Source organism: Haemophilus aegyptius, assembly GCF_900475885.1.
GTDB classification, from domain to species: Bacteria; Pseudomonadota; Gammaproteobacteria; order Enterobacterales; family Pasteurellaceae; genus Haemophilus; species Haemophilus influenzae.
Genome location: NZ_LS483429.1, coordinates 343686 through 400108, shown reverse-complemented (window position 1 = coordinate 400108; position 56423 = coordinate 343686). Strand labels below are relative to the sequence as shown.

62 protein-coding genes, 4 tRNA genes, 4 rRNA genes and 2 pseudogenes (2 of these 72 cut by a window edge) are annotated in these 56423 nt (G+C 40.0%); 19 read left to right on the top strand and 53 right to left on the bottom strand.

Annotated features, from left to right (window positions below; translation table 11 throughout):
• The 5 genes from DQN49_RS02145 to DQN49_RS02125 all read right to left on the bottom strand — a co-directional run.
• Positions 1-2066, bottom strand: the 5' portion of a protein-coding gene (locus DQN49_RS02145) for a TonB-dependent hemoglobin/transferrin/lactoferrin family receptor (RefSeq protein WP_408609792.1). It extends 676 nt beyond the left edge of the window; the window shows 2066 of its 2742 coding nt (coding positions 1-2066); its start codon is at positions 2064-2066; its stop codon lies off the left edge, out of view.
• A gap of 119 nt (positions 2067-2185) precedes the next feature.
• Positions 2186-2413, bottom strand: a complete 228-nt coding sequence (locus tag DQN49_RS10630; protein WP_192876922.1) for a PT domain-containing protein — start codon at positions 2411-2413, stop codon at positions 2186-2188.
• Between the two features lie 410 nt (positions 2414-2823).
• The gene (locus DQN49_RS02135; RefSeq protein WP_013527361.1) at positions 2824-4353 is read right to left on the bottom strand and encodes a YfcC family protein; all 1530 of its coding nucleotides are present in this window, start codon (positions 4351-4353) and stop codon (positions 2824-2826) included.
• 104 nt (positions 4354-4457) lie between these two features.
• A complete protein-coding gene (gene arcC, locus DQN49_RS02130; protein WP_006995320.1) occupies positions 4458-5390 on the bottom strand; it encodes a carbamate kinase in 933 nt (310 codons plus the stop codon).
• 9 nt (positions 5391-5399) lie between these two features.
• On the bottom strand, positions 5400-6404 hold the full coding sequence (locus DQN49_RS02125) for an ornithine carbamoyltransferase (RefSeq protein WP_006995321.1): 1005 nt from the start codon (positions 6402-6404) through the stop codon (positions 5400-5402).
• 402 nt (positions 6405-6806) lie between these two features.
• Between DQN49_RS02125 and DQN49_RS02120 the strand changes: the two genes are divergently transcribed.
• Both DQN49_RS02120 and crcB read left to right on the top strand, forming a co-directional pair.
• Positions 6807-7625 carry a Cof-type HAD-IIB family hydrolase gene (locus DQN49_RS02120; RefSeq protein ID WP_006995322.1) on the top strand — a complete coding sequence of 273 codons (819 nt, stop codon included), beginning with the start codon at positions 6807-6809 and terminating at the stop codon, positions 7623-7625.
• Positions 7625-8011: a fluoride efflux transporter CrcB gene (gene crcB / locus DQN49_RS02115; protein WP_005692779.1), complete on the top strand. Its 387-nt coding sequence runs from the start codon at positions 7625-7627 to the stop codon at positions 8009-8011. Before DQN49_RS02120 ends, crcB begins: the two co-directional genes overlap by 1 nt.
• Here the strand turns inward: crcB and recX are convergent.
• Together recX and recA are read right to left on the bottom strand one after the other, a co-directional pair.
• The gene (gene recX, locus DQN49_RS02110) at positions 8008-8466 is read right to left on the bottom strand and encodes a recombination regulator RecX (protein WP_006995323.1); all 459 of its coding nucleotides are present in this window, start codon (positions 8464-8466) and stop codon (positions 8008-8010) included. The genes crcB and recX overlap by 4 nt on opposite strands.
• Before the next feature lie 79 nt (positions 8467-8545).
• A complete protein-coding gene (gene recA / locus DQN49_RS02105) occupies positions 8546-9610 on the bottom strand; it encodes a recombinase RecA (RefSeq protein WP_005654959.1) in 1065 nt (354 codons plus the stop codon).
• A 372-nt stretch (positions 9611-9982) separates the two neighbouring features.
• Here recA and tfoX point away from each other — a divergent pair, with 372 nt between their 5' ends.
• From tfoX to DQN49_RS02060, 9 genes are all read left to right on the top strand, one after another.
• Positions 9983-10636 (top strand): DNA transformation protein TfoX, encoded by a 654-nt coding sequence (tfoX, locus tag DQN49_RS02100; protein WP_006995324.1) that lies wholly within the window; start codon positions 9983-9985, stop codon positions 10634-10636.
• Positions 10637-10931: 295 nt separating this feature from the next.
• Positions 10932-12471: ribosomal RNA gene (locus DQN49_RS02095) — 16S ribosomal RNA — on the top strand.
• A gap of 79 nt (positions 12472-12550) precedes the next feature.
• A tRNA-Ile gene (locus DQN49_RS02090) sits at positions 12551-12627 on the top strand.
• An 85-nt stretch (positions 12628-12712) separates the two neighbouring features.
• Positions 12713-12788: transfer RNA gene (locus tag DQN49_RS02085), tRNA-Ala, on the top strand.
• Positions 12789-13193: 405 nt separating this feature from the next.
• A 23S ribosomal RNA gene (locus DQN49_RS02080) occupies positions 13194-16203 on the top strand.
• Positions 16204-16445: 242 nt separating this feature from the next.
• Positions 16446-16561 (top strand): 5S ribosomal RNA (gene rrf / locus DQN49_RS02075).
• A gap of 48 nt (positions 16562-16609) precedes the next feature.
• Positions 16610-16725 (top strand): 5S ribosomal RNA (gene rrf / locus DQN49_RS02070).
• Together the 16S, 23S and 5S rRNA genes with 4 tRNA genes alongside form the textbook arrangement of a ribosomal RNA operon.
• 12 nt (positions 16726-16737) lie before the next feature.
• Positions 16738-16814: transfer RNA gene (locus DQN49_RS02065), tRNA-Asp, on the top strand.
• Positions 16815-16842: 28 nt separating this feature from the next.
• Positions 16843-16918, top strand: a tRNA-Trp gene (locus tag DQN49_RS02060).
• A gap of 17 nt (positions 16919-16935) precedes the next feature.
• Here the strand turns inward: DQN49_RS02060 and DQN49_RS02055 are convergent.
• From DQN49_RS02055 to DQN49_RS01995, 12 genes are all read right to left on the bottom strand, one after another.
• Positions 16936-17991, bottom strand: a complete 1056-nt coding sequence (locus tag DQN49_RS02055; RefSeq protein WP_032826250.1) for a tyrosine-type recombinase/integrase — start codon at positions 17989-17991, stop codon at positions 16936-16938.
• A 238-nt stretch (positions 17992-18229) separates the two neighbouring features.
• A complete protein-coding gene (locus DQN49_RS02045; RefSeq protein ID WP_005668393.1) occupies positions 18230-18751 on the bottom strand; it encodes a MazG-like family protein in 522 nt (173 codons plus the stop codon).
• Positions 18752-18764: 13 nt separating this feature from the next.
• Entirely contained in the window at positions 18765-18974 is a 210-nt protein-coding gene (locus DQN49_RS02040; protein WP_005668395.1) for a hypothetical protein, read from the bottom strand.
• Positions 18975-18984: 10 nt separating this feature from the next.
• On the bottom strand, positions 18985-19176 hold the full coding sequence (locus DQN49_RS02035) for a hypothetical protein (protein WP_005668397.1): 192 nt from the start codon (positions 19174-19176) through the stop codon (positions 18985-18987).
• 18 nt (positions 19177-19194) lie between these two features.
• Complete coding sequence (locus DQN49_RS02030; RefSeq protein ID WP_006995326.1) at positions 19195-21381, bottom strand: replication endonuclease; 2187 nt, start codon at positions 21379-21381, stop codon at positions 19195-19197.
• Positions 21382-21390: 9 nt separating this feature from the next.
• Positions 21391-21699 (bottom strand): hypothetical protein, encoded by a 309-nt coding sequence (locus DQN49_RS02025; RefSeq protein ID WP_005655052.1) that lies wholly within the window; start codon positions 21697-21699, stop codon positions 21391-21393.
• A 125-nt stretch (positions 21700-21824) separates the two neighbouring features.
• On the bottom strand, positions 21825-22067 hold the full coding sequence (locus DQN49_RS02020; RefSeq protein WP_005668404.1) for a hypothetical protein: 243 nt from the start codon (positions 22065-22067) through the stop codon (positions 21825-21827).
• A 3-nt stretch (positions 22068-22070) separates the two neighbouring features.
• Positions 22071-22451 carry a hypothetical protein gene (locus DQN49_RS02015; RefSeq protein WP_006995328.1) on the bottom strand — a complete coding sequence of 127 codons (381 nt, stop codon included), beginning with the start codon at positions 22449-22451 and terminating at the stop codon, positions 22071-22073.
• Positions 22452-22468: 17 nt separating this feature from the next.
• Positions 22469-22729 (bottom strand): hypothetical protein, encoded by a 261-nt coding sequence (locus DQN49_RS02010; RefSeq protein WP_006995329.1) that lies wholly within the window; start codon positions 22727-22729, stop codon positions 22469-22471.
• Positions 22730-22819: 90 nt separating this feature from the next.
• The gene (locus tag DQN49_RS02005; protein ID WP_005655063.1) at positions 22820-23062 is read right to left on the bottom strand and encodes a hypothetical protein; all 243 of its coding nucleotides are present in this window, start codon (positions 23060-23062) and stop codon (positions 22820-22822) included.
• A 62-nt stretch (positions 23063-23124) separates the two neighbouring features.
• Positions 23125-23466, bottom strand: a complete 342-nt coding sequence (locus DQN49_RS02000) for a hypothetical protein (protein WP_032826251.1) — start codon at positions 23464-23466, stop codon at positions 23125-23127.
• Between the two features lie 364 nt (positions 23467-23830).
• Positions 23831-24079, bottom strand: a complete 249-nt coding sequence (locus DQN49_RS01995; RefSeq protein WP_013527354.1) for a helix-turn-helix domain-containing protein — start codon at positions 24077-24079, stop codon at positions 23831-23833.
• A gap of 118 nt (positions 24080-24197) precedes the next feature.
• On the opposite strand from DQN49_RS01995, the gene DQN49_RS01990 reads away from it, so the two are divergent.
• From DQN49_RS01990 to DQN49_RS01980, 3 genes are read left to right on the top strand one after another with little or no spacing between them, the layout of a single operon-like run.
• Positions 24198-24887 (top strand): LexA family transcriptional regulator, encoded by a 690-nt coding sequence (locus tag DQN49_RS01990; RefSeq protein WP_006995332.1) that lies wholly within the window; start codon positions 24198-24200, stop codon positions 24885-24887.
• A 9-nt stretch (positions 24888-24896) separates the two neighbouring features.
• Complete coding sequence (locus DQN49_RS01985; protein ID WP_006995333.1) at positions 24897-26066, top strand: hypothetical protein; 1170 nt, start codon at positions 24897-24899, stop codon at positions 26064-26066.
• Between the two features lie 10 nt (positions 26067-26076).
• A complete protein-coding gene (locus tag DQN49_RS01980) occupies positions 26077-26316 on the top strand; it encodes an excalibur calcium-binding domain-containing protein (RefSeq protein WP_032826252.1) in 240 nt (79 codons plus the stop codon).
• A gap of 25 nt (positions 26317-26341) precedes the next feature.
• On the opposite strand, the gene DQN49_RS01975 is transcribed toward DQN49_RS01980, so the two are convergent.
• The 19 genes from DQN49_RS01975 to DQN49_RS01890 all read right to left on the bottom strand — a co-directional run bounded on the left by DQN49_RS01975 (position 26342) and on the right by DQN49_RS01890 (position 41409).
• Positions 26342-27541 carry a phage late control D family protein gene (locus tag DQN49_RS01975; RefSeq protein ID WP_006995335.1) on the bottom strand — a complete coding sequence of 400 codons (1200 nt, stop codon included), beginning with the start codon at positions 27539-27541 and terminating at the stop codon, positions 26342-26344.
• Positions 27541-27978 carry a phage tail protein gene (locus DQN49_RS01970; RefSeq protein ID WP_006995336.1) on the bottom strand — a complete coding sequence of 146 codons (438 nt, stop codon included), beginning with the start codon at positions 27976-27978 and terminating at the stop codon, positions 27541-27543. Before DQN49_RS01970 ends, DQN49_RS01975 begins: the two co-directional genes overlap by 1 nt.
• Positions 27978-28139: a hypothetical protein gene (locus DQN49_RS10175; protein ID WP_006995337.1), complete on the bottom strand. Its 162-nt coding sequence runs from the start codon at positions 28137-28139 to the stop codon at positions 27978-27980. The genes DQN49_RS01970 and DQN49_RS10175 overlap by 1 nt, the downstream gene beginning before the upstream one ends.
• 167 nt (positions 28140-28306) lie before the next feature.
• The gene (locus DQN49_RS01965) at positions 28307-28453 is read right to left on the bottom strand and encodes a GpE family phage tail protein (protein ID WP_006995339.1); all 147 of its coding nucleotides are present in this window, start codon (positions 28451-28453) and stop codon (positions 28307-28309) included.
• Positions 28453-28752: a phage tail assembly protein gene (locus DQN49_RS01960; RefSeq protein ID WP_005655095.1), complete on the bottom strand. Its 300-nt coding sequence runs from the start codon at positions 28750-28752 to the stop codon at positions 28453-28455. Before DQN49_RS01960 ends, DQN49_RS01965 begins: the two co-directional genes overlap by 1 nt.
• Before the next feature lie 68 nt (positions 28753-28820).
• Positions 28821-29327 (bottom strand): phage major tail tube protein, encoded by a 507-nt coding sequence (locus tag DQN49_RS01955; protein ID WP_006995340.1) that lies wholly within the window; start codon positions 29325-29327, stop codon positions 28821-28823.
• Between the two features lie 3 nt (positions 29328-29330).
• On the bottom strand, positions 29331-30515 hold the full coding sequence (locus DQN49_RS01950; RefSeq protein ID WP_006995341.1) for a phage tail sheath subtilisin-like domain-containing protein: 1185 nt from the start codon (positions 30513-30515) through the stop codon (positions 29331-29333).
• A 444-nt stretch (positions 30516-30959) separates the two neighbouring features.
• Positions 30960-31805, bottom strand: a complete 846-nt coding sequence (locus DQN49_RS01940) for a hypothetical protein (protein ID WP_006995342.1) — start codon at positions 31803-31805, stop codon at positions 30960-30962.
• A gap of 56 nt (positions 31806-31861) precedes the next feature.
• Positions 31862-31981: a Com family DNA-binding transcriptional regulator gene (locus DQN49_RS01935; RefSeq protein WP_005641687.1), complete on the bottom strand. Its 120-nt coding sequence runs from the start codon at positions 31979-31981 to the stop codon at positions 31862-31864.
• Positions 31982-32156: 175 nt separating this feature from the next.
• A complete protein-coding gene (locus tag DQN49_RS01930) occupies positions 32157-32657 on the bottom strand; it encodes an enoyl-CoA hydratase (protein ID WP_065246943.1) in 501 nt (166 codons plus the stop codon).
• On the bottom strand, positions 32654-33256 hold the full coding sequence (locus DQN49_RS01925; protein ID WP_005661624.1) for a hypothetical protein: 603 nt from the start codon (positions 33254-33256) through the stop codon (positions 32654-32656). Before DQN49_RS01925 ends, DQN49_RS01930 begins: the two co-directional genes overlap by 4 nt.
• Positions 33257-33267: 11 nt before the next feature.
• Positions 33268-35514, bottom strand: a complete 2247-nt coding sequence (locus DQN49_RS01920; RefSeq protein WP_006995345.1) for a phage tail-collar fiber domain-containing protein — start codon at positions 35512-35514, stop codon at positions 33268-33270.
• An 8-nt stretch (positions 35515-35522) separates the two neighbouring features.
• Positions 35523-36059, bottom strand: a complete 537-nt coding sequence (locus DQN49_RS01915; protein ID WP_006995346.1) for a phage tail protein I — start codon at positions 36057-36059, stop codon at positions 35523-35525.
• Positions 36049-36963 carry a baseplate assembly protein gene (locus tag DQN49_RS01910; protein WP_006995347.1) on the bottom strand — a complete coding sequence of 305 codons (915 nt, stop codon included), beginning with the start codon at positions 36961-36963 and terminating at the stop codon, positions 36049-36051. Before DQN49_RS01910 ends, DQN49_RS01915 begins: the two co-directional genes overlap by 11 nt.
• Complete coding sequence (locus DQN49_RS01905; RefSeq protein ID WP_005633786.1) at positions 36960-37298, bottom strand: GPW/gp25 family protein; 339 nt, start codon at positions 37296-37298, stop codon at positions 36960-36962. The genes DQN49_RS01910 and DQN49_RS01905 overlap by 4 nt, the downstream gene beginning before the upstream one ends.
• 1 nt (position 37299) lies before the next feature.
• A complete protein-coding gene (locus DQN49_RS01900) occupies positions 37300-37899 on the bottom strand; it encodes a phage baseplate assembly protein V (RefSeq protein WP_005668437.1) in 600 nt (199 codons plus the stop codon).
• Between the two features lie 100 nt (positions 37900-37999).
• Positions 38000-38452, bottom strand: coding sequence for a hypothetical protein (locus DQN49_RS01895; RefSeq protein ID WP_006995348.1), 453 nt, complete (start codon positions 38450-38452; stop codon positions 38000-38002).
• Positions 38430-38597 carry a hypothetical protein gene (locus DQN49_RS10170; RefSeq protein ID WP_006995349.1) on the bottom strand — a complete coding sequence of 56 codons (168 nt, stop codon included), beginning with the start codon at positions 38595-38597 and terminating at the stop codon, positions 38430-38432. The genes DQN49_RS01895 and DQN49_RS10170 overlap by 23 nt, the downstream gene beginning before the upstream one ends.
• A 76-nt stretch (positions 38598-38673) precedes the next feature.
• Entirely contained in the window at positions 38674-41409 is a 2736-nt protein-coding gene (locus tag DQN49_RS01890) for a phage tail tape measure protein (protein ID WP_006995350.1), read from the bottom strand.
• Between the two features lie 69 nt (positions 41410-41478).
• On the opposite strand from DQN49_RS01890, the gene DQN49_RS01885 reads away from it, so the two are divergent.
• Positions 41479-41751 (top strand): hypothetical protein, encoded by a 273-nt coding sequence (locus DQN49_RS01885; RefSeq protein WP_006995351.1) that lies wholly within the window; start codon positions 41479-41481, stop codon positions 41749-41751.
• Here the strand turns inward: DQN49_RS01885 and DQN49_RS01880 are convergent.
• The 13 genes from DQN49_RS01880 to DQN49_RS01820 form a co-directional block, all read right to left on the bottom strand.
• Positions 41729-42187 carry a phage virion morphogenesis protein gene (locus DQN49_RS01880; protein ID WP_006995352.1) on the bottom strand — a complete coding sequence of 153 codons (459 nt, stop codon included), beginning with the start codon at positions 42185-42187 and terminating at the stop codon, positions 41729-41731. The two genes, DQN49_RS01885 and DQN49_RS01880, sit on opposite strands and share 23 nt — an antisense overlap.
• Positions 42187-42657, bottom strand: a complete 471-nt coding sequence (locus tag DQN49_RS01875; RefSeq protein WP_006995353.1) for a phage tail protein — start codon at positions 42655-42657, stop codon at positions 42187-42189. Before DQN49_RS01875 ends, DQN49_RS01880 begins: the two co-directional genes overlap by 1 nt.
• On the bottom strand, positions 42654-42869 hold the full coding sequence (locus tag DQN49_RS01870; RefSeq protein WP_006995354.1) for a TraR/DksA family transcriptional regulator: 216 nt from the start codon (positions 42867-42869) through the stop codon (positions 42654-42656). The genes DQN49_RS01875 and DQN49_RS01870 overlap by 4 nt, the downstream gene beginning before the upstream one ends.
• The gene (lysC, locus tag DQN49_RS10345; protein WP_005672206.1) at positions 42866-43129 is read right to left on the bottom strand and encodes an Rz1-like lysis system protein LysC; all 264 of its coding nucleotides are present in this window, start codon (positions 43127-43129) and stop codon (positions 42866-42868) included. Before lysC ends, DQN49_RS01870 begins: the two co-directional genes overlap by 4 nt.
• On the bottom strand, positions 43044-43394 hold the full coding sequence (locus tag DQN49_RS01860) for a hypothetical protein (protein ID WP_006995356.1): 351 nt from the start codon (positions 43392-43394) through the stop codon (positions 43044-43046). The genes lysC and DQN49_RS01860 overlap by 86 nt, the downstream gene beginning before the upstream one ends.
• Positions 43379-43897, bottom strand: coding sequence for a lysozyme (locus DQN49_RS01855; protein ID WP_005653059.1), 519 nt, complete (start codon positions 43895-43897; stop codon positions 43379-43381). The genes DQN49_RS01860 and DQN49_RS01855 overlap by 16 nt, the downstream gene beginning before the upstream one ends.
• On the bottom strand, positions 43890-44111 hold the full coding sequence (locus tag DQN49_RS01850; protein ID WP_006995357.1) for a phage holin: 222 nt from the start codon (positions 44109-44111) through the stop codon (positions 43890-43892). Before DQN49_RS01850 ends, DQN49_RS01855 begins: the two co-directional genes overlap by 8 nt.
• A gap of 1 nt (position 44112) precedes the next feature.
• On the bottom strand, positions 44113-44322 hold the full coding sequence (locus DQN49_RS01845; protein ID WP_005668467.1) for a tail protein X: 210 nt from the start codon (positions 44320-44322) through the stop codon (positions 44113-44115).
• Complete coding sequence (locus DQN49_RS01840) at positions 44322-44828, bottom strand: head completion/stabilization protein (protein ID WP_006995358.1); 507 nt, start codon at positions 44826-44828, stop codon at positions 44322-44324. Before DQN49_RS01840 ends, DQN49_RS01845 begins: the two co-directional genes overlap by 1 nt.
• Before the next feature lie 292 nt (positions 44829-45120).
• The gene (locus DQN49_RS01835; protein WP_006995360.1) at positions 45121-45771 is read right to left on the bottom strand and encodes a phage terminase small subunit; all 651 of its coding nucleotides are present in this window, start codon (positions 45769-45771) and stop codon (positions 45121-45123) included.
• A gap of 11 nt (positions 45772-45782) precedes the next feature.
• The gene (locus tag DQN49_RS01830) at positions 45783-46832 is read right to left on the bottom strand and encodes a phage major capsid protein, P2 family (protein ID WP_006995361.1); all 1050 of its coding nucleotides are present in this window, start codon (positions 46830-46832) and stop codon (positions 45783-45785) included.
• Positions 46833-46853: 21 nt separating this feature from the next.
• A complete protein-coding gene (locus DQN49_RS01825) occupies positions 46854-47669 on the bottom strand; it encodes a GPO family capsid scaffolding protein (RefSeq protein ID WP_006995362.1) in 816 nt (271 codons plus the stop codon).
• A 177-nt stretch (positions 47670-47846) separates the two neighbouring features.
• Entirely contained in the window at positions 47847-48491 is a 645-nt protein-coding gene (locus DQN49_RS01820) for a phage repressor protein (RefSeq protein ID WP_006995363.1), read from the bottom strand.
• A 424-nt stretch (positions 48492-48915) separates the two neighbouring features.
• Here DQN49_RS01820 and DQN49_RS01810 point away from each other — a divergent pair.
• The 3 genes and pseudogenes from DQN49_RS01810 (at position 48916) to psiE (ending at position 52932) form a co-directional block, all read left to right on the top strand.
• Positions 48916-50694 (top strand): annotated as a pseudogene (locus DQN49_RS01810) (terminase large subunit domain-containing protein).
• Between the two features lie 9 nt (positions 50695-50703).
• A complete protein-coding gene (locus tag DQN49_RS01805; RefSeq protein ID WP_006995367.1) occupies positions 50704-51714 on the top strand; it encodes a phage portal protein in 1011 nt (336 codons plus the stop codon).
• Between the two features lie 838 nt (positions 51715-52552).
• Positions 52553-52932, top strand: a pseudogene (gene psiE, locus DQN49_RS01800) (phosphate-starvation-inducible protein PsiE).
• A 56-nt stretch (positions 52933-52988) separates the two neighbouring features.
• Here psiE and DQN49_RS01795 read toward each other — a convergent pair.
• Together DQN49_RS01795 and DQN49_RS01790 are read right to left on the bottom strand one after the other, a co-directional pair.
• Positions 52989-54275 (bottom strand): heme biosynthesis protein HemY, encoded by a 1287-nt coding sequence (locus DQN49_RS01795; RefSeq protein WP_006995369.1) that lies wholly within the window; start codon positions 54273-54275, stop codon positions 52989-52991.
• 10 nt (positions 54276-54285) lie between these two features.
• A complete protein-coding gene (locus tag DQN49_RS01790; RefSeq protein WP_006995370.1) occupies positions 54286-55497 on the bottom strand; it encodes a uroporphyrinogen-III C-methyltransferase in 1212 nt (403 codons plus the stop codon).
• Positions 55498-55801: 304 nt separating this feature from the next.
• On the opposite strand from DQN49_RS01790, the gene DQN49_RS01785 reads away from it, so the two are divergent.
• A protein-coding gene (locus tag DQN49_RS01785; protein WP_006995371.1) for a class I adenylate cyclase crosses the window boundary here: on the top strand, positions 55802-56423 show its beginning. 1910 nt of this gene lie beyond the right edge of the window; the window shows 622 of its 2532 coding nt (coding positions 1-622); it begins with the start codon at positions 55802-55804; the stop codon falls past the right edge of the window.

The following is a 56423-nucleotide window of genomic DNA, read 5'->3' as shown; positions in this document are numbered from 1 at the left end:
TGTAATGTGAAAGCAATTTCTTTGGTTTTTGCTATTTCTGGTTTTAGATCAGTATTTGGCAAAATAGTGAAATCAGGGTGTTTAAAGGTGGAATACATTTCATCTGAAGTTGGTGTTCTAAAACCTTTAGAATATTTTAGTTGTAAACGAAGAAAACTCGTTGGATCAATCGTTGAAACAAAACTATAAGAATGCGCTTTATATTTTTTCTTTTGGCTTACAATATAATTTATGTTATCTATAACATTTTGTTTTACCTGATCGTCATTATACGAATAATATCCATCCACACACATGCTACATTGATGATATTTAGGCAATGGAATAAATAATCCTGTCACAATACTATTGTTATAGGATAATTCGGGTGTGATACCGTGTTTATATTTTGGTTGATAATGGATATTGTCATAACGATAACCCAAATCAAAAGATAAATAATCAGTTATAACAAAATTATCAAAGAGATAGACTGATTTTCCTGTTGTTTTAATGGGTAATAAGTCATAATGTTTAGGCCCTACATGAGGGCAAAGGTTAGTCATAAACGGAAAATGAGCATCTCCACAAGTTGCAGGTACCTCCATTTCTTCTGGATGATATATTTTTTTAGTGCCTAAAGTACGTCGTGCCCACCATTGCACATCTGAAGCATAGACGCTAATACGATCAACCATGCGCTTCATCGCGGTATTATATGATCCACCATATTGTAGATTATGTTCAATATGCCAAGTTTTGAAGTCTTTGGTTAAATCTAAATTTAATTGTTGGGTGTTGGTGTCTAAACCTTTCTCTTGCCAGTGGTGTTCTAAATAACCAGGTGAAAAGGGTAAAATATCATAATTATAATAATCCTTAGCATAGCTATTCCTATCATTTATTCTAGCGAATTTTTTGCCATTTAATGTTTTTGTTTCAAGTTCAACTTCTTTCCATTTTCCATCATAGCCATAACCTCCATCACTCTGACCAACTTTTATTTTTGTACCCTTTTCACAATTAAATATTGAACAATCGTACCAAGTGTCAGAGTTAGTGAGGAACTTTAGGACTCCTCCACTATCTATTACTTTATTATCAGTATCAATAAATTTGCCGAAGTCATAGGTGTCATTACTACCGTCTTTTTTCTTAAATTCAAGTTCTGTTCCATCTCGACGTGTTATTTTCCCATTTGTTACTTTTAGTCCCGCAGGATTGTCTATGTCTGCACAATGTCTTACACCCGCATCACAATACTCATCTGTGCGTGCACGAGTTTTAATACGTTGATCAGAATAAGTGAGTTTTAGCGTATCCCAAAATGGAGTTTGAGAGAAATTTTCATAACTAAATGAAATATTACGTCTCTTTGTTTTATCATTTGTATGTCTAGATTCAACTTCAGGGAGTTCACGAATATCATATTGATATTTTAGTGTATAGGATAAATCTTGCCCACGAGAACGATGTTCATATAAATCAGCGGCAAAGGTAAAACGATGATTTTCTGTAGGATTGAAAGATAATTTTAATAATGTACTATCTTGTTCAATTTTATATGGATCTGCTTTTTCTCTTTTTTTACCTTGAATTTTATCGTTATAATTTTTATAACCATAGTTCTCAAGTTCATGCCCATTTCTGCTTGTTGTAACCACTAGCACATCGAACTTTTTATAACGTCCCGCAAGAGTAAGGGTATCGAATGATTGATTATTTTCCGTAGCGTATCCCTTTTTGTAACTTACATAGTAATCCTTGTTTATGAGATAATCTCGAGCATCTTTTGTTTTATAAATTACAGAACCACCTAAGGAACCACTACCATTCTTAATAGAATCAGCCCCTTTTGTGATATTTACTTCTTTTAAGGTTTCAATTTCTGCACCATTACGCGTATTATTGAAGTTACCATAACCTTTAAAAAGCTCTTTAAAGCCTTGAGGAGATAAGGTTTCAGCTTGACGTAATCCATCAATATTAATCGCTACTCGATTTTCATCAACCCCTCTAATCGCAAAACCGCTTTGACCAAAACGCCCAGCTTCAACAACAGTAATGCCAGTCTCGTATTTAACGATGTCTTTAATGTTGTTTGCTTGTTCTCTTTCTAGCGTTTTAGCCGTTTTTACAGTTTCGGCAATTTTAGGCGGAGTTTTCGTATCAGTATTTTCGGTAGAGCCAGATACATTTATTTGTTCTAGTTGTTCAGAAGCATTACTATTTTGGTTGGTTGGTTGGTTGGTTGGTTGGTTGGTTGGTTGGTTGGTTGGTTGGTTGGTTGGTTGGTTGGTTGGTTGGTTGGTTGGTTGGTTGGTTGGTTGGTTGGTTGGTTGGTTGGTTGGTTGGTTGGTTCAGCATAAGCAACACTTGCCGTTAGCCCAAGCATAACGGAATAGGCAAGCACGTTTAATCTAAAATTGGTCATATTTAATCCTATAAAAAAATAATAATTCTCAAATATATTATAGGAAAAAGTATTTTCTCACAACAATAAAGATTGATTTTTGATAAAAATCAAGAAATAAAAACTATTCTTATTATTTTCTGTATTTAAACCTGCTTGTTTCCTATAATGCGAGCCATTGATTGTTGATATTAGTCGTTGTAGGGTGGGCTTTAGCCCACCAACAAACAATCGAGAGATATTTTGGTGGGCTAAAGCCCACCCTACGTTAAGTACGCATCATTCTATGCGTACTTCTTTTTATTTTAGGAGCAATCATTATGATGATTGTATAAAGGCAACTCAGTTGTTGATTTGACCGTTTTTAGAGTAACTTCTGATTTTAAGGTTTTAATGCCAAGCCTAGAATTAAGATAGGTATTTTTGACTAATTAAACGCTATATAAGGATACTTGTACTACTAATAAAATGGAACCAATTAGCAATAAGCATCCAATCATTGGCATGACGAATTTAACCCATCTATCAAATGGAATATGCAACATCTGGAGTGTCACTAACACTAATCCTGTCGGTGCCAAGAATAGCATTGCATATTGTCCCCAGTTGTAAGCGGAAACCACGATATCGCGTGGAATACCCACTGAGTCAGCAAGTGGTGCCATAATTGGCATTGAAAGTACAGCTAATCCAGAAGAAGATGGTACGATTAAACCTAGGAAAATAAATACGACTAATTGGCCTAAGATGAATACACTACCTGGCATACCACTAACCACATTAGACATATAATCAAGGATAGTGTCAGAAATCATACCTTGTTCGAGCACTAAGTTCACGCCACGAGCGAGACCGATGATTAAGGATACGCCTACTAATTCTGATGCACCTTCAGTGAAAGATTCCACAACATCTTTTTCAGACAAGCCACTAATAAACATAATGATGATGGTAATGGCAAGGAAAGATGCAGCCATTTGAGGGAACCACCATCCGCCAACCATTACACCCCAAATCATAATAGGGAATGCAATACAGAAAAGCGTTAAGATTAATTTGTGACGAGCTGAGAATGGGATAGTTGTGTTTGGATCAAAGTTTTTCATATAACGTTGACGGAATTCTTCGCGATCGTCGTAAGTATAAGAAAAACTTGGGTCAGCTTTGATTTTTTTACAGTACCAATAAAGATATGCGATTACGCAAGTTGCCCCTAAAACTAAACCTAGAGCACGGAAACCAATACCTTCAGTAAATTGAATACCAGCCGCATTTGATGCGATAACAACGGAGAATGGGTTAATTGTAGAGAATGCAGATCCCATAGATGCAGCAAGGAATATAGCCCCTACGCAGACTATCGCATCATATCCCAGAGCCAAGAATACTGGCACCAGAATCGGGTAGAATGCCACTGCTTCTTCTTCGATACCACAGGTTGTGCCGCCTAACACCATTAAGACGGATACGCAGAATACAATAAAAAACTCATTGCCTTTGGTTTTCTTCACGAGAGCCATCAAACCTGCATTAAAAGAACCGGTTCGGTTAATGACACCAATCATACCCCCCAATACGAAGATAAAGACCATAACATCAACGGCTTCGATAGTTCCTTCCACCATACTTTTGGTGATGTCTTCAATGCCTTTGTGGTGTTGTTCTACACGTTGATAGGTGCCAGGAATAGCGATTGGTTTTTTGATCACGCCTTCGGTGAAGTTGGAGAGTTTAATTTTGATATTGAGATTATCAAGAGTGTCTGTTGTGGCGGGATAAGTTTTATCATCAACGCCGTAAGCTTTGACAACAAATACATTATCAGTGGAATTATATGTTAATTTTGAATATGAACCGGATGGAATAACCCAGGTCAATCCAACAGCGAGAATTAATATTGCAAATAAAATGGTAAACGCTGATGGGAAATTAAGCGTTTTCTTCTTTTTGGACGCATCCATAGCGAGCTCCTTATGTTTAACGTTTAAAGTGCGGTTGGTAAAACATTGGTTAAACCAACCGCACTTTTTACCTTGAGAATGGCTTCCCAAAGTTCCTTTATTATTTAAGCATAATAGGATATGCCTTCAGCTTTTTTCGTAATACGAGTACCAGCTTTGCCTTTCACAATGTCCACAATATCAGATAAAGATCCTATTACTGCATCTTTTCCTGTTTGTTTCGCAAAGTTGATCGCGGCTTGTACTTTCGGCCCCATGGAACCTGAAGCGAAACCAAGTTCTGAAATAGCTTCAGGTGAGGCAACTGAAATTGCTTTTTGATTAGGTTTACCCCAATCTACGAAAGTTGCGGAAACATCAGTTGCGATGATGAATAAATCAGCGTCAAGATTTTCTGCAAGTAAAGCTGAACATAAATCTTTGTCGATAACGGCTTCAACACCTTGTAAATTATGGTGTTCATCATAATAGGTTGGAATGCCACCGCCCCCCGCACAAATTACGATACTGCCTTTTTCAAGCAACCATTTGACCGGACGAATTTCAAAAATACGTTTTGGTAATGGGCTTGGCACAACGCGACGATATTTATCACCATCTTGTGCGATAGACCAATTTTTTTCTTTTGCCAAACGTTCAGCTTCTTCTTTCGTATAAACAGGGCCTATTGGCTTAGTTGGATTTTTGAAAGCTGGGTCGTTGATATCAACTTCTACTTGAGATAATAACGTTGCAAATGGCACTTCAAATGGAACTAAATTACCGAGTTCTTGTTGAATTATATAGCCGATCATTCCAGCTGTTTCTGCTCCCAATACATCTAAAGGATAGGTTGGCACATCAGTATAGGCAGCACCTTGTAAGGCGAGCAAACCCACTTGTGGGCCATTACCGTGTGCTATCACTAATTCATTATTTGGCCAAATCTTAGCAATTTGCTCACAAGCAATGCGAACATTTTGTCGTTGATTTTCGGCTGTCATTGGTTCTCCGCGTCGTAATAACGCATTACCGCCTAATGCAATCACTATTCTCATACGTTCTCCTTAAGCCAAACTTGCTACCATTACCGCTTTAATTGTGTGCATACGGTTTTCTGCTTGTTCAAATGCAATGTTCATTGGCGATTCAAATACCTCTTCAGTTACTTCAATACCATTAGCTAATTCAGGATATTTTTCAGCAATTTGACGACCAACTTTGGTTTCGCTGTTATGGAAGGCTGGCAAGCAGTGCATAAATTTCACTTTTGGATTACCAGTGCGTTTCATTAATTCAGGTGTGACTTGATAAGGAAGTAATAATTTAATGCGTTCGCCCCAAGTTTCTAATGGTTCACCCATTGAAACCCACACATCAGTATGGATAAAATCTACGCCTTTCACCGCTTTGTTGATATCTTCAGTTACAGTAATACGAGCTCCACTTTCTTTCGCAAATTTTTCGCACATTTCCACAAGATTTGCTTCTGGTAATAATGCTTTAGGTCCACAAATACGAACATCCATACCTAATTTTGCACCAATTAATAAAAGTGAATTACCCATGTTATTGCGAGCATCCCCAATATATACATAGCTAATTTCACTTAATGGTTTGTCGCAATGTTCAATCATGGTAAGTACGTCGGCAAGCATTTGTGTTGGGTGGAATTCATCGGTTAAACCATTGAATACTGGCACTCCAGCATAATCAGCCAGTTCTTGAACGATACTTTGTTTAAAGCCACGATATTCAATGCCATCATACATTCTGCCTAATACGCGAGCGGTATCTTTCATACTTTCTTTGTGACCAATTTGAGAGGAATTAGGGTCGATGTAGGTGACTTGTGCGCCTTGATCATAAGCGGCGACTTCAAATGCACAGCGTGTGCGGGTGGAGGTTTTTTCAAAGATGAGCGCGATATTTTTGCCTTTTAATTTTTGTTGTTCTGTGCCAGCATATTTGGCTCGTTTCAAATCTCGGGAGAGATCTAAGAGATATTTAATTTCACGTTCTGTGTGATGAACAAGACTAAGTAAATGTCTATTTTTCATATTGAAAGCCATAATAATCTCCTTGTGTTTTGACTATACATTGGGGAATAAACATACATCATTCGAGATACTGCTTGTTGTTCGAACAGTTGCATTATAAGAGAGGTAAAATGAAATTTGTTGTCGTTTTTCAACTGGTAATGCCAGTATGTAGAATTTTATTGCGAGATTTTTAGTATTATTAGAATTTAATAAAAATAATCTAACTCTTTATTGTTATTTGTTTGATTTCTAATAGTAGATGAATTTAAATGAAAATATGTTTTAGTTTATTTTTTATGAAGAGGAATGTGTCTATCTATACTTAATAAAAGTGCGGTTATTTTTATTGCAGTTTTTAATACATTGATCTTCAGCAAGTACCATTTGTATATTTAGTGATATGATAAACATAGTTTATTTTTTGAGGTTTTTATGAATTTACCTTTTCGAGCAATGGTGTCTGATTTGGATGGCACACTTTTAACACCTGAACATTTAGTCGGTGATCTTACCATTGATACGCTGAGAGCATTAGAGCAAAAAGGCGTAGATATTATTTTGGCAACAGGACGCAATCATACCGATGTGTCATCCATTCTTGGAAAAATTGGTGCGGAACGTGCGGTTATGATTACATCAAACGGTGCTCGTGTACGGGATTTACAGGGTAATTTGCTTTATAGCAATAGTTTGCCTGAAGAATTAGTTTTTGAGCTTTACAAAACGCCATTTGATACTTCCAAAGTATGCATGAATAGCTATCAAGATGAAGGTTGGTTTACTAATAAAGATATTCCTGCAATGCGTCAGTTCCATAAAGAATCTGGATTTGATTATAACGTTGTCGATTTTTCTAAACATCATGGACGTGGGACAGAAAAAGTCTTTTTTATTGGTAAAACTCCAGAGGATTTAGTTGAAGTAGAAACTTATTTACGAGATAAGTTTGGTGACGTAACGACAATTGTTTATTCAGCATTAGCTTGTTTGGAAGTAATGAATAAGAATGTTTCAAAAGCGGATGCATTAAAACATTTACTCGAATCACGCGAGTATGAGTTAAAAGACTGTATTGCTTTTGGTGATGGAATGAATGATGTAGAAATGCTTTCTTGGGCTGGAAAAGGTTGCATTATGAAAGATGCTGATATTCGTTTAAAAATGGCTTGTCCAGAGTTAGAAGTTATTGGCTCAAATAAAGAAGAATCAGTCGCTCGTTATTTGCGAACCCAATTTGGATTAGATTATTAATGCAGGCATTATTATTCATAAGTTGTGGTGCAATATTAGGCGCGTCATTGCGTTGGGCTATAGGATTGTTATTTAATCCTTTATTTTCCTCATTTGCTTTTGGGACTTTAATCGCTAATTTGCTTGGTTGTTTAATTATTGGTGTATTACTTGGGCTTTTTTGGCAATTTCCACAAATTAGTTCTGAATGGCGGTTATTTTTAATTACGGGTTTTTTAGGATCGCTAACCACATTTTCGTCTTTTTCTTCCGAAGTTGTGGAATTATTTTTTAATGACAAGTGGTTAAATGGATTTTGTGTATTGATGATGCATTTATTCGGATGTTTAGCTATGACTGTGTTAGGCATTTGGATATATAAAATTTGTTCTCAACTTTTATCTTAATCCCATTCACTTTGGTTTTGCCCAATTAAATCAGCAAATTCATCGCTACGAAATCCGTGTGATAGCATATATTGCCAAATTTTTTGTTTCATTTTAGGCGTTTGCTGTTCGTTATAATTTGGGAATTTTTTACGTAACAAGTTCTCAGCCATTTCATACCAATCAATTTCTGATTCCATTAAAACTTCATCAATAATATCAGAAGACACACCTTTTAATTGGCGTAATTCTTGTCGAATTCTTCCTAAACCATAACCTTTTTGCACGCGTGAATTTAGATAATTTTCTGAAAAACGACGATCACTTTGCCAATTTTTTGCTTGGCATCGAGATAAAGCTTCATCAATTTCTTCTTCCGAAAAGTTCTTTTCCTGCATTTTATTGCGGAGCTCGAATTCACTATATTCTCTGTGGGAAAGAAGATTAACTATGTAATTAAAAGCAAGAGATGACAAGGAATGATTCCTTTATTTTTATTGAGTTGATATAAAGTGCGGTCATTTTTAACCGCACTTTTGGCATTTGTAATTTTCTTTATTCAAAATCACTTTCTGATTCAGTATTATTTTCAGATTGTTCAATATCCGCCATTAAGGCTTGTTCTGGATTAGCCACTAATTCTGCGCGTAAACGAGCTTCTAATTCATCTGATTTCTCTATATTTTCGTTAAGCCATTTCATTGAATTAGCCTTTCCTTGACCAATTTTTTCACCATTGTAGGAATACCACGCGCCTGATTTTTCTACAAGTTTGTGTTTTACACCAAGTTCTAATAATTCTCCTGCTTTTGAAATGCCTTCTCCATAGAGAATTTGGAAATCCACTTGGCGGAATGGTGCCGCTAATTTGTTTTTCACTACTTTTACGCGGGTTTCATTTCCAATAATATTTTCGCCATCTTTTACAGAACCTGTACGGCGAATATCTAAGCGAACAGAAGAATAGAATTTTAATGCATTACCGCCCGTAGTAGTTTCAGGATTACCAAACATCACGCCTATTTTCATACGGATTTGGTTAATAAACACAACTAGACAGTTTGCATTTTTAATTTGACCTGTGAGTTTACGCAAGGCTTGAGACATTAAACGTGCTTGCAGACCCATATGAGAATCGCCCATATCGCCTTCAATTTCAGCTTTTGGTGTCAGTGCGGCAACGGAGTCCACAATAATTACATCAATTGCACCTGAGCGAACTAATGCATCACAGATTTCAAGTGCCTGTTCCCCATTATCTGGTTGAGAAACAAAAAGTTCTTTTACATCTACACCAAGTTTTGCTGCATAAATAGGATCAAGTGCGTGTTCTGCATCAATAAATGCACAGGTTTTTCCTGCTTTTTGCGCTTGAGCAATGACGGAAAGAGTTAATGTTGTTTTACCCGATGATTCAGGCCCGAAAATTTCTACAATTCGACCCATAGGCAAACCACCAATCCCTAGCGCAACATCTAACCCAAGTGATCCAGTAGAAATAGACTCTACATCCAACGTTTTGGTATCGCCTAATTTCATAATTGAACCTTTACCAAATTGTTTTTCGATTTGCCCTAGTGCAGCCGCTAGGGCTTTTTGTTTTTCTTCTTGAGTTGCCATAATTAAAATCCTGTTTGAATGTTCAATTTTTTATGATTATATCTGTATTGATGTACAGGTCAAGAAAAATGTTTATATTAATAAAAAAATATGAGATACACATTTCAGTAAAGAGGATGGGGAAGGCTTAAAATAAAAGTTTTTAACAGAAGAATTAGATTAAATTATATACAATAATAATCTCAGAAAAAGTTTTAAATATAGTATATTTATATATAAACCAATCGTTTAGATAAAAATAAATTTTAAATTTACGATCTGGCTCACAAATCTGACATTTATATTTAGGTGTAGTAAAAATTTCATGATATAAATGAAATCAGAAGTACTTCTACTGACTCTTTTAAAATAATTATTCATTGGAGGTTTAATATGAATATAAAGGATGAGCATATAGATAGCGTTTGCTCCTTGTTAGATCAGTTAGTAGGAAATGTTTCCTTTAAAAATCTTTTTACTGGTTACGGTTTGTTTCACAAGGAAGAGACAATGTTTGCCATTTGGCAAAATAAAAAACTTTATTTACGCGGTGAGGGTGTTCTCGCAATTCAATTAACTAAATTAGGTTGTGAACCTTTTACAACGAATGAATTGAATAAGCGGTTTGTGCTTTCACAATATTATGCACTTTCTGATCAGGTTTTACGTAGTAATAGATTGTGTAGAAAATTGATTATTCTTTCTATTAAGCAGATTCTTGAGCAGAAGCTAGAATGTACGTTAAGAAAATTGAATCGATTAAAGGATTTACCCAATTTAACGATTAAACATGAAAGAGCTTTAATAAAAGTTGGTATTACAAATGTTGCGATGCTAAGAGAGATTGGCGCAGAAAATGCATTGGTGGAATTAAAGAAAAGTGGCAGTGGTGCTACGCTTGATTTTTATTGGAAATTAGTATGTGCTTTGCAAAATAAAAATAGTCAGATGTTAAGTCAAGCTGAAAAAGAGCGTTTATTGAAGAAATTAAACGAAGTTTTGAGAAAAAATGGCTTAAAAGGCTATAGAAAATTAGATGATGAATAAAATTCGTTCATTCAAATAATTTTTTGCAAAAAGTGCTTGCAAGGGATTTGAAAATCCCTATAATGCACCGCACACAACGACGCACTGTTGTGAAGTTTTTTAAGTTTCCAAGTGCGTCGTTATTTTTTGCTCTTTAACAATATATCAGACAATCTGTGTGGGCACTTGTTGATTGACTTGTTTTAAAACTATTTTTAATTTTGAAGTCTTAATAGGTGCTTAACTGAAAATTCATCATTACTTTTTTAAGTAGTGTTTTATTTATAGCTAAGCAGTTTATTGAGCGATTGAACTTGAATTGAAGAGTTTGATCATGGCTCAGATTAAACGCTGGCGGCAGGCTTAACACATGCAAGTCGAACGGTAGCAGGAGAAAGCTTGCTTTCTTGCTGACGAGTGGCGGACGGGTGAGTAATGCTTGGGAATCTGGCTTATGGAGGGGGATAACGACGGGAAACTGTCGCTAATACCGCGTAGTGTCGAGAGACGAAAGTGCGGGACTGAGAGGCCGCATGCCATAGGATGAGCCCAAGTGGGATTAGGTAGTTGGTGGGGTAAAGGTCTACCAAGCCTGCGATCTCTAGCTGGTCTGAGAGGATGACCAGCCACACTGGAACTGAGACACGGTCCAGACTCCTACGGGAGGCAGCAGTGGGGAATATTGCGCAATGGGGGGAACCCTGACGCAGCCATGCCGCGTGAATGAAGAAGGCCTTCGGGTTGTAAAGTTCTTTCGGTATTGAGGAAGGTTGATGTGTTAATAGCACATCAAATTGACGTTAAATACAGAAGAAGCACCGGCTAACTCCGTGCCAGCAGCCGCGGTAATACGGAGGGTGCGAGCGTTAATCGGAATAACTGGGCGTAAAGGGCACGCAGGCGGTTATTTAAGTGAGGTGTGAAAGCCCTGGGCTTAACCTAGGAATTGCATTTCAGACTGGGTAACTAGAGTACTTTAGGGAGGGGTAGAATTCCACGTGTAGCGGTGAAATGCGTAGAGATGTGGAGGAATACCGAAGGCGAAGGCAGCCCCTTGGGAATGTACTGACGCTCATGTGCGAAAGCGTGGGGAGCAAACAGGATTAGATACCCTGGTAGTCCACGCTGTAAACGCTGTCGATTTGGGGGTTGGGGTTTAACTCTGGCGCCCGTAGCTAACGTGATAAATCGACCGCCTGGGGAGTACGGCCGCAAGGTTAAAACTCAAATGAATTGACGGGGGCCCGCACAAGCGGTGGAGCATGTGGTTTAATTCGATGCAACGCGAAGAACCTTACCTACTCTTGACATCCTAAGAAGAGCTCAGAGATGAGCTTGTGCCTTCGGGAACTTAGAGACAGGTGCTGCATGGCTGTCGTCAGCTCGTGTTGTGAAATGTTGGGTTAAGTCCCGCAACGAGCGCAACCCTTATCCTTTGTTGCCAGCGACTTGGTCGGGAACTCAAAGGAGACTGCCAGTGATAAACTGGAGGAAGGTGGGGATGACGTCAAGTCATCATGGCCCTTACGAGTAGGGCTACACACGTGCTACAATGGCGTATACAGAGGGAAGCGAAGCTGCGAGGTGGAGCGAATCTCATAAAGTACGTCTAAGTCCGGATTGGAGTCTGCAACTCGACTCCATGAAGTCGGAATCGCTAGTAATCGCGAATCAGAATGTCGCGGTGAATACGTTCCCGGGCCTTGTACACACCGCCCGTCACACCATGGGAGTGGGTTGTACCAGAAGTAGATAGCTTAACCTTTTGGAGGGCGTTTACCACGGTATGATTCATGACTGGGGTGAAGTCGTAACAAGGTAACCGTAGGGGAACCTGCGGTTGGATCACCTCCTTACCCAAGACGAGAGACAGCGAGTGCTCACACAGATTGGCTGATAGTTGTAGACAAATGAGCAGAAGAAAACATTACCCTTGGGTCTGTAGCTCAGGTGGTTAGAGCGCACCCCTGATAAGGGTGAGGTCGGTGGTTCAAGTCCACTCAGACCCACCACTCTGAGAGTGGATAAGGGCGTAATGGTCAATCATTTATTATAAAAATATTAAGTAATTAATATAATAAATGATGAATGATAAATGGGGATATAGCTCAGCTGGGAGAGCGCCTGCCTTGCACGCAGGAGGTCAGCGGTTCGATCCCGCTTATCTCCACCACTTATCATCGTTAAGTAAATTAGAAAAGGACAAATTAATAAAGTATTAAGGTAGTGATTAAGCTATTTTAAATATTAGGTTATTTTATTCTTAGTTTTAAGTTTAATTTTAAATTTAATTTTGTTTTAGTTTATTTAACGATGATAACTGAAAAGTTTTATCAACTGTTCTTTAAAAAATTGGAAACAAGCTGAAAACAAGAGATTTTCGAGAGAAAGTCTGAGTAGGCAAGACAGGAAAGTGAAAAGAGGGAACTGAGAAGGAAACTCTAAAAACAAACCCTGTTTTGCATAAAATCTTGATTGAACAAAAGCAATCAAGTGTTTAGTTAAATGAAAATACGCATCAAATTGACCTCACTTTGAAGTGAAAACGTAAAGTGGTTGAAAACATTTGAGGTTGTATAGTTAAGTGACTAAGCGTACAAGGTGGATGCCTTGGCAATCAGAGGCGAAGAAGGACGTGCTAATCTGCGAAAAGCTTGGATGAGTCGATAAGAGGCGTTTAATCCAAGATATCCGAATGGGGAAACCCAGTAGATGAAGAATCTACTATCAACAAGTGAATTCATAGCTTGTTGAGGCAAACCGGGAGAACTGAAACATCTAAGTACCCCGAGGAAAAGAAATCAACCGAGATTTCGTCAGTAGCGGCGAGCGAAAGCGAAAGAGCCAGTAAGTGATAGCAATATAGTTAGGAGAATGTGTTGGGAAGCACAATCAAAGAGGGTGATAATCCCGTATCTAAAAACCATATTGTGGTACTAAGCTAACGAGAAGTAGGGCGGGACACGTGATATCCTGTTTGAAGAAGGGGGGACCATCCTCCAAGGCTAAATACTCCTGATTGACCGATAGTGAACCAGTACTGTGAAGGAAAGGCGAAAAGAACCCCGGTGAGGGGAGTGAAATAGAACCTGAAACCTTGTACGTACAAGCAGTGGGAGCCCCATCACTTAATCCGATTGGAAGGTGATGAAAAGCAACCGCACTTAAACAATGGTAAGAGGAGCGAAGCGAGTCAAACCACCCAAAAGAAGCAGTGGGATTAAGTGATGGGGTGACTGCGTACCTTTTGTATAATGGGTCAGCGACTTATATTTTGTAGCGAGGTTAACCGAATAGGGGAGCCGAAGGGAAACCGAGTCTTAACTGGGCGTTGAGTTGCAGGGTATAGACCCGAAACCCGGTGATCTAGCCATGGGCAGGTTGAAGGTTGGGTAACACTAACTGGAGGACCGAACCGACTAATGTTGAAAAATTAGCGGATGACTTGTGGCTGGGGGTGAAAGGCCAATCAAACCGGGAGATAGCTGGTTCTCCCCGAAATCTATTTAGGTAGAGCCTTGAGGTGACACCTTTGGGGGTAGAGCACTGTTTCGGCTAGGGGTCCATCCCGGATTACCAACCCGATGCAAACTACGAATACCAAAGAGTGATACTCAGGAGACACACGGCGGGTGCTAACGTCCGTCGTGGAGAGGGAAACAACCCAGACCGCCAGCTAAGGTCCCCAAGTCTATATTAAGTGGGAAACGAAGTGGGAAGGCTTAGACAGCTAGGATGTTGGCTTAGAAGCAGCCATCATTTAAAGAAAGCGTAATAGCTCACTAGTCGAGTCGGTCTGCGCGGAAGATGTAACGGGGCTGAAATATAGCACCGAAGCTGCGGCATCAGGCGTATCACTAATACGCCTGTTGGGTAGGGGAGCGTTGTGTAAGCGGATGAAGGTTCATCGAGAGGTGGGCTGGACGTATCACAAGTGCGAATGCTGACATAAGTAACGATAAAACGGGTGAAAAACCCGTTCGCCGGAAGACCAAGGGTTCCTGTCCAACGTTAATCGGGGCAGGGTAAGTCGGCTCCTAAGGCGAGGCTGAAAAGCGTAGTCGATGGGAAACAGGTTAATATTCCTGTACTTGGTAAAGCTGCGATGTGGGGACGGAGTAGGTTAGGTTATCGCACTGTTGGATATGTGCGTTTAAGTTGGTAGGTGGGAAGTTTAGGCAAATCCGGACTTCCTTAACACAGAGAGATGATGACGAGGCTCTACGGAGCTGAAGTAACTGATACCACACTTCCAGGAAAAGCCACTAAGCGAAAGGCTTTACTAAACCGTACTGAAAACCGACACAGGTGGTCAGGTAGAGAATACTCAGGCGCTTGAGAGAACTCGGGTGAAGGAACTAGGCAAAATAGCACCGTAACTTCGGGAGAAGGTGCGCCGGCGTAGATTGTAAGGGCTAGCCCCTGAAGGTTGAACCGGTCGAAGTGACCAGCTGGCTGCAACTGTTTATTAAAAACACAGCACTCTGCAAACACGAAAGTGGAGGTATAGGGTGTGATGCCTGCCCGGTGCTGGAAGGTTAATTGATGGTGTCATCGCAAGAGAAGCACCTGATCGAAGCCCCAGTAAACGGCGGCCGTAACTATAACGGTCCTAAGGTAGCGAAATTCCTTGTCGGGTAAGTTCCGACCTGCACGAATGGCATAATGATGGCCAGGCTGTCTCCACCCGAGACTCAGTGAAATTGAAATCGCCGTGAAGATGCGGTGTACCCGCGGCTAGACGGAAAGACCCCGTGAACCTTTACTATAGCTTGACACTGAACATTGAATTTTGATGTGTAGGATAGGTGGGAGACTAAGAAGATGATACGCCAGTATTGTTGGAGTCGACCTTGAAATACCACCCTTTAACGTTTGATGTTCTAACGAAGATTGCGGAACGTGGTCTCGGACAGTGTCTGGTGGGTAGTTTGACTGGGGCGGTCTCCTCCCAAAGCGTAACGGAGGAGCACGAAGGTTTGCTAATCACGGTCGGACATCGTGAGGTTAGTGCAATGGTATAAGCAAGCTTAACTGCGAGACAGACAAGTCGAGCAGGTACGAAAGTAGGTCATAGTGATCCGGTGGTTCTGAATGGAAGGGCCATCGCTCAACGGATAAAAGGTACTCCGGGGATAACAGGCTGATACCGCCCAAGAGTTCATATCGACGGCGGTGTTTGGCACCTCGATGTCGGCTCATCACATCCTGGGGCTGAAGTAGGTCCCAAGGGTATGGCTGTTCGCCATTTAAAGTGGTACGCGAGCTGGGTTTAGAACGTCGTGAGACAGTTCGGTCCCTATCTGCCGTGGGCGTAGGAGAATTGGTTGGGGCTGCTCCTAGTACGAGAGGACCGGAGTGGACGCACCACTGGTGTTCCGGTTGTGTCGCCAGACGCATTGCCGGGTAGCTAAGTGCGGAAGAGATAAGTGCTGAAAGCATCTAAGCACGAAACTTGCCAAGAGATGAGTTCTCCCAATCTAAGAGATAGTAAGGGTTGTTGTAGACTACGACGTAGATAGGTCAGGTGTGTAAGTGTAGTGATACATTGAGCTAACAGATACTAATTGCCCGAGAGGCTTAACTATACAACGCTCAAGTGTTTTTGGGAGCTAAGTGAAGTAAGAGATGAAAAGCGAAGCAAATAAAAGTAGAGCGGAAACCGAAGTAAAAGACTAAACAAAGAAAAGTAAATATAGAAGACTTAATAGAAAGGAAATTGAGTTCAGCTTGTGACCAATAAGAACGAGTGAAAGGTAGAGTAAAGACTGAGTAACGAGAGATAAAAGAGACGAGAGATAAAAGAGAAGACGAGTTATCAAAGAATTATCCTGGCGGCGATAGTGCGGTGGACCCACCTGAGACCATACCGAACTCAGAAGTGAAACGCTGTAATGCCGATGGTAGTGTGGGGTTTCCCCATGTGAGAGTAGGGCACCGCCAGGTTTTATTTTTTTAGTTTATTCATTGAGTAAATTAAAAAAATAAAAAATTTTTGGCAGAGATAGTGCAATAGATCCACCTGATACCATACCGAACTCAGAAGTGAAATGTTGTAACGCTGATGGTAGTGTGGGGTTTCCCCATGTGAGAGTAAGGCACTGCCAATCGTCGTTTTTAGCGGAGTGGTAGTTCAGCTGGTTAGAATACCTGCCTGTCACGCAGGGGGTCGCGGGTTCGAGTCCCGTCCATTCCGCCAATTCATATCATAGTTTATTGATACCAATAGGGGCGTAGTTCAATTGGTAGAGCACCGGTCTCCAAAACCGGGTGTTGGGAGTTCGAGCCTCTCCGCCCCTGCCATAAAAAACCTTTCATTTTCAATAATTTACTACATTGTAAAAATTTTCTTGTGAGAAATCATCGTCTTCGTGTGGCGTAAATGTGACATTATTCGCAAACTCTATCATGTGATCTGCATTTAAATGTGCATATTTCTTTACCATTTCTAATGTTTCCCAACCGCCCATTTCTTTTAACGTATAAAGCGGTGTACCTGCTTGAACATGCCAACTTGCCCAAGTATGGCGTAAATCATGAAAGCGGAAGTTATGAATATTGCTTTTTTCTAATGCTTGATGGAAATCATGCCAATCAATACGCCCAATTTGTTTATCAGTACCACGATGAAAAACAAATTCACTGCGGCGAGTTTGGTATAATTTTTGCAATAAATCCAAAGCAGTGTTATTCAACGGTAATGCTCTTGCTTTACCTGATTTTGCTACATCATTTGAAACAATTGCGATACTACGTTCAAAATCTACTTTATCCCATGTCATTGATAAAATCTCTGTCATACGTGCTCCAGTGAATAAAGCAAAAGAACAAACATTTTTCATCCACGCTAAATTCAAATTTGAAATCAGTGTTGTGGCTTGCTCTTTTGTAATCCAACGCACGCGGACTTTTGGCTCAACGAATTTTTTCACATAAGGGATTCTATCAATCCAACCATTTTTATAAGCCAGTGAAAGCACCCGCAAAATGGACGTGCGATAGCGGTTTTTTGTCGAACGCGACAATGGTTTTTTATGAGTGGTTGAGTATGTCGGCAAATTAGTCATAATATCTTCGCCTGTAATATCACTCAATTTCCAACCGCCAAAAACAGAACGCCAATAAATGGCGTGTCTGCGGTTAGTATCAAAATCTTTTTTCAACTTGGCATCTTCCACAAATAACAACAAGGCTTCTTCAAACAGTTTAGGCGGTTTCTTATTAAGGTGCGCCATATCCCATAATTCTGCCTTGATCTTATCGTGTAATTCTTGTGCCTTTTTCTTTACTTCAGTCCCAGTGCTTCGTCTAATTCGTTCGCCACTCGGTGTTGTAATATCGAGCCAATATGTACTTCCTCTCTTGTAGATTGACATTTATTCTTTCCTCCATTTTTTATATCAGTCAATCCAACCAATCGGATGACATTATTTTTTCTTTTTCTACAACGGTCAAGATCTTCCCTAAAAACTCGCCACGCTTTCGAACCTTCCATTTGAAAAAAGCCCCATTTAAAACGGTGAGCGAAAACAGTGCTGTAACTTAAATTAAGGAGGTCTGCTACCTCCTTTATCGTTAACGTGCGCTCGGATTTTGTTGTGTTTTCCTCCGTAATCACAAATCCCCCTCTTTCACAAACACACCATCAATCATACGTCCTTTGCGGTCTTTGATTTCATCCCAAGCGGCTTGCACACAATCTGTTAGCATTAAATTATATTTTCTGCTAATTAATTTAAGTGATAAGCAAGGACACCCGAATATAGCATCAACTTTTGTCGGCATTTCTAGGTTTTGCCCCATTAATTCACTTGCGAGCATACCAAGGCTAACGACTGTTTCTGCGATAATTTCTTCAACGTCTAATTTAAAAACAGGTTGAAATGAATCTAGATTACTAATTGTTTCTAAGACGCTATCAATATGATTTTGCTTAGCCAAAATCACCATCACCACAAAACAATCCCCAATGCTATCCTTAATTACATCAGGTTTATTTTTTGCTATGCCACTGCATAGCTCACCAAATTCTTCCATTAATTTAATGAATTGTTTTTGTGGGGTAGAACCCTCAATCAAATTGCGATCTTCTGCCCATTGTTCAATGTTTTTTATAAGATGTTGTAACTTTGCCATTTTTCTTTCCTTTTCAATCTCTACCTTTAATCACATTAGGTACTTCCACAATTAGGATTCGATCCGGTGGGATTTTTAAATATTTTCTGTAATGGTCTGCGATTTCTTCTGCTTCACTATAAGTCACGGTTTTTCGGCTTTCCCTCCCAACTAGCCATTCTCTAGCAAATTCACACTCCAGTACCACATATCGCTTACCATCAATTAACTGAATATTGGTCATGGTATTCTCCTTAATCCTGCGGAACATTTTCAATCTTTAGCCATTTAGGTTCATTTCTATTAGTACCAACAGTGTTTAACCATCTACGCCATAATGTCCCGTCATTGCACAGCGAAAAAATTGTTTCTGATAGTTGTAAATCATCGCAGTCTTTGTCATAAGCCATAGATTCAGACACAGCAATTTGAATAATTTTTCTCATTTTTAACCTCTTTTTTGATTAATTAACCCTAAAATCCCCCAAGCTCTCACCCCAACCAAAGGCTTGAGCCAACGGAATTTTTTCTTCTTTAATGAAAACTTCATCGTTTTCACAACAAATCCACCGATAGTCATTAAGCCGTAACCATCCATGGCGCATTAAAAGGTCAATTTGTGACGGTTTTAATGGCGAACCAATAGGCGACATTAATAAATTAACTTGCTGTTCAATTTTTGAACGGTTACAGTTATTGACACAAGTCCAAGCGGCGCGATGCGCCTTGTTTGTTTCGGTGGTCTCCGAATTAAGTGCGGTGGAACCCAACGCACTTTTCGCTGATTTAATCACCCAGTTTTTTAATTTGGTGATGATTTTCTTTTCTGTGAATCTGTTTTTTACCCCCACAATTTTCTTACGAATCTCACCGTATTTATTCGGTTCGCATTCTTCATACTCAATACAAATCGGCTGATAACAACGTTTTGTCATTGCGCCACCTTGCACTTTTAAATAACTACCAAAGCAACTCACATCAGCCACCGTACGACCAATATCCAATACTTCATCGTCCGCAACGGCAGCCATGGCATCATCAATTTTGCGAAGTTCACGCCAAGTCGAAATTGACGGTGTGCCATAAAATTGGAATTGACGAATGCCCCAAAGATTTGCCCACGCACTCACACGTTGCACGTTTTCAAGTAATGTCAGATTTTCTACTTCATCGGACATTTCTTTGCCTTGCTTACCTACATAGATATTCTTCGCGATGTATTTCGCCACATAGCCAATGGCAGAACCTTTGGTTGGATCAATTTCTTCTACTTTGAAACGGTATTTTTTCGCCCCAAATTCATCGCCATCTAATTCCAACGCTTTCTTGCGGAATAGATGAATAACGTCATCTTTATGTTCAGGTTTTACATACATCAGCAAATGCCAATGCGGTGTGCCATCGTGATGCGGTTCAACACCACGAAAGCCAAAAAAACCGATTCCACGTTTGGCAAACTGCGCGCGCAACTGTGCCCACACTTTATTTAAGTAACGTTGCGTATCACGAGGGCTTGCGCCTTGCCATTTTTTATTGTTTTTGCCTGTTTCATGCGTCGCGTGGAAAGAGGATGGGGCAGTCAGCGTAAGAAAAAGTGACACAAACGAATTTTCTGTCGCCCATTCATCAATACCACGCAAGCGGTTCATGGTTTCCTGAAAACGGATAGCAGGATTTGCTACCGATTTTTTCCACATTTCAATCAACGGCATTTGTTCGGTGCTATCGTCTAGATTTTCTAATACCATTTGTTGCAGATATTCGAGGTTATCTGCACGTTGCGCACGGTAGTCATTAAATGCACTTTGCGACACATAAGGGCTCACTTTTGCCGATACTGCACCACAGCCAATCTCCACATGTTCTTTCAATCGTTTTTGTGCCGTAGTAAGTTGGCGTTTCCAATGTTTTTGGCAAACTGATTTATTAAGATCAACCTCAATGTCATTCACATCTAAGAAACGGTTATCTTGATAAGCGAACCAGTGCTTTAACGGAAAACCAATATCAGCACACACTTCGCCCACTAAGCGATAAAGGTCAAGAGAAAGTGCGGCAAAATCATCAAGAGATATTTCCCCACGCTCTTTCCGCTCCGCTTGTTCATTGACAAAATCAGACTGTAATTTCGTAAACAACATAGCTAATTTGTCTGCCATTTCTTTTAGCTGATGTTCACTTAACAAATAAAACGGAAAGTTAGCCGCTTTTTTGCCTTTTGAGAGGGCGACCACTTGTGAATGTGTATCACGATCAATCAACCAATCAAGGCTAACCTGATAATGTTGAAAAACGGCTTTCAGGCGATTAGTGAGAATTTCGCGCAAATAGATGTTCGCATACGCCGTCTGTTTATTGTCGAATTTAAACCCAATAGAGCCATCATCTTTCACGCCATTGAACGCACGCAACCAAACATGGCGAAAATGCTCACGTTGGCGTTTGCGAGGGAGCGCAGAAAGCAGTTTTTCAACATAATCGAACTGGTGCGGCGCAACAGAAAATAATTCCATTTGCGCCGATGTTGCTTGAGCAGTATCGAAAGTGCGGTCAAAATTCACCGCACTTTGCATCATCACTGCACGTGCATCTGCCATCGCTTGCTCACGTTTGGCAAGATTGGCATTGCACTCAAGTTCCCAGTTCATCATCAAGAATCCTTACATTGCCGTATTGGCTAAATATTCACTGTGATATTCAAAATATTCTTTGATTTTGTTGTTGGTCGAACTCACTGCACTGAGTAATTCTTCCAAGCTCAACATTTCATATTGGGCTAAGTCATAACGGCGTACTTCTTCGATTGCGCCCCAAATTGTGTTGTGTAAATTGCCCACGGTTCTTGTTTTTTGTTTGCCATACCAACTATCTTGATCACCCATCACTTCAACCACTTGAAAGCGAGTACCGATGGGTAAAATTTCTAGCGTTGCGCCACAATCTAGGGCGATACAAATATTGTTTTCCATTATTCTTCTTCTCCTTTACCAACGGCTATCTAGCACGTCCGTAATAAACTCAATTAATCCCATTACCGTCACAGCCACGCCAAGAACGGCAAACAGCACCACGAAAAACATCACTAAACAACTTGTCATTTTCTTTTCTCTCTCCAGTCTGCCCATTCGGCGTGTTTTTTCATTAATTCTCGTTTCGCTTGAATTGCAATGTCGCCCAAACGGATATATTCACTAAATGCCGTATTCGCTGATTGTTCATCGCCCTTATCTAAGTGGTAGAAATAAGCGAACAATTGTTCTTGCGCATTATCTAGCTTGTGATAAACATCTTTTGCACAAAAAGACAAAGCACCACGGCTTAAAATTATTGCTGCCATTTGTTATTCCCCCATCGTCTTATCAATTTGAGTAAATTCCCGCTCTGTTACGCCTTGTGAAAACATTCCCGAAAGTAACCGCACTTTACGTAGTGCACGGGCTATTTTGCGTTGTCCTTGTTCGGTGTAGTGATGGAGCTTAGTGCCTGTTAAATGCCCTGCACGTAAATCTGAAAAATCTAAATCGGCTAATTCCAACAGCATTTCTCGAAAGCCTTGTTGTAAACCGTCAAACTCTCGTTCTACACGGAATTGGCTTTTGCTTAACGAGTGCAGCGCATCATCAAAACTTCGGATTTCAGGCACCTTTACTTGATTTACACGACACCATTTTTCTGCGGCAGATTCCGTTTCATCGTCAAAGCAATAAGGCATTAAGGCCATCACTCACCCCCATTTACTTATTTACGGAACCACCGAGCAAAGCATTGGAAAATGCTTTGTTCACGTGCCCACTGTGCTTCTTCAAGTAATGCAATGCGATCACTGAGTGATTCATTCAGCAATACTTGCTGTGCATTCACGTTTGCTTGGTGAGAAATCGCTCGTTGCAACAGTTGAATGTTGCGAGCCTGTTCTTGCACGGTTTTGTTTAACTGCCACACATTCACACGGTTATGGCGTTTTTTACCGTTGTCATACACATAATTACTGCTTGCCATTTGCTCAAACTCCTAAATTTTGGTTGCAAAAATCCTGTCGAATGAATTTCTTCAAACGACTGTTTTAAAAATCTTGATGGAAATTAAAGATTAGATGTCGATTTCTTGCTGACGCTCATCAATCTGCTTTAACGGCTTGTTCGCACTTAATGCTTCTGGACGATCATAATAAATTGGTGTTCTTACTCTTGTAATTTGGCTTTGCACTTTTAATTCTGTGCCGCAGTTGTTGCAGTAAGCCAACACGTCGATTAACAACAAACCAATTTTTTCTGAAGTTCGTACACGGATGTTATTACTCCCGCAATTTGCACATTTGTGATCTACATTCACTCTTTACCTCCTAATTTGTTATACTCAATTTGATTTATTCACGATTCACAAAGGAACCGAGACTATGATTGAAGATCAGATTGATGAACTTGTTGCAGATAATGCAGAAAAGAACCTCCGCATTTATGCGCTTGAAGATTTGCTTGCTTTCTTTCGTCATCACATAACGAATGCACAGAAGCAAGAACTTCATCACTATTACGAATACATACGTGACCAACATCTAAACAATTTTTCTCTTGATGAAGATCAAGCAGAAAAGATTGAAGCAGTATTTGACGCGCTTGAATCTTTTCTACAGAAGTAGAACTGTTATCAAATAACGTAAATGAAAGACGGTATTTGCCGTCTTTTGTTTTGCGAAGAAAGAATTTCCCGCTTGCTTGAATTGCTGTTTCACACATACACACCTTCTTTTTTGTTCTACGCTCTCCACATTCCCCAATATGGATTGCACGGTTATTAAAATTAAAAGATAATCAACACTATAAAGCACGACACCATTGAAAATAACGCCACGAGGTATGCCATGCTGACTCGATTTTTACGATTTCTCATATTTATCCTTAACTGGTCTATTGTTGCTGGAATTGTTTGGCTTAATTTCATCTTACTAAGTAACAATCCCACTCTTACCCTGCTTGATTACACCTTTAACCCACGCCAACTGTGTTTTTTAAATGCGTTGTTAATGGGTGTATTCACTTACAAAGAACGCCACTGCATAAAACAAGAAATCATTCGTTTCGTTCATTGGTTTAAAAGTCTTTAATTCCCTTCAAACACCTGTTTCAAACTTTCGTAAATTGTTGGCCAATCTACATCGGGTCTTAGTTCGGTTGGGTTTACTTCAAATTTTGTGGCTTGGATGATGGGTGGGATGTATTTCACATCCATCTTTGAACCATTTAGCCAAAGATTTACTGTCGGCTGGCTAACACCACAAGCTCTAGCTAAAGCTGATTGGCTACCGCGTATTTCGATAGCTTTGTTCACATACTCACTCATAGAACTCATTATAACCTTACCATAATTTATCTTTGAAAGATATTATAGGTAAACTTTGAATATATGCAAGAAATATTTTATTGTTTTGTTCAAAGTTTACCTATAATTTATATGCAAGGAGAAAGTTATGTCTGATTTATCAACACGTTTAAAAACTTTACTTGAAGAAAAAGGCTTATCTATGAATGCCTTTTCAAAGATGGTAGGCGTTAGCCAACCTGCAATTAGTGATATTGTGAGTGGAAAAACACGCTCCCCAAAAAATATCGTTGAGATTGCGACCGCACTTGGTGTTGATGTGAATTGGTTAAAAAATGGGGAGGGGGATTCAGAAATCGGACGGATTACCGCCTACTGTCACTCAGAAAAAGATAATGAACATACTTTGCGCGTAGATTTATTAGATGTAAATCTTGCCGCGTATTCATCAGGCATAATCAATGCGGAATACCCTAATATTGTTTCTTCCTTGTATTTTACTGAAGAAGGTGCGAACCGAATTTTAGGTCGCACTACAACAAATGGCGTTTATATGTTTCGTGTGCCAACAGATTCAATGGTGCCAACCATCAAACAAACGGACATCGTTTTTATTGACACGAATATAAAACATTACATTGGTGAGGGCATTTATGCATTTTCACTTAATGGTGAGGAGTACATCAAACGCTTACAACGTTTACCAACAGGTGTGATTCGTGCGCTCAGTGATAATAAGCATTATGAACCATTTGATATTACAGAAGAATTATTCGACTCAGCAGTTATTATTGGGAAATTTATCAAAGCTGTAGAATGGAATGTGAAGAACTTATAGGAGATTGAGATGAAAAAACTATTCGCTTTAACATTATGTGCAATGGCTGTTATGGGGTGTGATGACAAATCCACTGAATCATCTCAATCTAACCAACTTAAACAAACAGAAGTATCTGTGCCTAATAGCGAACAAAAAACATCAGAAATAAAAGCAGTCATACCAGAGAAATATATTGATGTTCCATTTAGTAAAACTGAAAAAGGGCGAGTAATTTACAAAAATCCACTTGATGCTTTTGAAAATGGTTCAGATTACAACTCCGAAGATAAGACATTAGTGATCAATGCTAAATCTCCATTAAAAGTAACATTAAAAGAAGATACAGGTGCCACATTATCTGTTGATGATGTAAAACAATTACTGGAACACCGTTTTATTCTTGCGGTATATCAGTTTTTTGCTTATACAAATGAAAATGAGATAGAGATAACCTTGGAGCCAGTAAAAGAAGGGAATAAACCTTACGGCAAAGGATATAAAGCTATAAAGGGAAAAATCACTCGGGAACAAGCATTAAAAACTTTACAAACATTTAGTGGAATGAAAGATTTTGATGATTATGTGAGTTTTGACAAAGATTCTGAATGGGTCATTTTAGGTTTTACTCCTTCTAGAAAAGCACAAAAATTCACTTCGAGTGATTATCAGTCACAAATTTTAAACTCACTTTTAACAGGGAAAATTGATACACCCTATGAAATAGTTAAACTTCCGATTGATGTTGATTTCACAAATATTCAAGTTAAGTTGAAAAAAGCCTTTGATCTATCATTGTTCCAAAATGATAGTAGAACATTGACAAATGGAGATAAGGAATATTCCACTGTAATTAGCGATTTTGTGAAAGTTTATGCAATAGAAAAAGATAAAAATCATCTTGTACAAGTTGCCGTTCAATTTGCTTTTGTTAATAATGCCGATATTGTTATGCAATCTACAGGGGCGATTGCAGCTGCAATGCTTGCTACACCAGATCCGAACAAGTCATTTAAGATAGTGACATCTATGATGGAAGCTGCAAGCAAAAAAATGAAAAAATCCAAAAATAAAGATAAAGCCGAAGAAGTAAGATTGGTTGATGGACTAACACTGAAACTTACTGTCCACCCTAATTTAGGCGGTATTGCATTTTTGACAATAGAAAAACTAGAAAAACGACCTGTAATTTTTGAATAAGGAGTATTCAATGAAAAAACTTCTATTAATTCTAACCGCACTTTCCCTTGCTGTATCACCTGCAGTATTTGCTAAGGCGCACAAAAAATCAAATTCTGAATCAGAACAGCAATTTAGTTGTAATGATGGAAAGCGAGTATGTGGAGATATGGAAAGTTGCGATGATGCAATGTTTCATCTTAAACAATGTGGTATGAAAAAGCTTGATCGCGATCGTGATGGCGTGCCTTGTGAGAGTATTTATGGATAGAGTTTAAAGCGGTCAATCGACTGCTTTATTTTTTCTCTTTTTTCACTTCCACTTCCACTTCATCTTCTTCCACTTTCAGTTCACATTCAATTTGACTGGTAAATCCACCGTCTGAAAGATTGTGTGTCACTTTGGTGATTAGCCAGTTGGTTGCGTCAATTTCTGCTTTAAAGCCTGAAAGCTCAATGGGCGTTTCGGGGATTAAATCGGGTTCGCCAAAGGCAAGATTTAGGCTAAATGTTGCCACGCCTCGTTTGAGTTTATCAAAGGCGGATTTGGCACTAATGATAGCTCTCGCTTCTGAAGGATAAGTAACACGAAGGTTTTTAATTTTATCATTATCACTTTCCACAGGAGCTTTTTGTTCAATAGTGTTATATTTTCTTTTCGTTAATCGTCTGCCCTTTACTGTACCATCTGCTAGCGTTCTACCTTTCGTCATGCGCTGTTTTTTCACAATCTTGGTATTTTTATCTACGATAATTTCTCCACGTTTGCCCGTGTCCGTATCATGCCAATAAGCCCGCACGGCTTTGTAGTTTTCGCTTTCTGCAATGGAGAAATTGTAGTTGTCGCCACTTTTGCGAGTGATTTTACGCAGTGGAATCGGCTTGCCTGTGGCGGTTTTGCCTTGTCCTAGTGGCATAAATAATAGCGTGCCATTTTTAACAGTGCACATTGCCCCGTGTTCTTCTGCTAGGCGGCTTAATAGATTAATGTCGCTTTCGTTGGTTTGGTCGATGTGCGCAATAAAGGTGTTAGCCAGTTTTTTCTCACAGTGGCTTTTGAGTTGATTTTCTTTGGCGATAGTGTCAATGATTTCGCCCAACGTTTTTTTATCAAATGACCGCTCTTTTTGTTCGGAAAATGAGCCTTTTAAATCTGCCGCTCTTGCTCTGATGGTTAATCGGTCTGCTGATCCTGCACCGCCTGAAAATTGCACTTCATCGACGGAATATTGCCCTTTGTCAATCAGTGGCTTGCCTTTCCAGCCTAGCGCAACTTGGATTGTGGCATTGCGTGGCGGTAAGGCGAGTTTGCCGTCATGGTCGGATAATTCTAGGTCGAGCGTGTCCGCTTCTAATCCTCGATTATCTGTTAAAGACAAACTAATTAAACGGCTCGAAATCGCTTGTGTGATGTCTTGCTGTTTTTTGTCTTTCGTGGTGATCTGCACTTTAAAAGCGGGCGTGCGGTGATTGTCGTTAAGATTTAAATCAAACATTAAAGGCTACTCATTAAACTCTCTGCAATGGCGATTAACATGGGGTCATCGGTGCGTTTTAGGCTCATGCTGAAATCAATCGCACGAGGTGCACCATCGCCAAAAAACTCTGTTCGGGTTTCTTGTACGCTTTCGATCACAAAAAAACCGATAATTTCAAAGGTTGCACCGTCAATTAGCGGAAATGCACCGCCACTGTCTGCCATTAATTCCAGGGCTTTAATGGAAAGTCTGCCGCCAGTGATTTCTGGGATTAATCTGCCACTTATCGTGATGGTTTCGCTTTCTTTTCCTGTGAACTGTGCTTTGGGCATTCTACCAACAACAGAATTTGTTGGATGCCGCCAATTTGATGTACGGTCTAAACTTTGAAAAGGTATGGTTTGCCGAGTGAACACAAACATGCCCAATGTGGCAAGTGCCAAGTTTTGGAACATTATTTATCTTCCTTAACTTTGACGGTCATTAACATCAATAAAACATCAATAAAAATAACCCATCCCCACTCGTCAATGTTGTGATACATCAAAAACGTGGCGTACCCTGTGACGGCAATAATTGATAAAAAATAGAAAAAGAAGATTAGAATTGATTTCATATTTTATCCTAAATGAAAGTGCGGTCAAAAAATCTCGTGATTTCTGACCGCACTTGATGAATTAGCGAAAGAGAAATGCAATGCCGAAAATCACAAGCAACCAAAAGGCAATGGAAAGAATAAAGATTCCACGCCATACAATATGCCGTGGCATATTTAATACATAATCAATCAGTTTCTGGTTCATTTCGTTCTCTTGCTTTTTCTCGCCATGTCATTAATTCGGCAAATGTCATTTGCTCAAAGGCTTGTGGTTGCCAATGGAAAATCAGTGCAATGTCCGCCATGGCATCTTCTACTGTGGCGGCAATCATTACTCGGTCGCTTCGGTTTCCACTTCCGAGTTCTTCCCTAAAAAACCGACAGCCGCCGCAGCAAGTTCGGTGAAGTCCGCCACTTCCATGGTGACAAAATCTGATTTATGCAACACAGGAGTGGTGACACGTGCAAGTAACACTTGTAATGCGTCCACATCCATTTGCAACACATCAAACATTTTTAAGCCTTTTAATGCGGGCACAGTCGGTTTATTGACAGTGATTTCCGTGATTTGGTTTTCGCCACGAGTAATAGGGTTGGTTAAGCTAATGATTTTGGTGTTTTCTGTTTTCATTTTATGTTTCCTTTAAATAAAGAATGGGGATTTAATAAAAGCCCCTTTCGGGGCAAGGTGTGTGTGAATTAAATACCGATTGCTGTGCGATGTTCTGCTAGACGATCAACGCCACCGACAATGAAAACGGAATTGATTAAGTCAATTTCCACGAGGTCTTTGCCGTTTTCGATGATTTTGTAGTAGGTTAATGGCACGGTGTAGCTTTGTTCGGTGTCATCGCCCGATTTACTGGTGCCGTTGTCAATCTCACCGAAACGACCGCGCATTACCAGTTCGATTGAAACCACTTCTTCGGTGTCGTCTTGTTGATAGGCGCCCGCAAAACGTAATGCCGTGCCGTCAATTTTTCCGCCAAATTCTTTGATAAGTTCGGTCATATAACCGCCCATCTTGAATTGTGCTTCTAAGCCTTCCACGCCTAAATTCACTTTTACTGGACCAAACATGCCGCCTGCACGGTATTCTTCCAATTTAATCGCTAATTTAGGTTGGGTGATTTCGGTGACTTGACCACGGTAAGAATTACCGTCAGCCAAAAAATTCATTAATTTGAGTTTACGAGGTAATGCCATTTTTTATGCTCCTACTTTTGCAATGTTTGCGGCAAATTCCACAAGGTATTCATCGCTGATGTATTGGTTGAAACCAAGTTGTTCTAACGGTGGAACAGGGCAGTAATCATAAGACACAAGCAATTTTGCATCTTTTAAGGTTGCGGCAGTATTGAGGTTGGCATTGATAAATGCTTTACCGCCGATTAAATAGCCTTGCGCCACATATTCACGCCATTTTGCATTGATCGCTTCTACGATTTCTTTTACAAGATTTACGGAAATGTCTTTATCCATCGCCCAGTCAAAGGATTGTGCAATAGTGTCTTTCAACACTTGTGCCGTGCGAGTGTAGTTTTCGTAGATAAATAATTTGTCAGCCGAACGAGTGCGTAATCCCCAAAACTTAAAGCCATTGTGGTTTACACAACAAGTAATGCCCTTTTCATTGAGATAATTCACGTCGGTTGCACTGTCGTTAATATCAAATGAAAGTGGCTTGGTGACACCTGTCACGCCAGTTAAACCTTTGTTTGAAATTGAGGTGTGCCAGCCGTATTCTTTGTCTTGATATGCACGCATTGCGGCAGCGCGAACAACGGCATAATCCACTTCGGTTTCTTTGGTGTTTGGGTTAAACGATAAGAAATCACCGAAAATCAGCATTAATTCACGTTGTGAGAAATTGCTACCGTATGTCACTGCTTCTTCTTTGGTTTTTGCTGTGCCGCACGATGCATACACAAAGCCATTGAGCTTTTTCGCTACGCTTAACAATTCAGTGGTTACATCTTGGTTGTCATATTTCGGGATACAGAAAATACGAGGTTTAACGCCACAAACTGCAGCAGACACGAGGAACGCTTTTAAGCCAGTGTAATTGCCTTCATTATCGACTGAGCCGATTACATTGGCTTTCATGGTGCTTTCATCTTCGTTTTCTTCCACACGAATGACGACAACTTTACAATTCACAATGTCCGCAATGCCATCTAATGCACGAGATAGCGTGCCTTGTTTACCTGCTTTGGCTTGCATTTCGGCAGTGATGCCAGTTAAAAGAGTGGGTTTGTTGAGTGGGAAAACCGATGCATCTGCATCTGGTGCGGTTGCCACTAAACCGATAACTGCAGTGGATGATGTAGTGAGTGTTCGTAAGGCTTCGGAAATTTCCGTTACCTTGACCCCATGGAGATATTCATCTGTCATAATGTTAGCCCTGTTGTTGAGATAGGGCTATTTTGTAAGGATTTAAAAGCCAGTGGTAGCAACTGGCGTTGTGGTATTTAAACTAACAAAGGGCAGTTAGGTAGAGTTGGACGGATAAAAACGGCAGAATTATCCGCCGTTTTAATTTGAAAAACAGTTAATGTATTTTTGATAACTTATTAAACCGTGCATCGTGCTGTTTGCCTGAAACCTCACTTTCATAAGCTGTCTTGCAGTGATTGCTATCAAAGAAGATACCGTTGGACACGATATAACACCCGCCAACGTTTTTTCGGGTTCTTGTATAAGTTCGCGAATCTTTTTGCATAAAATCGAAATTTATTTTGCATAATAGTTCAATTGTTTATGCAAAATAAACCTCAAATTTAAACCAAACAAAAACGCCCTTTAATGATGATTTAAAGGGCGTTTAAATTTTACAGTTTAGAACTTGTAAACCATATTATCCTCATACTTACCTGAATAGCTTGCTGAGGCATTGACTACAATTCGTTCTGCATTATCAAAGGTTTGCCAATTATGCACTTTATCATCGACCATATACTCAATAAACCGCACAAATTCCGACTTTGTTGAACTGAAGAATATATAAGGCGGTCGCGTAATATTGACCAATCGCAAGAAATCTATCAAATCAAAATAGGTGGCTTGTTTGTAGCTTTCCTGCTTGGTGCAAAGGTAAGGCGGATCTAATACAAACAAGGCTTTCGGATTATCGGTAAACTTCGGCAAAAGTGTGTGAAATGATTCACGGATAACTTCCACGCCATCCAAATACCCCTCTGCACTAGGATAATCGCTTAATCGAACGCAATGCCAAAAATCTTTCTTATACAGTTCGTCTAATGAGCTTACTTGTTGTCCACTAAACAATAGCCAACTCGTCAAGCAGTTTAAATCTTTGTAACCTTTGAATTGGTCGATGATTTTAATGATTTCTGCCTTTAACGACTTTGGTAAACGCTTATTCTTTGGCGTAGCGTTACCAATTTTTGCAAAGATTTGTGTGCGTAAGGCGTTAGTGTCGTTGATATATGCCAATCTTTCGGCATAGCTATCAAAATCATTGTAAATCACGTGTGCTTTGGGTTTAATTACTTTGGCTGCGTGGCTTAATAAGCCCGAACCGCCGAATGTATCAATAATCGTCCAGCCTTCGCCATCGCCTTTTATATTCTCATTTAAAACTGTTTCAAAATGTTTAAGAAACATTCGTTTTTGTCCGATAAACGGCAATGGAGCTTGTTTAAAGGTGTTTTGATTTCCCATAGTTTTTCCTTTCTATAGCGTTCCGATGCTCAAGGCATTCTGACACTCAAATCAAATTAACGTGTAGTATTAACGGTTTTACAACGAGGGCATTTGATTTCTAAATAACCAACTATCCCCACTTTCGCCAATAATTTGTTACAAAATGTGCAACGGATTGCTTTAATTGACTGCATATATTTCTCCTAATCAAAAGATTTGTTACAATCCGCCCGCCTTGCGCAAGGTAGGCGGCGTATGGCTATATGCAGGCTCGTTCTGCGTAGCTGGTAACAACGAGCATTCCCAGTGCCGTTGTTATCGCCGTCTTTTCTTTATTGAATTAAACTTTGTGCAGGGTAAACGCTCCTTTTAACTTTTCTCTTTATTAAATATAGCCGCTAGTTGATTCGGACTAAATCGCCAGCCATTTTCCCCACCACAAATCGCATTAAAACACCATTCGCTGCAGAAAAACTTACTGCGTTTTTGTTTAATCCAGAGAACAATCCCGACAGCACCCCACCAGTCATATTTACAGCCCAAAGTGCGGTCAAAATAGGCTTTGATTTGTGCTTCGGTTACACCGTCGAGCGGAATTAAATCCCATTTGGTATTATCGGACACATCAATTTGTTTGCAACGCACGCCGCCGTCTCGAATTGAAGACGAATAACACTCGTACATCACTTCTGTTTCATAGTGATGCCCACTGACAAATACTTCTTTCATTACTGCAATTTCACAATGCGAATACACGCCTTTTGTCAATTTACGAGTGAGCCAGTCACTCAAACGTGCCAAAAGTGCGCTCGGGTTTTTACCCGTTTTTTTACCTTTGTATAATGCGAGATAGATTTTAGCGCCTATCATTGTTGTGCCTCCGCTAATGTTTGCATTTTACCTATAATATCGTCATGAATACGTTGCAGTTCTTCATCACTCAACGCCTCATGCTTTAACTCATACTTACGCATTCTTTGCACTGCTAATTGTTGTTGCAATGTACGCAAGCTTTCTGCTTGCTGAAGAATCAAAAGTGACGCAGACTGATTATCAAGACCTGCAACCGTTGCAAAACTGCTGATATAAACGCTTACTTCTCCAGCAAAATTTGCTTCTTTAAAGGCAATAGCGGCAGCTTCTCGCTCCTTATACTCTTCGGCAAACCTTGTCCATCTTGCACTAATGTTAGCCGCTGTATCATCAATGCTATCAACTAGATTTTTAATGAGTTCACGCTTAATTTCAGTTTTCTTTTTTTTATCAACAACCCAGCTGTTTCCGTTCCATTTGTGTAATTCTGTTGGTTGTCTATCAACTAGAATGTATTGACTTTTAAAATCAATAAGTTGTTTAGTCTCAAGCTCTGATTCGTTTTCTACTTCCATTTCCACAAAATCATTTAAGTTTTGAGGAATAGGGAAAATTTGATAACTATTCAAATTTTCTTTTAAAAAATAGACTTTCATTTATCACTCCTTCATCGAATATCAATGCGTTTTACAAAACGACCAGCAAGATCTTGAATTTGTATTGTTGTACCGTTTCTATCAACAGTCACATCGAATGTATCGACTGCTACACTATTCACAGTAGCACCATTACGGCTGTATGGATTTACTTTACGAACATCAAGCCAACGAACTCCGCCGCCTTTTTTACCTTCAATTTCTGCACCCACTTCAAAACTGACGATTTCAATATTGTTATTATCATCAAGGCTGTGACTTTCTGATGACTGAAGATATAAAATTAACGTTTTACCGAAGCACTTCTCTGATATAGTAATTTGCCCAGAACCCACGTTACCTTGCCAGACTGTTTTTAATGTGCCAATTTGAGACAAATTCTCTTGTGCCTGCAAAAATTGCTGATTTATATCAGCTTTTGCATTGGTGATTTCTCGCAAAGTTGATTGTTTATTCTCTTCTATTTTTTGTTCAACACTCTCAGATAACGCTTGCATATTTTGCGCAAGTGTACCCGCATCTAAAGCCCCAGCATTTTCAACAACACCGAATGCCTTCACCCAGAATTGCACGTCATCAAATGTGTTTTTTGCTTTGATGCATAATTTGAGAGCAATCGCTCGCGGTCTTGTTTCAGCTCCCCCCGTAGCCATTGGGCTATCTAATAGCGGATGCATAAATCCATTATCACTGAGATTATCATCAGTTGTAGTTGCAGTGCGTAATCGTGAATCTATAACTGTTTTCGTTTTGTCATAAAAAATATTACTATCACTTGAATTAACCCAGTGTGTTCTCACTTTGTGAACGTGCTTTTTAATCTCATCACTTTGCGTTTCACCAACAGATAAATTGTTTGATGCATTTCTAATAAATCGGTCTTCAGCTAATGGCACATTTGAAATAGAACCATATTTACCGACTAAGTAACGATATAACTCAGGGTAATTTTGCTGTGTAACGGTTGTTCTGATTGAATCAAAGGCAATCCAGCCAGTGGGAATGTTATCCACGGCAAAATAAGCCGTCATCCCCACATCGCTACGGGTTAAATCAGGGAGTTTGTTGCTGTTGCCCAAAGTGCGGTATAAATCGGGAAAGGTTTGTTGGTTAAATGTCGAGCCGTTTGCTTTTAAAAAGCCAACTGGATTGGTTACCGCACGAGGGAATGACACCACCGCACCAGTAGGGATGCCATCGGTATTAAGTTTTTTCCAAGCCGACCAACTATCTGTTTGATAACTTGTCTGATGTCGCTCGTACACATCGGTGCTATATGCCACATAAGCTAATTGACGGCACCAAGCACCATCACCTCCAGCAATAACTTGGATGTGGCAACTGGTCGATACGGGCAGATTTTGAGAGCGGCTTGCTTGCGTAATTGCATAAATCCCATCAGTTTTGAGGGTGTTTAAATTGCCAACAAAAGTCTCAATTTTAAAGTTCCCGATACCATAGCCAGCTAAGGTTGTTGCAGGGGATTGTTTGCTATTGGCAAGGTCATAAGCCGTTTTAACCGCCGCACTGGTTGCCACGGTGTCTGCACTATTGCTATTTACTGCAGAGGATTTTTTGCTGTTTGGGATGTAATTTTGCGAGACGTTTAACTGCAATTGTGCAGTTTGTTGAGCGAGTTTTTTACCTGCTTTTGCGGTGAGTGCAAGAGATTCACTTTCAAGCCCTGTGTCGTTGGTGAGTTGGACTATACCTTGTTGCGTGATGCTTGCCTTGGCTATTTCGTGGGAGTGTCCGCTTTCATCAAATCCATTTTGCGTTGTATCAGTAATGGTTTTGGGTGTCATTTGTTGTCGGGTGACAAAAATCACACTGTTATCGATGGATAATGTCACTGCACTAGAGGATTCTACTTTTAAGATCATCCGTAATACTTGGACTTTACCACTTCCGCTACTTTCTGTCGGTTTAAAACTTTCAGGACAGTTTGCGTAGGCAATGAGTTTGTTTTGTGCGTCAAATACGCCCATTTCTCTTATGTAAAAACCGCCGACATTTTCAGGGATGGTTAATTCAACGATGACTTGTTTATTATTACGAGGGTCGAGAGAGACGGCACTGACAGGTGCAATGTGCGTTTGATGTACGAGAGCTGTTGCGTTCGCCGTTGGTGTGACCGCTTTCCCATTGCCATCACCCACAGCAAATTGGGTGAGCTGTAACGGTTGCCCTTGGCTTAATGCCTGAGCGATAGCACGTGTTCCGTAGTCGGTTAAGATTGCAAAATATTGTGATGCCATAAATATTCCTATTGTGGATATACCGTGATGATTTCACCACATTGTTGCCCAATAAAGGTTCTGAGTGTCCCTGTTGGTGAGATTGCGATAGCGAGCTGATTGAGATGTCTTGAGACAGGTTTTACATCGTTAATAAGTCGCACTAGTTCGTTGTAGGTTTGTTCATTCAAGCCACTTTCAGACACTTCTACGGTTAGGCTAAATGTTCCTGGTGTGCCTTGCGGATTCGTTTGAAACCATTCTTTGAGATCAATGAGATAGCCTATTGGCTCAACCACACGTTTTACTGCACCAATCGTGCCTTTGTGTTTGTGCACAAAATAAGACTGTTTAATCGCAATGCGTTTAACTTCTTCTGTCCAGTTTTCATCCCATTTATCCACTGAAAACGCCCAAGCTAAATAAGGGAGTAATTCGGCTGGGCAGCGTTCAGGGTTGATTAAATCTGCAATAATAATAGGATTTTCTACCGCACTTTTTAGAATTTCTGCCGCACGTTTTTCTAATGGAGTTGAGCCTATCGGCAGTAAATGATTAGTAATCATCACTTGTCACGATCTCCAAATTAATTGCCGTGCAGTAGGCTGATTTTGAGCTTGGTAGCACAAGGTCGGCGGTAGGTGAGATAAGCTCTACCCGTTGTACACCTTCCAAGTGTAATGCGGCATAAATACCCGATAGGCTAATATCTCGCCCTAAACGGTGTTTTTCTTCGGTGTAAGCGGTCAATTTTTTTAATGCTGCCGCTTTGATTGGCTCGTATTCTGGGCCACGATAAAGATGTAGTTTGGCGCGGATTTCGTAAGATTGGATCACCGCACTTTGGACAATAACGCGGTCGCCAATAGGGCGGATGTCATCATCATTAAGTTTGGCTCTAACTACATTTAAAAGGTTTTCGTTTGCTTCACCTTGTCCATTATGGCTTAAAATCGTGACGGTGACATTGGCTGGCTGTGGTGATACCACAGACACATCTGCAACATCGGGGTGTGCAGAGAGTGCGTGGAAGATATAAGCAGAGCGAGGACCCGCCACAGAAAGCCCCTCAAAGGCTAATTGCGTGCGCAATCTTAATGAGGTGTCATCTTCTAAAATTTGGGGGATTTTAGGCGTAACATTATTATTCGCCTCTTGAATGACTTGTCTTTTCACATTGTAATTGGCAGCAATTACATCCAAATCTGAACCGCTGGCATAGGCTAACATTGTGGCTTTTGCCGCATTGTTGATGCGGTTTCTTTCCATCAACTGTAAGTAAACCACTTCTTGTAATAATTTCGTGATGGGTTCACTTTCTAAACTTAATCGTGCTTGCCAAAATGCCCTTTCATCTTGTGGGAAAAGCGCGATAAATTCAGCTTTTCTGTCTGCGAGCAAACTTTCAAAATCTAAATTTTCCAGCACTTTTGGTGCATCTAGTTTTGATAAATCGACTAATTCGCTCATTGTTTATGTCCTAAAAATAGTTTTTCGTTGTGCATTTCTTGGTTATCTTTACGACTGCGTGCGACATAACTTGCCACAATGCCACCTTCAACCAATTCGGGTTTAAATTGTGTGATCTGTACTCGAGGTTCCCAACGATTAATCGCAGTGACGGCACAAGCCGCCAGTTGTAATAACAATGTGTGGCTAATGGGGCGGTCTATTAGCATTGGGATTAAACTGCCATATTCACGCCGCTGAATTCGTGAACCAACAGGCGTTAGCAAAATATCGGCAATGGATTGTTTAATATGATCGCTTTCGTTTTTTAATGTTTCGCCAGTGTATCGATTCATGCTATGCCTTTGCGTTAGAGGTTCGTTGGCCATCGCCTTGTTCAAGGTGGACGTGGTTTTGTAAACTAATTGAGCCACCTTTAATATCACCGCTTGCGGTCACACTGCCTTGCGTGCTGATATTGCCTTTTGTGGTGCTTGTGCCTGTGGTCGATAAAGAGCCGTCAATATTCACATTGCCTTTGATATTGATTGTGGGGCAGTCAATATCAATTTGATTAGCGGCAGTAATACTGGCGGTTTTGATACCTGTCACAACCAATGCGCCACTTGATTGGTTGTAAGTGATTTTGGCACCGTCAGCAAATTCAATGACGTGTTCGTCGGGCGATTGGCTTGGGCTATTTTGTGTGTAAAGCCCAACTAATATGCAGGCAGTAGTAAATTCACCGCTAACGGATAACATCACACATTGTTCGCCCACCGTCGGCGGCGACCAAGTTTTAGTTGTACCCGCTCGAAATGTAACGAAGGGTAAAAAATCCGTCAGAATGTCACCGCTCTTTACGCGAGCACGTGCAGTGGCGTGATTCACTTCAGCGATTACCCCAAAGCGGATAATGTTGTCTAGTTTTCGTTGTAATTCAGCAGACATAGGCATTCACAGTTAAAGAAAATGCCTTATTGTTGGCAATATTGTGTGGTGTGGCGAGTGTGGGAGTGTGTGGAATAGTAGGTAACAAAAAAGGGCTTTCGCCCTTTTATTTTTTATTACCTAATTGAATAAAATCATCAATACGTTTACGAATATCTTTCATTCGTTGTTGAATGAATTTTTCTTCTTTTGTCCCGAATAAGGTATCGTGATCAACCATAAAACGAACCGACACTGTGGTTTGCTCTGGATTATCTTCATAATTAAATGTTAGCACCACAAGAGGATCATTTTCTTCATAACTTAATCTAGCGTGATATAAACCAATATAATAAGGCGATGCACCATAGGCTAAACTGCTGTCTTTTGCACGTCCGAATAGACGGTCTTTATTTTCAACATAAACTTCAACAAATTCTTGTTGCTGCCATAATGCGATTAATTCAGCGAGATTAGTCGAATGTTTATCAATATCTTGTTCTGTAAATCCCAATGCAAGACTGATTTGCGTAAAAAGATGATGGATTTCGACAAATTTAATATGTTTGCGTTCTAGCATTTAATTGTGTGGCTCTAAGTTGCGCTTTTAAAATGGTTTGAACATTTGCCTTGATTTCTTTGGCATTGTCACCCTTCACACGTTCGCCTTTTATTGGCGATGTGCGGTCAATTATTTCACGAATAAAAGGTGCATTTTCGTTCATTGATACCCTCCTATTTTTCGCAGATCCTAGCACTTCTGTTTACAATAAACAACAAAAAAGGGCTTGCGCCCTTTGATTATGCTCTGTCCCACATTGAACTCCGCGCTCTGGCTTGGCGTTGGTTTTCAATGCGTTGTATTTCTTTTGCCACTTGTTGTGCAATGGCTCGTTCGTCCATGCCTTGTGCGGCATTGATGGTGATATTTACGCTCATTGGTTGGCTGGTTTGCGTCACCACTGGACGAGCAGAAATTGGTGCACGAGTATCCACTTGCACAGGGGCGGCAGTTGCAACGCTGATCCCCAATCCACCTGCAATAAGTGCTCGTTTGCCATAATTAAGTGCATTGAGTGTATTTATGCCAAGGCGTGATGTGGCTTCTTTAGTCATCACGTATTCGCCACCGTGGACAATGCCCATGGGTTGATATTTGCCGCCATTGCCAGTGTAGCCGCCTGACCAATTTTGACTCGGTAATTTTTTGCCATTTGAACCAAAGCCAGTGAAATCCTTAAATGATTCCCAAGCACTTCCTGCCGTTTCTTTTGTTGATTGCCAAGCGTTGTTCGAAGTGTTTTTTGTTCTTTCCCATGCACTAGATACACTATTTTTAATGCCCTCCCAACTTGGCATATTTTCAGAAATCCACTTGATACCATCCATTAATCGTGTTAATGGTGTCAGAATAAACTCAATCGCTTTCGCCATTCCATTTCCGAATCTTTCCCCTGCACTGACTGCAGCATCTAAATCTTCTTTGGTACTTTGTACTGGAGACAATAAATAGGTAAACCATTTCACCGCTTTTTCAATCCAACCGACGACAACACCAAATGCGGTGCCTAGCGGTTGGAATTTTTCAAGGACAGGGGCGAGACCTGATTTTAATCCCTCCCAAAAACCGCCAAAAAAGGCTTTAATAGGTTGCCAGTATTTATAGATTAAGAGTGCCGCACCAATAAAAGCTGCGCCACCAAGTGACAGAATATAAGGCAGAAGTTTTAGAGGGGAAAGTAGCCATCTTGAGATTGCACCGCTGACATCTATAACTTTCCCCATAAATTTAGGTAAAATAACATCCAATTTTGACAACCCAAGAACAAGCCTTGCGATTGGGTAGAACACAAAACTTGTTAAAAGACTCAATGCGCCGAGTGCCGTGACTGCACCTGCTATTGCCGCGCTCCATTTAACGATTTTTGCGGTCAATTCTGGATTTGCTTTTATCCATTCATTGACTTTTCGCACCATTTCAGTGATTGATTGAACACTGGCGCGCATATCGTCAGAAATAGTGTCATAAATAGCAATGCCGACAGCCTCACGGGCTGATTCAAGGTTTTTAATGTCACCGAGTAAGTTATCTGCCATTGTTTGCGCAACTTGTTCGGCTCGACCCGCAGAATTTTTTAATTTATCTGTAAATTCCTGAATACCATTTACGCCCGCTTGTTTGACTAATTCAACCATTGCCGTTGCGGCTTCAGTGCCAAAAATGGCTTTGTAATATGCCATTCTGTCACCGGTTCCCATTTTGGCGGTTTTACGCTCCACATCCATCAAAATATTAGTTAAAGCGCGCATATTTCCACGACTATCTTTGGCGGACACACCTAGGCTTTTCAATGCTTTTGCGGCTTGTTTAGGTGGTGCGGCAAGTCTTAACATGGCAGAACGCAATGATGTACCAGCTTGTGTGCCTTTTATCCCCACGTTACCCAATAAGCCGACCATTGCCGACATGGTTTCAAAGTCTTGGCCTGTTGCCGTGGCAATCGGTCCAAGATATTTCATTGTGTCGCCCAAGCCTTCAAGGGTAGTGTTTGAGCCAGAAAATGTGGCTGTGAGTACATCCGCAACCCGACTCATTTCGTCAGCGGAAATTTTAAAACCTGAGGAAATATCTGACGAAATATCAGACACTTGCCCCATTTCGATGCCTGCGGCTTTCGTCATAGATAAAATAGCTGGCATTGATTTTTCGATTTGGTCAGCATTAAAACCCGCCATGGCTAGATAGCCTTGACCTTGTGCGACTTCCCCCGATGTAAATGATGTTGTCGCACCAAGATGAATCCCTTGATTGCGTAAACGTTCAAGCACGGCGGCTTGTTCTGGGTTTGCTTTACTCAATCCTGTTAATGCTTGCACGCGCGAAAAGTCTTGTTCAAAGTCAAGTGCAGGTTTAAGCATGACACCTGACAGCGCATTTGTCACTGTTCCTGCTATCATTGAGCACTGTCCGAATGTTCGCAACTGGTCGCTTTTATTTTTTAAATTATCCACGCTTTCTCGGTAAGATTTATATTTTGCTTGTCGCTGATGCAACTTTGCCATTGCTGCATTTTGTTTTTCGATTGCCGTCGTTGATTGTTTAATTTTTTGCTTTAGTTTTTCTTGGCTTTCCTTGAATTTTGACGTGTCAAATCCGCCTTGTCTTAGTGATTGGCGCAATTCGTTCAGTTTTTTCCGCTGATGTTCTTGTGCTTGTGCTAATCGGTGTGCTGATTTATGCGCGGATTCGACTTGTCTTTTTAATGCTGCTGTCGGTGCGGCAGTATTTTTTAATTGTTCGGCTAATTTCTTCGCTTTTTCTCGCGCTTCTACAAGTTTTTGATTGTTTTGTTGTAGAGCGTTTTCTAATCGTTTAAATGAATTAGCGGTTTTTTCTTGCTGTTGTAATTTATTCAGCTCGGTTGTTGTGTTTTTTACTTTTTTCTGCAAAGAATCAAGCTGTTTTTGTACGCTTTTTAATGGCGTGGTGAGCCTATCTACTGCATCTAAAACAAATTTCAACTCTAAACTTTTCATATTTTCTCACTTTTTCTTGACTTTTCAGAAAGAAAGATTAAATAATGCACTAAAACAAAGGGGGGCTATATGATCACAATTCTTTTTCTGCTCATCTTCGCTTTTGGTGTGCTTGGGCTCGCTGTCGGTTTCGGTTTGATTGCATTGCCTTGGTTAGTTTCTGGCATTATTGCCGCGCCTGTTCTGTTTCTTTATATGTTGATGATGGGGTCGGTGCTTTGGCTTGCTGAAATCAACTTTTTCCTTGGTGTTGCAGCACTTGCAGTGTATTGCTATTGGATTCACATTATTCGCAAGCACATCAAATTAAAATCACAATCTAAAGACTTAATTGCTCAATAATTAAATTTTCAATCAAATCCACGTCACTTTCCGAAAAACCCAGCAATTCACGCTGGGCATATTGCACTTTGAAATCTTTATTTTTAGATGGGCTAGTGCTTAAACCGTATTGATGCACTGCAGCAATGGCGGCACTTGAGCCATTAAACCCCACTGAAACTTCGTTACCATTTGACCGCACTTTTAAATGACGGGCGGTGCGGAGTTTGGCGAACATGGCTTTGCGTTTGATTCGTCCTTTCTTTTTGCCAAATTCTTTACGTGGTTTTCTCGGTTCAAAGGCTGAACCGTCGGGATTTTGTTGGCGTGCAATTCGGTTCGATTGGCTTTTTCGTAAGGCTTGCCCGATTTTTCGCCCAAGCTGTCTGCGAGCCTGTGGAGAAAGATTGGCAATAAGTGCGGTCAATTTTGCCTGAACTTCTTCTACTGTTGCCATTAGACGATATCCCCCTCAAAAATTGGCGAATCCCTGTTTTCCAAATAGACTTTTACTCGGTTAGGTTCATCCCATACGGGTTCTTTTGCGTAATGGATCTGCACGTTATTCCCGTCTTTTTTCGACACGACACGTTCAGTGAGTTGGATTTCGAAACTAATATCTGCGGTGTTGTTATTGTTGTAATCCACTTGGAATTTAAACGCATTCTCTCGAATTTGTGGATTTTCTAATATTTCAGGTTGATTTGTGCGGAGATAAGCCATCATTGGCACAATCAAGGTGGCAATATCGCCTGCATAATCAGTCACCACGACATTGAGTGTGTAACGATATTCAAAACTAAATGATGCGGCACCCGTTGCGACGATTTGCCCACCGTCCACATAAAGTTGTAGATGGTCGGGATTTTTTACAAAATCGGGATGGCTTTGCTCAAGGATTTTGCGCAGTTGGTTTGGTTTTTTCATTTTCTAAAATTCCGTTGTTGCATTTCAAATCTTTGTTGGCAAGTCACGCAACGTGTTACGCCTTGAATCATTTGTCTGCGCTTTTCGGGGATAGGGGCATCACAATCTTCACAATAAAGGCGACTTACTGCTTTAAAAGTGCGGTGTTTTTTGAGGGCGATTTCACGTTGCATTTCTTCAAGCTGTTGTGCTTGGTCGAATTGATCTGTCATGGCTGTTCCTTTTTATTAAATTCATCCATGCATTTTTTTAAACTTGAGTTCTCGATAATGCACAAATCAAGGTGGTGTTGTGTCTGTAAATAGGCTTCGGCTAATTCGCCATTGGTGCGAATTTGTGGCGAATACGCACTGCACTCTGTGGTTTGTGGACAAAGAATTGGCGATTTAATGACTTCCTGCTGAGTTGAGCACGCGTTTAACATCATCAGGCAAAGGGCGGTCAGCCCAATCTTGGTTTGATTTAAGTACATTTTTTAAATCCTGTGTTTGTTGATTTTGGTTTGCTTTGAGGTTGTTTACGGCTTGAATAAGCTGTGCTTGCTGTTCGGCAAAATTTTGAACGCTATGATTTAACTCAATGTAAGCGTTTTGCCATTTCAGTTTTAGCTGTTCTTCTTTTATCATTTCTTTTCGCCAATAATTAGCCTTAAATCCCAGAAAAACAATGAGGAGTACAAGCAGTATTGGCCCGATAAGTAAAATGCCTCGTTCTTTGGCGGTTAAGAAATTAAACATAGGTTTTTCTCCTTTTGACGGCGTTCAATTAATCCTTTTAGCGGTTTTCCTGCTGCATAAATCCAACGTTCGAATTGACCGCACATGGCTTTGCTGTAGCCTTGGCGTGCCATTTTAAAAAGTGAGCTATTTTTTAATTTGCCGCATCCTACGTTAAAGGTGATGGAAACTAAGGCATCAAATGCACCTTGTGGCATGGTTTGACCGTTGGCATATTGATTAACGCATTTTTCTGATTGTTTAATGCCTTTTACGTATAATTCGGCAATTTCTTGCAAGGTGTAAATTTTATTGCGGTCAATTTTTTCAACGGCATCGGTTATGCCTATGCCGACTGTTAAAACATCGGCAGGGCATTGATAGGGCTTTTTCATACAACCTTCTGCATTGCCAATCAGTAACAAGCCTTTTTCGGATGTTCGAATTTCATTTCCATGAGTGGCAATCACAAGTCCAACAACAGCGGATATGGCACAGAGGTATTTGGCGGAACGTTTAATCATGATGATGGATCCGTTGTTTGAGTTCTTTTTCTTTTAATTCAAAATCTTTTTTCTTGTAATACCAATTTACAAGAAAGGTGGCGACACCAATCACAATACCTGTAATCGATGCGACATCAGCCCAATTTACATTTGCGAACATATCGGCAATGCGTCCAATTAAGAAGGCGAATATTCCTGATGTGTAAGATGCTTTTGATGGTGCGTCGTGCATATCAGCTCCAAAGTTGAATTGTGTCATTTGCTACACTGATTTTTTCTGTATCGGCATCTGGCAATATGACTGGGGTACCAATGGGAATAATGGGCTTATCCATTAAATGCGGATTGAGTTCGCATGTTATTTCGAGCAAGCCTTCACTACGCCCAAAATGTCGATAAAGAATGGCATCTAAATTGTCATTTTGTTGTGCGTAAACTTGCATTAGATTAACTCCGCATCGACGCGTTTTCGGCCCAATATGTCGCTAATCGCAAAGCGAGCATCACGACGTAATTCATCAATGCTGTCTTTGAGTTGCGCCATTTTCTTTTCGCCATCGTTAGTGCTGTCATAGCTTGCATAGCGTTCATAAAGGTTTGCCAGTGCCAAGCAACTTACCGCACGTTTATAACGATAAATCAGCACGCTTTCGCCATTGATTGATGGGGCGGTGATTTGTTCTAAACTGCCGCGTTTGCTTTGCGTTTTAAACGTGGAGAGTTCGGCATTGACACTTGCCATGCCCTCAATCAAGGCATCTTGTAAACGTTGTGTGGTAATGGTGCCGTCTGCACGGTATTGATTACGAAATTGGGAAAGTGACATATCGGGGAAGAAACCGTCATTACTGATAATGTCATCTGACGTATCGTAATCATTTAACTGTTGCTGCACTTCGCCCATTTCATAATCGGGGGCTAGTTTGACTGATATTGCACCGTCGCTCATTGATTTACCCTTATAAAAAAAGTCGGGTGAGGATTAAATTAAGCACGGCTAATAAATCCGTCAGAATTTGACCGCACTTTTAATCCGCCCGACGGCTGCGTGGTTTGCTCGGTTTATATTCTTTCTTGCTTGTGCAAGAAAGAACCAAAGAACACACCCGATTAAATCGCTTTTCTGCCCTTTGTTGTCATTTTCTTAACGGAAAATTTTTAACTCGCTACGCTCAAACAAGAAAAATTTTCCTAAAAATGCCAAGTTGGTCAGGCGATTTAGACGGGGCATTAAAACAACATCAACATTCAGTCGCTGATAATTGTTTTTTTAGTTTCTTGATGTCGCCTTTCACGCCAATTTTCTGATCTAAACCCAAAGCACGTTCTAAATATGCCAGTGCTTGTTCAGGGTGCTTATCAACCAATAACAAACCCAATTCACGCAATAATCGCGCACGGCTTTCATCTGGCATATCGCAATCAGCGGTGATGCGTTGAACTTGCTCTAAGTAAGCCACTTCGAACGGTTTATTGTCAGCTTGTGCGGCTTTGGCTTGGTCGGCAAATTCTTCTGCCAACAAGGTGCCAAGTGTTCGAGTGAATGGCTCGGGCAAGCGTAAATCATGAAATACGGCATAATCGGCAATTTGTAAGGCGAGATGATATTCGCCACAGTCAATCGCCCACACGCACCATGTCATCAAGACATTATCTTGTTTACCACTTCCGACCGATAACGCCCCTTCAATCCATGGTAGATAGTCAGGCAAAATTTGCTTTTTAAATGCGCCTTTGCGTTCCGTTGATTGGATGTTTTTCAAATCCTTTCGATGTCTCGCAAGAATACGGCACATTTTTTCATATTCTGTAAAGTCGCTTAGATCTTCGGTTTCTGCCGCATTAGCGATAGCGGCAGAAACTTCTAGAAAGTGGCGTTTAGTTGGGCGCATAATTGATTCCGCTATGCTGCCACTGGCGGAATAGGCGCAGGTGCTTCAAGAATGGTGATATTTTTCGCCATGGCGACTGCCTCGTAGTTTTCCACAACATAGGCTTCGTTTGACGATAAATAATCTTCCACACGATTGCGTTCAGGCACATCTTTTAAGTGACGACGCACTTTTCCTTCCTGCACGTAGATTGACAAGTTATCAAGCGATGTGACTAACACTGTGCCTTTCGGGAAGAATGGAACAGATACGGCTTGTAACCCGCCCACACGTTTTTGGCTAATGACGGTATCCCCTGCCAAAATTTCGCTTGGTTTTTCTTGGTTGATTAATGGGAAATATTTATCGGCTAATAAGTCGCTACCCATAATTGCAACCAGTTTTGTATCGTCACGGTATTGTGCTGGAATGAAATCTTCTTTTAATGCAAAGACAAGGGCATCAAGATTTTTATAGGTTTTACCTGCGCCGATTTCGATTTTGCCACTACTTTTTTCAATTTCTTTTAACACACGGGCTTTGGCTTTATCTTCGATTTGGACTAACCAACCCTTATTCACATCTTGCAATAATGGATGTTCAGTGCGGTTTGTGGTTGCGGCTGCGCTTGTGCCATTCCAACCGATCATGATACGGTCTAATGCAATGCGTTCTGCTTTGAGTTTGCCCACACGTGCGGAAAAATCAGGGAATTTCGCCCAACTATCTAAGGTTGGATAATTTAAATGTGTGTCAAAGTTGGTTTGTTCGCAAGAATAGGTGTTTTCTTGCAAGCTGTGAATGTCTGTGGTTTCACGTGCTTTTGTGTTGGTGTCGGTGCGACTTGCCACTGGTGAAAGCACACCTAAACGCAATGCAGAACCTTTCATTTCTTGCACCATCACGACATTGATGCGTTTTAAGAAATCAGAACTTTCAAGCACGGCATTTTCTAATTTTTGTTGGATAGTTGGCTCAACGGTAAACTGACCGCCATTCGCAACGAATGCCACATCTTCACCGTTATCTTGTGCAACACCAGCAAGGTAAGCATTAAATTTTTGTTTGGTAAATTTATTCATTTGGTTTTTTCCTAAGATAAATTAAAAGAAGCGGCCGTCAGTTTCAGGTTGTTCACCGTAAACTAAAGGGCGAGGATTTTCGGGTTCTACAGGCTTTTGAAGTTCTGCAAAGGTTGCTTGGATTTCTGCATTACCTGCTTTCATTTCTTCGATTTCGTCTTTTTGTTTGGCTAAATCGTCAGAAAGTGCGGCTAATTTTTCCAAGGTTTCTTTGGTTTGCTCGGCTAAAAGCTCAATGGCGCTGGATTGGTCTGAAAAGCGTTCATCATCTGATTTTTCTTTTTTCGCAAATAACGCTTTGATTTTTTCCAATACAGATGGGCTTTTTTCTGCTTCTTCAACAAATTCCAATTCAGTTTCAACGGCAGCTGTGAAAATGTTGTCCGCCTTTAACTTGCGGGCATTTAAGCCATTGTGCGAGAAATTTAACATTTCCGTGCCTAAACTCGCTGGATTGTCTGTGACGGCTAACCCAACTAAATAGGCTTTGCCTGTGTCGGCAAAATTGGTGTCAATTTCAACGGAGGTGTAAACTTTTTGCCCTTCTTTGTTTAAGGCAATGAGTGCATCAGTTGGTTGTAATTGAGCTAAAAGTTGTAATTTGCCGTCTTCGCGTTCTTCTGTTTTTACAGCTAACACATCGCCGAAGCAGTGCGAGTTCGCCATTTCTGGCATATAGAGAGAAAATTTAATGTGGTCTAAATTGATTCGTGCACCGTAGGTATTTTTCGGGTCATAGCTTTCTGCCATTTCTGAAATCCAGTTGCGCTGAATAGTGCGTCCGTCTGTGGTTGCACCTTCTGTCGCCACAACCACCCATTTAGATTTTTTTGCCATTGGCTTTCTATCCTTTCGATGAGTTTAATCATTGCGCTCATTCTGAAAGAGTTTTCAAGGCGTTGCCACGGCTTGCCGTTGTTGTCTTCCCTTTCACAAAACGCCCTAAAAGACGACCGCACGTTGAATTTCTATGATGACAGGCAAGAAAAAACCGCACCTAAGTGCGGTTGAGAATTAGCAAATTTCATTATTGAGATAGCGTGTGAGATGACGCCATTTTTCAGGGTTATCTGATTGGAGTTTATCTAGCAGTTTTTTAATTAGCGGTTTGGCGATTTTATGAACTCGTTTGTATTCGGTGACGTTACCATATACTTGCGGAGCAAAAGGCGAATTGAATAATGCCAACGGCTTATATAGATTTTCCAATAAGAAACGCATTCTTTCGTGGGAAAACAATAACCATACCAGGTTGTTAATGTCTTGTTGGGAAAAAGATTGCGCATAAGTGGGTTCAGGCATAGGCAAGGCAGGTTGGCTTATTTCATATTTTCCTGTTTTGCGGATTTGCGGGAGGACTTCTTCAAAGATCCACTCCTCGAATGGTTCCGCTTCAGGCTTGCGAGATTTAACTGTTAATCGATAGAGATTTGGTTCACTAATGAAAATCATCTCTTGTTCCCCTCCTACTGTAGGGGTATAGCGTTTCGCGATACCCTTTGGTTTGCAGTGTTTTCTCAGGGCATCTGGTGCATTGGAGTAGCCAAGAATATCGCATACATCTGTACCACAAAACCAAATTTCAGAATTTGGATCAGTAATCGTGCGAACAGGAAAATTTTTGAAATTGAATGTAGAGAATTGAATTTGTGTTGTCATTGTTTGTTCCTTTTGATGGAAAACCCGAAAATCATCGGGCGGTCGAGAGCTCAAAACTCGCAAACAATCGAGCGGAGTTATTCCCTTTCGGTGTTGTATTCCTCACACTCTCGACCATTGATAAAAAATTGTTGTTTTTGACCGCACTTTTTGCGGGTACAAAAAAATCACGCTGACGGGGTGAATGACCGTTGTTTGTAAGGGCTTTTGAGACCCTGTAAGCAGCATCCTACGCTTGAGAGCGGGGCTTGTCAAGCGTAGGGGGAAATTATTGCCGTAACTCTTTTTGCGAAGCAACTGCTAAAAAGTGGCTGCGGTCTTTTTCGTTTGCTGGGGTTTCAATGCCGATAGTGAATAACATAGTCGCTCCTTGTCGTCTTAATCACGATAAATCATATACAAGCACACACAATACAAGATTTTTATAGTGGAAGAATTAAATAATATCTCACCAGAAAGCACCGCTGATACCAAACGTCAGGCGCAAGTAATGTATTTCAGTGGTTATAAAATCTCGGAAATTTCACGCCAGTTAAATATTCCTGCCTCAACGATCGCCAGTTGGAAATACAGAGAAAAGTGGGATGATATTGCGCCTGTCGGTCGGGTGGAATTAGCCCTTGAAAAAAGATTGAATTTGCTCATCGCAAAAGAAGAAAAGAGCGGTTCAGATTACAAAGAAATTGATTTGCTCGGTCGCCAAATGGAAAGAATGGCGAGAGTGAAAAAGTATTCTTTTGGTGATGGTAACGAAGTAGATTTAAACCCGAAACTGGCGAACCGCAACAAGGGCGACCGCAAGAAAGCCGAACCCAATGCTATTAGCCAAGAGCAAGAAGAATTGCTGATTAATGGCTTTCTTGATGGGATGTTTAATTATCAACGCATTTGGCACAAGGCGAAAGAACACCGCATCAGAAATATTTTGAAAAGCCGACAAATCGGTGCGACTTACTATTTTGCCCATGAAGCCTTTATTGATGCTTTGACGACGGGGCACAATCAAATTTTCTTATCTGCCAGTAAAAAACAGGCTTTGCAGTTTCGCTCGTATATTGTGAATTACGCCAAGCAAACAGCGGACGTGGATTTAAAAGGCGAAACCATCAAACTGCCAAATGGGGCAGAATTGACTTTCCTTGGCACGAACTCCGCTACAGCTCAATCCTACCACGGCAATTTGTATTTCGATGAAGTGTTTTGGGTGCCTAAATTTGATGTGATGCGAAAAGTGGCATCGGGTATGGCGGCTCAAAAGATGTATCGCCAAACCTATTTTTCCACGCCGACCACAATTGCCCACCCTGCTTATGCGTTCTTTTCAGGCAAGGCGTTTAATCGTAATCGTGCGAAATCAGAAAAAATCGAAATCGATATTTCTCACGAAAACTTAAAGAGCGGAAAACTTTGTGCCGACCGTCAATGGAAGCAGATTGTGAGTATTTATGATGCAATGGAAGGTGGGTGTAATCTATTCAACATTGACGACCTAATCGCAGAAAACAGCAAAGAAGAATTTGAACAATTGTTTTTGTGTCAATTTGCCGATGATAACAGTTCTGCTTTCAAGTTTTCCGACTTGCAACTTTGCTAGGTGGATAGTTTGGAAGAATGGCACGATTACAAGCCATTTTATCAACGCCCATTCGGCAATCGTGAAGTGTGGTTAGGTTATGACCCTGCTTTTACTGGCGACCGTGCAGCATTAGTGATTGTTGCACCGCCGAAAGTGGAAGGGGGAGATTATCGCGTTTTACATAAACAAACTTTTCACGGTATGGATTACGAAACACAAGCAAGCCGCATTAAGCAGTTTTGTGATGATTACAATGTCACTCGCATCGTGATTGATAAAACGGGTATGGGATCGGGTGTTTACCAGGAAGTGAGAAAATTTTATCCAATGGTGCAGGGCCTAGAGTATAACGCCGATCTTAAAAATGAAATGGTGTTAAAAACACAAAACTTAATTCAGAAACGTCGCCTGAAATTTGATAGTGGGGACAATGACATCGTGAGTAGTTTTATGACGGTGAAAAAACGCATTACTGGCACAGGAAAAATTACTTATGTTTCGGACCGTTCGGAAGATGCAAGCCACGGCGATTTATCATGGGCAATTATGAACTGCATTTTAAATGTGCCTTATGGTTTAGGCGGCGATGTATCAAGCAACAAATCAACAATATTTACCTTTGAATAGGATAACCCAATGAGCAAAAACACAAAAAAATCCACCGCACTTTCTACTGGAAATCAAGCACAGGCGTTCAGCTTTGGAGAGCCTATTCCAGTGATTGACCGTGCAGAAGTACTGAATTATTTCGAAAGCGTGGTGATGTATGAGAAATATTACAATCCGCCAATTAATTTAAGTTACTTGGCTAAAGCCTTAAATGCCTCAGCCCATCATAACAGTGCGATCACGGTGAAGAAAAACATTTTACTTTCAACGTGCAAAACAACAGCACTTTTACCTCGTACCCAATTAGAAAAACTGGTGCAAGATTACTTAGTATTTGGTAATGCTTATGTTGAGAAAACTGTAAATTCGTTTGGAAAGGTTGTCTCGTTAAAATCTCCTCTTGCTAAATATATGCGTGTCGGTGTTGAAGCTGGCGTGTTTTACCAGATTGTGAATGGATTTGATGAATATGAATTTAAAAAAGGTTCTGTCTTTAACTTAATTAATCCCGATGTGAATCAAGAGATTTATGGCGTGCCAGAATATTTGGCCGCACTTCAATCTGCTTTTTTAAATGAAAGTGCCACATTGTTCCGCCGTAAATATTATCTGAATGGCGCGCACGCGGGTTCGATTATTTACATGACCGACCCAACACAGAACCAAGACGATATTGAAGCAATCAAAACTCAAATCAGACAAACCAAAGGGACTGGCAACTTTAAAAATTTATTTGTGTATATTCCAAATGGGAAGAAAGATGGGATGCAAGTTATTCCATTGTCTGATGCTATCGCCAAAGATGATTTCTTAAACATTAAGAACGCAAGCCGTGATGATGTGTTAGCGGCCCATCGTGTACCACCGCAACTAATGGGAATTGTGCCTAATAATACAGGCGGTTTTGGTGATGTAGAAAAAGCAACGCGAGTGTTTTTTATCAATGAGATAATCCCATTGCAAGAACGATTGAAAGAGATTAATAGTTGGGTAGGGGAAGAAGTGATCACATTCTCCGATTACAAATTGCTAAATTAGATCCTTTCAAAAATAAACAGCCCGCAGAAATGCGGGTTTTTTATTGCTAAAAGAGCTGTTTTTGTCCTGTATAGTATTAGCACTGCCCCAGTGTATTATATCAAATCAATCAATATGACAAATCTTAAATCCTTATTTCAGCCCGATTTTTCGCCCAATTGTACGCATGAAAAATCGCAGTCAAACCCTCGCCACGCCCGCACACTAAAGATGTCGATTTCAACGCAATTTTAGATCCTTTGCAAAGCCTTTTCAGTAATAGCGCCTTTCAGATCCTGTATTTCAGATCTTTTAACGCAAACAAACGCAGAAAAGTGAAAAATCAGATCTTTTGGTAAGCAAAAAAAGTTATGTGTCTAGATGTGTCGTCAGTGTGGCGTGGAGTGCGATTTTTTTTATGGTATATTAAAAGTGTTGCAGTTTTGATTGATTGGATAACTGATAGAATTATTTGTTATTTATTTTCTTAATGGCTATCAACTATTCACAGTTTGCATAACTCCAAAACCGGGTGTTGGGAGTTCGAGCCTCTCCGCCCCTGCCATAAAAAACCTTTCATTTTCAATAATTTACTATATTGTAAAAATTTTCTTGTGAGAAATCATCCTATTCTTGTAGTGTAAATGTGACATTTATTCATAAACTTTATTATGTGATCGCATTTAAATGTGTAGGAATATAATAATTTCTAATAATTAATTTTGTTTAATATTATAAGTAATAGTTTTTTGAACATTATTTTTAAATAATTTTGATCAGTTTTATAATTTTACATTAGTATACGAGTCTTAATTTTGTTGTAAGGAATAAAAATGGAAGAGTCCCAGAATTAGAAAAATTGCCACGAATCATTACTGATGTATTGAAAATTGTGCTTTGTACAGCGTTGATTGTGCTAGCGATTGTGCTTATTATTGCCCTTGTAAAAATAACTTATACTTTACCTATGATGGTGCTTAACACTTCGTCTGTGTACCTTATGATGTTGCTGAACAAGCAGTAATGTTTTTCTTATATTTCGGGTTTATTGGTTTGATTGTGCAGTATTTTAAAAGCGGATATCACTTCCCTTTACGCTATTTTATTTATGCTGGGATCACTGCGATGTTGCGTTTAATCATTGTTAATCATGAAAGCTCGGTGGTTGCAGGAGCAATTTTGATTATGGTGATCGCACTCTGTTTGGTGTTATATTCTAATAAACTGAAAAATATATAGTTTTAGATTCAAAAAAACGCACTTCATTTGAAGTGCGTTTTGTCTTTTTAGTTGAGCTACTCAGATTTGCTTTCTAAAAGTGCGGTTGAATTTTCTTCTGTTTTTTCTTCCGCACTTTCTGGAATGACATCCTGAATTGCCATCACTGATTTCAAACTCTCTTGGCGAACTTGTTCAGCTAATGCTTTATCGCCCGCTTGTTCAAATACATAAGATGCCATCATCAAATCATTTTGTTCTAATTGTTCAGGGCAAGCGATCACGTTTTTGAATACATCTGCTGCTTTAATAAATTCATTGTTACGAACATATAAATAACCCAAAGCACGATTGATACAGCATTTTTGTTTTTCATCCACACGTTTTGCACGTTTTTCTATTAGCTTGAGAAGTTTACTGTTATCTTCTGGTTGTAAACGTGTAATTTGAGTACAAAGAGGTAAACTGATTGCTGTATTGTCACCGAGTTTTTTCAGTATTTCAAATGTCAATTCAGTAGCTGATTCATGATCATTACAGTCAATTAAACGTTGAATAAGGCTAATTTTAAGTTCAATATTGTTACGGCGATGACGAGGTTGCTGATTCCACCAAGTTAGTAAGCCATCAATTCCTTCTTCGTTCATTTTCTCGTCGAGTAAACCATTTTCGGTTTTAGAGCGAAGATCTTTGAATTCTTCATCATTGAATAAACCGCTATTCGCAACATTGTCTAAAATCTTATCTAGAGCTTGATAGGCTTTAGAGCGAAGATAAATTTCTACCGCGAGTTTTAATACTTCTTTATTGCGACGAGCCATTTCTAATAAGCTATCTACAGAACTGCGCGCTGCAGGTAACTTGTTTTGTTGCAATAAAATGCGAGTACGGGCAATTTCCACGAGCAAATTATCAGAGCCGGCTAATTCTGTTGCTTCAATTAAATAGCGATTTGCACTAAATTCGTCGCCACGTTGTTGAGCGGCTTCTGCTGCTTTGATGAGATTTAGTACAGGTTCAGCAGAATGTTTAGCATTTTTGCCAATTAATTTTTCTGCTTTAGCGTAATCCCCTTCATCCATTTTTACCAAGCCTTCAAGGGTTTGTTTTTGCGCTTTTACACGTTTGCGATTAGAAAACCATTGATAAGAGCTACGACTTAAACGAAAGAAACGAGTGATGCCCCATTCAAAAGCATAAATTATTGCTAAAGAAATAATGAAAAAAATCACTAAGGTAGTGATGGACATTTCTATAATACGATTTGCTGTCTCAATGCGCACATAACCTTGCTGACCAGAAATATAAGGCCCTGCTACAAGTCCTACAAGCAATGTCAGCATTAAAAAAAGCACTCTAAACATAGACTTATCCTTATTGTTGTGATTCAGATTGTGTTGGTTTAACAACTTCTACTTTAGGCATTGTATCAATCGCCTTGTCTGCTTCAATTTCCACTTTTTGTACATCTAAAGCTGTACGATTAAGATATTTGTCAAGTAATGTTAAACTTTTTAATTGCTCTGGTACATCTACATAAATAGAAGTATCAGTCAATCCATCTACTAATTTTAAGAAATTTTGTGTTACTTCAGCGTTTGTATCAAAATAGCTACGAACCCAAGAAGAAACAGCTTCTAGAGATTGTTTATAAAGTTCATTTTGCTGACGAGGAACTGCCATAATCGCAAGCTGTAAACGTAGACGAATGTTCTCACGAAGATAAATATCTTGATTTGGTGCAAGTAATTCTTTTTTATTTGAATTTTGTTTTGGCGAAATACGAATAAAATGATTTAGGAAAGAGGTTGCGCTTTTTTCAATATTTTGTTGCCAGTCAGTAATGTTGTTGGATAATTTATCATTATTTTTAGATGTTTCATCAAAATTTACATTCAAAGCCTGTAATTCATCGACTGTGTTTGCAAGCTGTGACAGTTTTTGCATTATCGCATTTTGATCCACACTTGAAAGCGAAAGAAGTTGTTTTAAATCTTGATTGATTGCACTACGAATTTCATTTGCTTGTGAATTATTAACCTTGACGAGGGTTTCATCAGCTAATTTTAATAAAGAAACCGCTGTATCAACATCGTTATCTAAAACAAGTTTACGCAGGGCATTATTTAGTAAAAAATCAGCTTCGGAAAATAACCAATCGCTTGGTTGTTGTGCGATGGCAAGCTGACTTACTTGTTTCATTTGAGTTTGTAAGGATGTTATTTCCCCTGTTTTGCTTACAATTAATTGTTCCAGTTGAGCTATATTTTCTTGTGCAGTTTTTAAACTCTGTTCTAATTGTGTAAGTCGTTTATTGTTATTGGTGTTATTCGAGGAAAGATTTGCTCCCGTTTGATTTTCAAGTGCGGTTAATTTCTGTTGAATTTTAGCCATTTGCTGCTGACCAAAATAGTATCCAGCTCCACCAATACCTAGCGCAATAAGTATTGCTAATAAACTCAATGCTGTACCCGTTTTTTTTACAATAGTTTGCGGAACAGACTGCATTGTTTCAGTTTGTTCAACAGCTGTTTTTGGCGTATCTGTAAGTTGTTCAGTGAGATCGTTAGGTTGCTCTTTTGCCATATCAATTCCTTAATAAGTGATATTGAGTAAGGTATTTTATAATACTTTGCGTTGATAAGAAAAATATCAAGCTATCCACTAATAATAGAAAATATAGATTTTTATATCGGCAGAATTAAGCTATTTACGCAATAAAATTAGGTGCTATCCTACCACTCTTAGGTAAAAAAGTCATTTTGATTGTTGATAGGTAAAACTTATAATATATTTTAAAAAATTGTGATTTATGTCACATTTTTTTGCATTTATACTCCCTAAGTGGTAAATTGTTCGCCAATTTTTGTTGTTCTGGTAGGGACACCACGTGGAATGTAATCTAGCACAAGCAAAACAATGGGTTAGTGCCTTGGATCAACGCCGTTTTGATCGTGCATTACAAGGTTCAGGCGATGCATTCCAACACGTTTTAGCGATTGCACCTTTACTTCTACACCTAAACCATCCGCAACTTCCCAGCTATGTTATTCACGCCCCATCTGGCATTGCGAATTTCCTTGCTTCTGATTATCAAAAAAAATGGCTCACCAATGAATACGGTATTCACTATGCCGATCATAAGCCATCAACACTCAAAAGTGCGGTAAATTTTCACGAAGTTTTACCACCAATTCTAGGCGTTTATTTAATGGGTAGCTTTGGCTCAATAAGTCAAACCTCTTCTTCAGATCTTGATACTTGGATTTGTGTCCGTGATGGCTTGAGTCCAGATGAATATACACTTCTTACTCAAAAAGCCAAGCGGATTAGTGAATGGGCAATGCAATTTAATGTGGAAATTAATTTTTATTTGATGGATCAACAACGTTTCCGCAATGAACATTATGCTGATCCACTAACTATTGAAAATAGCGGCTCTGCGCAATATATGTTATTGCTTGATGAGTTCTATCGCTCCGCCGTACGTTTGGCTGGTAAACCTCTACTTT

Bases quoted from the DNA above. Each gene is read 5' to 3' on its own strand.
- DQN49_RS10630 (WP_192876922.1), bottom strand. From the start codon at position 2,413: ATGACCAATTTTAGATTAAACGTGCTTGCCTATTCCGTTATGCTTGGG.
- DQN49_RS02135 (WP_013527361.1), bottom strand. From the start codon at position 4,353: ATGGATGCGTCCAAAAAGAAGAAAACGCTTAATTTCCCATCAGCGTTT.
- arcC (WP_006995320.1), bottom strand. From the start codon at position 5,390: ATGAGAATAGTGATTGCATTAGGCGGTAATGCGTTATTACGACGCGGA.
- DQN49_RS02125 (WP_006995321.1), bottom strand. From the start codon at position 6,404: ATGGCTTTCAATATGAAAAATAGACATTTACTTAGTCTTGTTCATCAC.
- DQN49_RS02120 (WP_006995322.1), top strand. From the start codon at position 6,807: ATGAATTTACCTTTTCGAGCAATGGTGTCTGATTTGGATGGCACACTT.
- crcB (WP_005692779.1), top strand. From the start codon at position 7,625: ATGCAGGCATTATTATTCATAAGTTGTGGTGCAATATTAGGCGCGTCA.
- recA (WP_005654959.1), bottom strand. From the start codon at position 9,610: ATGGCAACTCAAGAAGAAAAACAAAAAGCCCTAGCGGCTGCACTAGGG.
- tfoX (WP_006995324.1), top strand. From the start codon at position 9,983: ATGAATATAAAGGATGAGCATATAGATAGCGTTTGCTCCTTGTTAGAT.
- DQN49_RS02055 (WP_032826250.1), bottom strand. From the start codon at position 17,991: ATGTCAATCTACAAGAGAGGAAGTACATATTGGCTCGATATTACAACA.
- DQN49_RS02045 (WP_005668393.1), bottom strand. From the start codon at position 18,751: ATGGCAAAGTTACAACATCTTATAAAAAACATTGAACAATGGGCAGAA.
- DQN49_RS02040 (WP_005668395.1), bottom strand. From the start codon at position 18,974: ATGACCAATATTCAGTTAATTGATGGTAAGCGATATGTGGTACTGGAG.
- DQN49_RS02035 (WP_005668397.1), bottom strand. From the start codon at position 19,176: ATGAGAAAAATTATTCAAATTGCTGTGTCTGAATCTATGGCTTATGAC.
- DQN49_RS02030 (WP_006995326.1), bottom strand. From the start codon at position 21,381: ATGATGAACTGGGAACTTGAGTGCAATGCCAATCTTGCCAAACGTGAG.
- DQN49_RS02025 (WP_005655052.1), bottom strand. From the start codon at position 21,699: ATGGAAAACAATATTTGTATCGCCCTAGATTGTGGCGCAACGCTAGAA.
- DQN49_RS02020 (WP_005668404.1), bottom strand. From the start codon at position 22,067: ATGGCAGCAATAATTTTAAGCCGTGGTGCTTTGTCTTTTTGTGCAAAA.
- DQN49_RS02015 (WP_006995328.1), bottom strand. From the start codon at position 22,451: ATGGCCTTAATGCCTTATTGCTTTGACGATGAAACGGAATCTGCCGCA.
- DQN49_RS02010 (WP_006995329.1), bottom strand. From the start codon at position 22,729: ATGGCAAGCAGTAATTATGTGTATGACAACGGTAAAAAACGCCATAAC.
- DQN49_RS02000 (WP_032826251.1), bottom strand. From the start codon at position 23,466: ATGTGTGAAACAGCAATTCAAGCAAGCGGGAAATTCTTTCTTCGCAAA.
- DQN49_RS01995 (WP_013527354.1), bottom strand. From the start codon at position 24,079: ATGAGTTCTATGAGTGAGTATGTGAACAAAGCTATCGAAATACGCGGT.
- DQN49_RS01990 (WP_006995332.1), top strand. From the start codon at position 24,198: ATGTCTGATTTATCAACACGTTTAAAAACTTTACTTGAAGAAAAAGGC.
- DQN49_RS01985 (WP_006995333.1), top strand. From the start codon at position 24,897: ATGAAAAAACTATTCGCTTTAACATTATGTGCAATGGCTGTTATGGGG.
- DQN49_RS01980 (WP_032826252.1), top strand. From the start codon at position 26,077: ATGAAAAAACTTCTATTAATTCTAACCGCACTTTCCCTTGCTGTATCA.
- DQN49_RS01975 (WP_006995335.1), bottom strand. From the start codon at position 27,541: ATGTTTGATTTAAATCTTAACGACAATCACCGCACGCCCGCTTTTAAA.
- DQN49_RS01970 (WP_006995336.1), bottom strand. From the start codon at position 27,978: ATGTTCCAAAACTTGGCACTTGCCACATTGGGCATGTTTGTGTTCACT.
- DQN49_RS10175 (WP_006995337.1), bottom strand. From the start codon at position 28,139: ATGAAATCAATTCTAATCTTCTTTTTCTATTTTTTATCAATTATTGCC.
- DQN49_RS01965 (WP_006995339.1), bottom strand. From the start codon at position 28,453: ATGATTGCCGCCACAGTAGAAGATGCCATGGCGGACATTGCACTGATT.
- DQN49_RS01960 (WP_005655095.1), bottom strand. From the start codon at position 28,752: ATGAAAACAGAAAACACCAAAATCATTAGCTTAACCAACCCTATTACT.
- DQN49_RS01955 (WP_006995340.1), bottom strand. From the start codon at position 29,327: ATGGCATTACCTCGTAAACTCAAATTAATGAATTTTTTGGCTGACGGT.
- DQN49_RS01950 (WP_006995341.1), bottom strand. From the start codon at position 30,515: ATGACAGATGAATATCTCCATGGGGTCAAGGTAACGGAAATTTCCGAA.
- DQN49_RS01940 (WP_006995342.1), bottom strand. From the start codon at position 31,805: ATGGGAAATCAAAACACCTTTAAACAAGCTCCATTGCCGTTTATCGGA.
- DQN49_RS01935 (WP_005641687.1), bottom strand. From the start codon at position 31,981: ATGCAGTCAATTAAAGCAATCCGTTGCACATTTTGTAACAAATTATTG.
- DQN49_RS01930 (WP_065246943.1), bottom strand. From the start codon at position 32,657: ATGATAGGCGCTAAAATCTATCTCGCATTATACAAAGGTAAAAAAACG.
- DQN49_RS01925 (WP_005661624.1), bottom strand. From the start codon at position 33,256: ATGAAAGTCTATTTTTTAAAAGAAAATTTGAATAGTTATCAAATTTTC.
- DQN49_RS01920 (WP_006995345.1), bottom strand. From the start codon at position 35,514: ATGGCATCACAATATTTTGCAATCTTAACCGACTACGGAACACGTGCT.
- DQN49_RS01915 (WP_006995346.1), bottom strand. From the start codon at position 36,059: ATGATTACTAATCATTTACTGCCGATAGGCTCAACTCCATTAGAAAAA.
- DQN49_RS01910 (WP_006995347.1), bottom strand. From the start codon at position 36,963: ATGAGCGAATTAGTCGATTTATCAAAACTAGATGCACCAAAAGTGCTG.
- DQN49_RS01905 (WP_005633786.1), bottom strand. From the start codon at position 37,298: ATGAATCGATACACTGGCGAAACATTAAAAAACGAAAGCGATCATATT.
- DQN49_RS01900 (WP_005668437.1), bottom strand. From the start codon at position 37,899: ATGCCTATGTCTGCTGAATTACAACGAAAACTAGACAACATTATCCGC.
- DQN49_RS01895 (WP_006995348.1), bottom strand. From the start codon at position 38,452: ATGCTAGAACGCAAACATATTAAATTTGTCGAAATCCATCATCTTTTT.
- DQN49_RS10170 (WP_006995349.1), bottom strand. From the start codon at position 38,597: ATGAACGAAAATGCACCTTTTATTCGTGAAATAATTGACCGCACATCG.
- DQN49_RS01890 (WP_006995350.1), bottom strand. From the start codon at position 41,409: ATGAAAAGTTTAGAGTTGAAATTTGTTTTAGATGCAGTAGATAGGCTC.
- DQN49_RS01885 (WP_006995351.1), top strand. From the start codon at position 41,479: ATGATCACAATTCTTTTTCTGCTCATCTTCGCTTTTGGTGTGCTTGGG.
- DQN49_RS01880 (WP_006995352.1), bottom strand. From the start codon at position 42,187: ATGGCAACAGTAGAAGAAGTTCAGGCAAAATTGACCGCACTTATTGCC.
- DQN49_RS01875 (WP_006995353.1), bottom strand. From the start codon at position 42,657: ATGAAAAAACCAAACCAACTGCGCAAAATCCTTGAGCAAAGCCATCCC.
- DQN49_RS01870 (WP_006995354.1), bottom strand. From the start codon at position 42,869: ATGACAGATCAATTCGACCAAGCACAACAGCTTGAAGAAATGCAACGT.
- lysC (WP_005672206.1), bottom strand. From the start codon at position 43,129: ATGTACTTAAATCAAACCAAGATTGGGCTGACCGCCCTTTGCCTGATG.
- DQN49_RS01860 (WP_006995356.1), bottom strand. From the start codon at position 43,394: ATGTTTAATTTCTTAACCGCCAAAGAACGAGGCATTTTACTTATCGGG.
- DQN49_RS01855 (WP_005653059.1), bottom strand. From the start codon at position 43,897: ATGATTAAACGTTCCGCCAAATACCTCTGTGCCATATCCGCTGTTGTT.
- DQN49_RS01850 (WP_006995357.1), bottom strand. From the start codon at position 44,111: ATGCACGACGCACCATCAAAAGCATCTTACACATCAGGAATATTCGCC.
- DQN49_RS01845 (WP_005668467.1), bottom strand. From the start codon at position 44,322: ATGCAAGTTTACGCACAACAAAATGACAATTTAGATGCCATTCTTTAT.
- DQN49_RS01840 (WP_006995358.1), bottom strand. From the start codon at position 44,828: ATGAGCGACGGTGCAATATCAGTCAAACTAGCCCCCGATTATGAAATG.
- DQN49_RS01835 (WP_006995360.1), bottom strand. From the start codon at position 45,771: ATGCGCCCAACTAAACGCCACTTTCTAGAAGTTTCTGCCGCTATCGCT.
- DQN49_RS01830 (WP_006995361.1), bottom strand. From the start codon at position 46,832: ATGAATAAATTTACCAAACAAAAATTTAATGCTTACCTTGCTGGTGTT.
- DQN49_RS01825 (WP_006995362.1), bottom strand. From the start codon at position 47,669: ATGGCAAAAAAATCTAAATGGGTGGTTGTGGCGACAGAAGGTGCAACC.
- DQN49_RS01820 (WP_006995363.1), bottom strand. From the start codon at position 48,491: ATGACAACACAAATTCAATTCTCTACATTCAATTTCAAAAATTTTCCT.
- DQN49_RS01805 (WP_006995367.1), top strand. From the start codon at position 50,704: ATGAGCAAAAACACAAAAAAATCCACCGCACTTTCTACTGGAAATCAA.
- DQN49_RS01795 (WP_006995369.1), bottom strand. From the start codon at position 54,275: ATGTTTAGAGTGCTTTTTTTAATGCTGACATTGCTTGTAGGACTTGTA.
- DQN49_RS01790 (WP_006995370.1), bottom strand. From the start codon at position 55,497: ATGGCAAAAGAGCAACCTAACGATCTCACTGAACAACTTACAGATACG.